This is a genomic window from Cobetia sp. PDI-12MA, from assembly GCF_059507695.1.
The window spans coordinates 1145382-1203052 of sequence record NZ_CM183351.1; the positions used below are offsets into that span (position 1 = coordinate 1145382).

The following is a 57671-nucleotide window of genomic DNA, read 5'->3' on the forward strand; positions in this document are numbered from 1 at the left end:
AAAGGCTGAACAGAGCGCCGACCAAGCGACTGACGCCGCTGCCGAGGAGATGGACCAGGCAGCTGACGAAGCGGCCGCAGAGATGGACCAGGCAGCTGATGAAGCGGCCGCAGAGATGGATGACGCTGCTGACAAGGCCGACAACATGGCTGACGACGCTGCAGAATCTGCCGATGCCATGGGCGATGAAGCTGCCGCCGAGAGCGAAAGTGCCCTTGAAGCAACCAAGAACGCTGCTTCCGAGACCTATGAGTCTGCCAAGGAAGGTGTCAACGATGCCGCTGACGCCACTGCCGATGCTGCCAAGAACGCCTATGAATCCACCAAGGAGCAGGCTGCCGAGCTGACCGACTCCGCTGAGCAGACTGGCGACAACGCTGCTGCCGAAGCGAACGAGAAGATCAACGCGGCGCAGCAGGATGCCAACGAGTCCATCGACGAAGCGCAGCAGTAATCACTGGCCAGCGCATGCTGGCGTGACGCCTGTCGCAAGCCGTGTCACTGGCTGAGTGCGATTGACATGGCCGCCGATAAAAGAACGCCGCGACCCGGGAGGGGCGCGGCGTTCTTTTATCGGTGATTCTTCGTCAAGCGCGAGTCAGGCCAAGGCATGGCCACAAAAAAGCCCGCCAGAAGGCGGGCTTTTCCATGACTGTCTTGCTGCCATCATCAGGGCGCCGGTGAGGGCGGCCTGACCAAGCTGATCGAGAAGATCAGACCGGCTTGATGTTTGCGGCCTGAAGGCCTTTCTTGCCCTGGGTGACGTCGAAGGAAACCTTCTGACCGTCTTGCAGGGACTTGAAGCCTTCTGCCTGAATTTCAGAGAAGTGCGCGAACAGGTCGTCGCCGCCGTCGTCCGGAGAAATGAAGCCGAAACCTTTGGTGTCGTTAAACCACTTGACTGTGCCAGTTGCCATGATTCTTTCCTTGCTTACGAGATGATGTTGGTGGTCTGCCCATCAGACCGGATTGCGTTGGTGCGGCTAGGGGGAATTCCACCAGAGAGACGCGTTACGTCCTGCGACGACATCCTTTCCTGCTTGACCTACGCATGCAGCCTGGGCTGCACGTGCTTGCTTCCATTCGAACAGAAAGTTGTCGTATTGGCGACTCCTTCCGGCTCAAGTAGGATGCTCACACAGAGCCAACATAGATGGAAATGCCATGAAGGTCCAGAACGTAGATTACCGCTCGGCCGATGCCGCCGAAAAATTTGTCGAATCCCTGCGTACGACGGGCTTCGGTGTCATCCGCAATCACCCGATCTCTCATGAATTGGTCGAGAAGATCTACGCCGAATGGGCCGAATTCTTCGCGAGCGCCGACAAGCTTGATTGGCGCTTCGACCCCAAGACCCAGGATGGACTCTTCCCGGTAGATGTCTCCGAGACCGCCAAGGGCCATACGGCGCGTGATCTCAAGGAGTATTACCACATCTACCCGTGGGGCAAGATTCCGGACAGCCTGCGCGAGAATGCCATGGAGTATTATCGCCAGGCCGAAGCCTTCGCGGCAGAGCTTCTGAGCTGGGTAGAGGTCCATTCACCTGCTGAAGTGGCTGAGCTCTACCGTGAACCGCTCTCCAACATGATCAAGGACAGCGGTCAGACACTGCTGCGTGTGCTTCACTACCCGCCGATGACCGGCAGTGAAGAGCCGGGCGCCGTCCGTGCCGCGGCACATGAAGACATCAACCTGCTGACCGTGCTGCCGGCGGCCAACGAGCCGGGCCTGCAGGTAATGGACGTCAATGGCGAGTGGATGGACGTGCCCTGTGATCCGGGTCAGCTGGTCATCAATGTCGGCGACATGCTCCAGGAGGCTAGCGGCGGCTACTTCCCGTCGACCACGCACCGCGTGATCAACCCGACCGGCGAGGGCTCCAGCCAGTCACGTCTGTCACTGCCGCTGTTCCTGCATCCGCGTCCCGAAGTGGTACTGTCTGACAAGCACACGGCGGACTCCTACCTCAAGGAACGTCTGCGCGAGCTGGGCGTCATCTAGCGCTGTCTGCGCTCCCGGTGCTGCTGGATAGACAACAGTTGTTCCGACGCCATCCGTGCCAGTGCGCGGATGGCGTCGTCGTTTCCGGGCGTGGCCTCTGGTGGCAGAAGGCTTGATTCATCGACGTCAAGACCGCATTGACTGTATTCGCAATCATGATCTGCCGCATCGCGGCTAAGGCTTACCTGATGACCACATCGCCTGTTGTACAGGACACGCATTCCAAGACCATGGGCTATCTGCTGTGGATCTTCGGTTTCCTCGGCGCGCACCGCTTCTACTATGGCAAGCCGGTCACCGGCACCATCTGGCTGTTCACCTTCGGTTTGCTGGGCATCGGCTGGTTGATCGACCTGTTCCTGATCCCGGCGATGGACCGCGAGGCGGACTTCCGTTTTCGCGAAGGCTCGATCAATTACTCGCTGAGCTGGATTCTGCTCACCTTCCTGGGCGTGTTCGGCATCCATCGCATGTACATGGGCAAATGGCTGACCGGCTTGCTCTACCTGTGCACCGGCGGGCTGTTCTTCATTGGGGTGCTGTATGACTTCTGGACACTCAACGAACAGATATCGCTGCGCCATGCCGAGCAGAAGCCAGCCACCCAGCGCTAGAAATCACGCCTGCGTTGCATCCAGTGGGACGGAAGTGACGTAGCAGGAAAGGCAGTGTCGAGTTTCCGCATGTTCTAATGTGTCGGGGCTCGGATGTTTCCATCAACATGACGACAAGGAAGTGAACATGATCTGGTTGAAAGCCTTCATCGCCGCCTTTCTGGCGACCCTGATCTTCCATCAGGGCCTCTTCGGTCTCTTCTATCTGGCCGATATTCTGCCCAAGGCGCCCTATAACATGACGCCTTCCGGGCCGCTGGGCGTCCCGTCAGTGCTCTCGCTGGCCTTCTGGGGCGGGCTGTGGGGGCTGCCGCTATGGGCACTGGTGCGCCGCAGGACGGGCGTCAGCCATTGGCTGATCAGCCTCATCTTCGGTGCAGTCGGTCCGACGGCCGTGGCCATGCTGGTCGTCTTTCCCCTCAAGGGAATTGAGGTCGCGCCGCTGATGGTTGTCGGTGGTCTGATTCTGAATGGCGCCTGGGGCGTCGGCACCAGCCTGTTGATGCGTGTCCTGGGCGCGCGACCGAGTCCTGCGACCTCGGCGACGGCATGATGGCATCGATTCCATGGACCATGGTGGCGCTCGCCTGGGCTGCCGGGTTGTGCATGCCGCTGGGTGGCGTGATCGCCCAGCTGGAGCGCAGTCACGAGAGTCACGTCAAGCGCAGCTGGCTGGCGGGGATCACCGCGCTCGGTGGCGGCATTCTGTTGGCCGCCGTGTCGCTGGTGCTGGTACCGCATGCCATGCAGGCGCTGTCCATCGCGACGCTATTGGGGCTTTTCCTGCTGGGCGCGCTGATCTTCATGCAACTGGACCGCTGGCTGGCACGCGGGGGCGGCGCCAAGGGCCAGTTGCTGGCGATGCTGATGGACTTCATCCCCGAGGCGATCGCGCTGGGCGCATTGGCCTCTGCCTCTCCCGCCGCGGCGATGTTGCTGGCACTGTTCATCGCGGTCCAGAACCTGCCGGAAGGCTTCAATGCCTATCGTGAGCTGGAAGGGGCCGGGCTGACGGCGCGTCAGGGGCTTGGGGCCTTCGTGCTGCTGTCACTGCTGGGCCCGCTGGCGGCATTGGCCGGCCATCTGTGGCTTGCGGATGCGCCGGGCGTGCTGGGCGGACTGATGGCTTTCGCCGCCGGCGGCATTCTCTACCTAGTCTTCCAGGATATTGCGCCCCAGTCGCGGGTGGCGCATCACTGGTCGCCGCCATTGGGCGCCTCGCTGGGGTTCATGATCGGCATGCTGGGCGATCGCCTGGTCGGCTGACGATTCACTGTGGCGGGGCGGCACCAGCTGACTCGCCACGGCTCGAGACTTTCACACCCTCCGTCATCTTCCCGATAGGGAGCTCGCATGAGCAAGCACGCCAATGAAGGCAACCTCACGGGGTTGCTGGAAGAGCTGGACCGCGAGATCGAAGGGGATATCTCGCTGGGCGACATTCTGGAGCATTTCAACTCCCGGGGTTTCGGCCCCTTGCTGGTATTGCCTGCCTTGCTGGTACTGCTGCCGACCGGGGCGATCCCCGGCGTGCCGACGACCTGCGCGCTGTTCATCGTGCTGATCGCGGGTCAACTGTTGCTGGGGCGCAAGATGCCGTGGTTGCCACGTCGGCTGGCGCGCTTCAGTTTCGAGCATCGACGCCTGACCCATGGCGTCGAGCGGGCAAGGCCCTGGACGCGACGCCTCGATCGTCTGCTCAAGCCACGCCTGAGCTTCATGACGCGCGGCGTTGCCTATCGCGGTATCGCGATGCTGACCATCCTGCTGGCCACGGCCATGGTGCCGCTGGAGCTGGTGCCCTTCGCCGCGGCCTTGCCGGCGGCAGCCTTGCTGCTGCTGGGGCTGGGGCTCATCGGGGAAGATGGCCTGGTCATCCTGCTGGCCTTGCTGGTGCTACTGCTGGATATCGCCACGGGGTTCTGGTTGGTTGGTTGAAGGCTGCGTTGGTCGCTCAACAGCGACGCAGCGTATTTTAGGAGTCCAGGCTCGTATCCTTGATGACGCGAGATGGCTTCTGCATGCCATCAGCTGCGGGCTCATGAGAGCGCCTGCGCCGTTGTGTCGCAACGCCGTAAGACAAAAGACTGAAGTGCACCACTCAGAGGCAAACCGGGCTGTCATCTTGGTGTGGATGGCTTTGCAGGCTGGCCGTGCTCGCCTAGACTGGTCGCCTGTTCAGTGCCATGGGGGCACGAATTCGGCTACTGAAGCGGGTCTGTCGCAAGGACGTTCGTCATGTTTGATTTCATCCAGTTCGATGCTGCCTTCTGGTCCTTCGTGGTGGCCATCACCTTGCTGACGGTCACGCCCGGGGTCGACACCCTGCTGGTGATTCGCAATACCTCGCGCGGCGGCCTGCGTGACGGCGTGCTCACCAGTCTCGCGATCTGTGCCGGTCTTTTCGTGCACGCGCTGGTGTCGTCGGCGGGCATCTCGCTGATCCTGTTGCAGTCGGCATGGGCGTTCTCGGCCCTGAAGCTGATCGGAGCGGGCTATCTGATCTGGTTGGGCATCAAGAGTCTCAAGAGTGCGCGGCGCGCACGCGGGCTGAATGTCGACGTCACGGTGACACGTCAGCAGGTATCGTGCTGGCAGCCGTTGCGAGAGGGCTTCCTGTCCAATGTGCTCAACCCCAAGACGGTGGTGTTCTACATGGCCTTTCTGCCGCAGTTCATCGCGCCGACCGACCCGGCCGTGCTCAAGTCATTGTGGCTGGCGGGTGTCCACTTCGTGATCGCCAACCTCTGGCAGATCAGCGTGGCGCTGATGGTCGGCGGTGCAGGGCGCTGGCTGGCAAGGCCGCGAGTCGCCTGCTGGATGGAGGGCATCACCGGATCCGTCATGGTGCTGCTGGGGGCGCGGCTGGCGCTAGGTCGCTAGGGATGAGCGGCCACTCCCGACATTGCAACGGAGCGCATGGGATGACGGTTCGTATCCTTGATGACACATGGACCCTGTGACATTGACGCTGGCGGCCTTTCTCAAGGTCGTCACGCACCTTGAGGCTCGGGATGTCAGTGATGTCTACGATTCCCGCGTACAGCAGGTACGGGTGCTTTACTACGGCTACACCATCGACTTCCGCCACCAGCTGTGGCGCATCGATGATGAGTCGGTCTGTGCACATCTGGAAAAGACCGGTACCGCCGTCGAGCAGCGCGAGTGCTCGCGCATGGCAAGCCGACTGTTCGTCGAGACCTGCCATGCCTTGCAGCGTCGGGGACGAGCGGCGCATATCGACACCCGCACCATGTATTGCAAGGCCGCAGCGACCTTCAAGCCCCGGCGCGACCCCTATGCGGGCATGACACCGGCAGAGCGCAAGGCGCGCAAGGCGCTCGAAGCGGCGCATCGAGAAGCCGAGCAGGCCTGCAACCGTTACGTGCTGGATGCCCTGTCCTCGAATTCACTGGAGATTTTGCGTCTGCGGCAACGCTACTGTGACAAGAGCAATCGATTGGCAGCACGGCTCGAACGACAATGATGCCCGGGCCGGTGCTGACGCCTGCCCGAGCCAACGACAGCAGCGGTAAAGTGCTGCATTCATGACATGAAGACCGGCCCATCAAGGCTGGCATTGGCAGGGAACGCAATCGGATGAGTCTTTCATATACCTTTCGTCGCCGTCTGGGCGGGTTGAGTGCCGTGGTGCTGGTGGTCGCCGGGATAGCGGCCTGGCTGTTCGCCGTCGATGAGGGGCGCTGGGTCGGCCGCGTGACCACGCGTCCCGAAACGCTGAATCTCGAGTCGGTGGAGCAGGGCAATCTGCCGGTCAATCAGTTCGTCTCGCTGCGCAATCACTGGGCAGTCTATCGCGAGCATACCGAGACCTTTCGCCTCGATGCCGATGCAGACGGGGGGCGCCGGATCGAGACGCTTTACTATCCCGTCATCTCTGACACGAATCCCTATCTGCTGGAGCTGGCCGGTCTGTCACGCGCCTTCGGGGGCATTGATGGCATTCCCTCGGAAGAGTGGCCGCGCATCGAGCGCATGGGCGTGCTGGTGCGAACCGACTCCGTGCAGAGCCTGGAAAACGTGCCGCCGCTGATCGAATTCCCCGATGGCCTGTTCGGCACCGTCTTGCATGCCGAGACGGACCTGCCGGGCGATGAGCGCTCACTGCTGGCCGAGCGCTGGCCTGACATCGATCTGTCGCGTGTGATCATCATCAATGCAGGCCACCGCCCCGGCAATGCCTGGGCGATGATCGTCTATGGCGTGCTGGGTACGCTCTGCTGGGCCCTGGCGGTCTGGCTGATGGTGCGATTGATGCGTACACCGCGCGTCACGCGCTCCCAGCCTCTGGCCCATTCCGCTCGAGCGGCATCGGAGCCGGTGGTGTCACAGGCAAGCCCGAGTAGCGAGGCAGAGGGCGAAGAGGGGGGGCAGCACCATGTCGGGGCCCGCTCCCATGCGACATCTCAGGCCTATGCGGAATCTCAGTCCCATGACGACGCATCACGGCCTCGGGGCGCCGCCGGCAAGCGTCAGGGCTGGCGTGGCAAGGGCAAGGGAAGCGATGAAGGGCGCCCCCTGAGCTATGCCGAGGCCTTGGGTCGTTACACCCCTCAGCAGAAGCCGCCGTTCGGCAATGGTGTGGCTACCTCGCGACCGGGAGAAGCCAAGGGCGAGAGCCAGTCCGGACCTTCGTCTGCCATTCGTCCAGGTCGCGATGACTGACTGAAGGAATGGCTGGATGGCGTGATGAGTTCTGACGCCACAAGTCCTGATGTCATGAGTCCTGATGCCATGAATATGAAAAACGCCAGCCCCATGGGGCTGGCGTTTTCGTTGCGGGATGCTGCGGTTCGGCTCAGCGGCGATCCACCAGGGCGGTGGTGTAACGCTGGCTGACTTCGCGGTCGCTGACCACCTTGACGCCCTCGCTGGTGCCCTTGGCCAGGCTTTCGAAGATTACGCGGTAGGCCAGCACGGCCTTGACGTATTCGCGGGTCTCCTTGAAGGGGATACGCTCGACGAAGCGGTCGTATTCCCCCGGGGTGTCGGCGAGCCAACGATCGACGCGTCCCGGCCCGGCGTTGTAGGCCGCGGCGGCGGCCAGGCGGTTGCCGGAGTAGCGGTCCAGCATCTCGCGGATGTAGGTGCTGCCAAGGCGGATATTGGTGACCGGGTCCCCCAGCGCCGCGTTGCTGGGCGTGGGCAGTCCCAAGCCGCGACTGACCTGAGCGGCGGTGCCCGGCATCAGCTGCATCAGGCCACGTGCCCCCACCGGCGAGGTGGCGGTGGGGTTGAAGGCGCTCTCGCGACGCGCGAGTGCCATCAGCATCCACGGGTCGACGCCGGCATCGGCACCGAAGCGCTGGAAGTCCTGCTGCCAGGCCGGGGGGAAGCGCCAGGAAAGGCCATCCCACAGCTGGCCACGGATGGTGGCGAAGACGGTCAGGTCATACCACTGCTGCTGGAGCGCGTAGGCTGCAAGACGGCGAGCCCCGGCGTCATCCGCCTGGGTGACGGCATTGAACCACTCGGAGCGAGCCAGACCGATCTCGTCGATGTTCATCAGTGCTCTGACGCGCTTGACGGCCGGCGTCTCGGCGACCTCGGCCAGCTCCGCGTCGGAGAAGTCCTGATCATCACGATTGAGCGAGTAGGCCTGGCCGATACGGTCGGCGGCCAGGAAGCCGTAGAAGTTGCGCTCGGTCGCGGCGCGCGCCCAGGCGGCACGTGCTTCCTGCGGGCGACCCAGACTGTCATCGGCACGCCCCAGCCAATACTGGTAGCGGGCTTCATTGCGGAAGCGGTCCGGCATCTTCAGCACCCATTCACGCACCTGCGGCCAGTCGCCAGCACGCACCGCGTTGCGCATGCGCAGATCGAACAGCTCCTCGTCATCAAGGATGGTCAGGCGCTGATCGACCCAGCCGCGGTTGTTGGGGATGTCGCGCACCAGTGAATACCAGGCCAGGTCGCGCTCGACCGTGTGGCGCTGCTCATCACTCATCGGCATGTGCGGATTCACCTTGCGCCAGGCTTCCAGTGCGGCCTCGGTGTCGGCACGCACGAAACCATGCATGGCGGCGACGCTCAAGGCGGCGAAGGCATGACCGCCGTGGCCGAGATTGGTCGGCAGGCGCGTGATGGCGGCAAAGTTGCCCTCAAGCTGCTCGCGTGCCGCGATGGCCCGCTGCCAGTTGCTGGGCAGCTGGCGCTCGAGGTAGCTGACCATGCCACCCTGACCGGCAGCCCAGGCGAGCATGGCGCGCTCCCAGATGGCTTGATCGTCGATCACGCCACGCTCGCGCAACGCCGAGAACAGCGGGTCACAGGCCGAGTCCTGTGAGCCGGGCACATGCCAGAGCTTGAGGCCGCCTTGCGATGCGCTCGCGACATCATTGCTCAGCTGCGCCGTGTAGTAATAGCACTGGCGCTGCGCACCTGCGGGGACACCGTCGCTGACTTCCAGCAGGGCATCATGACGGCCGGTACGCCCGTAGGCGGAGATCGCCTGGCCCCGCATCCACTCGGCCAACGGCGAGTCCGCATGACGCTCGATGAAGGACAGCACTTCCGCGGCGGTGGCGTACGGCAGGCGGGCCTTGAGCTGGTGATACTCGATGTAGCCCTCCAGCACGTGGCCATTGACGGCGACCTGCTGAATCTCGTCAAAACGCTTGGCGCGTGCATCATCGAAGGCGGCGCGGAAGCTCTGGTCACTGGGGGTGGCGGCCTGCAGGGGCAGGCTCAGTCCCAACAGCAGGCCTAGGCCGGTGAGGTGCCGCAGCGCCGCGAAGCGACGGCTGCCACGGGGTCGAAGAATTTGCTTGCCTGGTGTCACCTGGGACTCCTGCGACTGTCGGTAAAGGGGCGTGGACTGGCTGCGACCTTGTGGTGGCGGTTCAGTGCCCCGATGTTGAACAAGTGCCCCGATATTGGCTATCAGGGGTTGCCGATTCAGTAACGATAGTGGCTATCGTGGCAGTGGTCGGCGCTGAATAACAGCACCATCTGATACTGTTGGTGAATTATCCGAGAGTGACATCGCGGATGTGCTGCCGCGAAGATGGCAAGCTCAGTGAACGAAATTTGTGCTACCCGTGAGGAGTCCACTATGGGCAAGGCATTATGGTTGACGCGATTGTTTGGCCGCCGTCATGTGCTGGGCAAGGCAGGCGCCGCCTTGCGCACCATGGGGCCCTTGCTGCGCGACGTGGTGAGCGGACGTTATCGCCCGGTGCCGTGGAAGGCGCTGGGGTTGGCGGCCGGCGCCTTCATCTATCTGGTCTCGCCGCTGGATCTGATCCCGGATCTGCTGGTGGGGCTGGGGCTTCTCGATGATCTGGTGATCGTGACCTGGTTGCTCGGCAAGCTTGATGATGCGCTGGTCGACTATCGCCTGTGGCGTGGCGAGATTCCCGAACCTGATCCCTCCGATCCGCCGGCTCCCTGAAGGCGTCCAGCGTGGAAACGCCATTCATCTGCCAGCCTGGATATAGGTACTGGCCATTGGCCGCATGGCAGGGACGCGGCGACCCTGCCATGCTCGTGACACGCTAACAAACACCAGTTTGAATGGTGTGCCGTCAGTGTCGGGTCTGCCGTTCATTACAGGGCGGTGCGCAGTTTTATCCCAGGTGGTGCGTCGTTTTATCAAGGTAAGGCGCGCCGCTGTGGCGAAGCCCTGAACAACGCCTTTCAAGGAAACTCTGCATGCTGATCTATGCCTGTCTGCTGTTTGCGGCACTGATGCTGGTGCTGACCAAGATGCCGGTCGCCTGGGCACAACAGCGAACCGGTCGCTATGACAACCATGACCCGCGTACACAGCAGCGTGAGCTGACCGGCTTCGGGGCCCGGGCGCTCGCCGCACACCAGAACACCATCGAAGCCTTTCCGCTGTTTGCCGCCGGAGTGCTGGTCAGCGTGATCACCGCGCCGGGCGCGCCCATCGCGACCACGCTGGCGGTGGTCTTCGTGCTGGTGCGTCTGGGCTATTGGGGCTGCTATCTGGCCAATATCGCCTTGCTGCGATCACTGCTGTGGGGCGTCGGCTATCTGGTCTCCCTCACGTTGATGGCGATGCCGCTGTGGATGTGATGCATGCAGTGCCGCAGAGCCTGCTGGGGCTGGCCGTCAATCCCGCTGACGTGCCGGCTGCGGGTGGCGTGTTGGATGACGCCAGCTGGGCGCGGGCGCTGACCGGTTTCTTGAGTTTCATTCCGCACACGGCGCGCTTGAATGTCAGGGTCGAGGAGGTCGCCGCGCCGGCCATCCGCATGCAGCTGCCGTGGCAGCCGGCCTTGATCGGCGATCCGCATCGCAGGCTGGTGCATGGCGGTGTGCTGACCATGTTCGCCGATACGCTGTGTGGCAGCGCCGTGCTCACGGGATTGTCGGCACCGGAAGTCTGCCCGACGCTGGATCTGCGCCTCGATCACTACCGACCCGGCGTCGAGGGTCTGGCATTGGTCGGCGAGGCGCGCGTGCTGCGGGTCACGGAATCGATGGTGTTTACCGAGGCGCAGATCTGGCAGCAGCCGGGCAAGATCCTGTGTCGCGCGATCGGCAACTTCGTCAGGCTCGGCGAGCGCAATACGCCCAGCGGCTTTGCCGAGGCGCTGCTGGCGGCGGCCAACGCTCAAGCCCCCGCGAACCCCTCCATGCACGAGTCGGGACCGCACGGGCAGCCATCACAGGCTGCACAGCCAGCAGGCGAGAGGGCGGAGCCGCAGGCTCCGCGCGATACCCGGGACCCGCGCGGCCTGCTCAGTGCGCGGCGTTTCGTCGAAGGACAGCGCACTCACGCCGATCTGGCGGCGCTGCTGGCGAGTCTGCCCTACGCGCAGGCGATCGGGCTTGGCTTGTGTGCCATTGACGGGCAGCAGGCGGGCGCGGCCAGTGATGTCGAGCTGCATCCCGAGCAGGCGTTGAGCTATTCCATGGCGGCGATGCCCGACAATGTCGGCAACCCGATGCTGCCGGCGGTGCATGGCGGCGTGCTGGCCGCGGCGATGGAAACCGCCGCCACGCTTGAGGTGCTCAGGCGGCATGGGCGCGGCGGGCGTGAAGCGCGCCTGCCCAAGTTGATCGATTTCTCCATCGATTATCTGGCCACGGCGCGCGGTGATCAGGTGACGCGCATCGACTGTGAAGTGATGCGTGAAGGTCGGCGCATGACCAATGTGCGCGTCAGCGCCTGGCAGAAATCCCGCAAGCAACCGGTCGCCAGCGCGCGCATGCACTTCGTGCTGGAGTCAATCGCCTCCCCATGATGGACAGGCGATATCTGCTCTGCAGACGTCACACCTGAGAGCGCCTTCCTGAATGCCAGCGCTTCGTTGGCTCCCTCCGTTGGCTCCTTTCATTGCTACCCAGGGGGCCGCTTGGGTGTTTCTGTGGCACATGCTTGGCGCGTATGGCGCAATCATCTGTCGCTAGTGCCTTGAAATCCCTCACCCTTGCCCCATATCTGATCCACGAGTGCTTCCTTCGATCTGCCGCCCAAGAAAGGCAGGCGTCGGCGAGCCGGTTCCATTGTTGCGGGGGCGCTCTGGCCACCGCGAATCTTCTTTTCAGGCATCCACGACATAGAGGTCCTTTTCGATGACGACCGCCACTCACACCGAAACGCATGGCTTCCAGACAGAAGTGAAGCAGCTGCTTCACCTCATGATCCACTCGCTGTATTCCAACCGCGAGATCTTCCTGCGCGAGCTGGTCTCCAACGCGGCGGATGCCTGCGACAAGCTGCGCTACCAGGCGCTGGACAACGACGCCCTCTACGGCAACGACAGCGAACTGCGCATCGAGATCGAGCACGATGCCGAGGCGAAGACCATCACCCTGCGTGACAACGGCATCGGCATGAGCCGTGACGATGTGGTCGCCAACCTGGGTACCATCGCACGCTCCGGTACCGCCGAGTTCATGAAGAACCTGTCGGGTGACCAGCAGAAGGATTCGCGTCTGATCGGTCAGTTCGGGGTCGGCTTCTACTCCGGCTTCATCGTCGCCGACGAGATCACCGTGCGCACCCGTCGCGCCGACCTGGACGCTGATCAGGGCGTCGAGTGGAAGTCCCGTGGCGAGGGCGAGTTCAGCGTCGCCGACATCGAGCGTGCCGAGCGCGGTACCGAGATCGTGCTGCACCTCAAGGAAGATGCCGTCGAGTTCGCCGACGATTATCGCCTGCGCAACCTGGTCACCAAGTACTCCGACCACATCGAACTGCCGGTGCGCATGAAGCGCGTCGAAAAGGACGAGGAAGGCAACGAGCAGGTCCACTGGGAAACCGCCAACTCCGCCACTGCGCTGTGGGTGCGCTCCAAGTCCGAGGTCAGTGACGAGGAGTACAAGAACTTCTACAAGCACGTCTCGCATGACTTCTCAGACCCGCTCAGCTGGAGTCACAACAAGGTCGAGGGCAAGCTCGAGTACACCAGCCTGCTGTTCGTGCCGGGCCGTGCGCCGTACGATCTCTACCAGCGTGATGCCGCGCGTGGCCTGAAGCTCTACGTGCAGCGCGTCTTCATCATGGACGACGCCGAGCAGTTCCTGCCGCTGTACCTGCGCTTCATCAAGGGTGTGCTGGACACCAACGACCTGTCGCTGAACGTCTCGCGTGAACTGCTGCAGCAGGACCCGCAGGTCGACAAGCTCAAGTCCGCGCTGACCAAGCGTGGCCTGGACATGCTCAAGAAGCTGGCCAAGGACCCCGAGCAGTACCAGACCTTCTGGAATCAGTTCGGCTCCGTGCTCAAGGAAGGCCCGGCGGAAGACTTCGCCAACCGCGAGAAGATCGCCGAGCTGCTGCGCTTCTCCACTACCGAGACCGATAGCGCGACCCAGGACCAGTCACTGGCCCAGTACGTCGAGCGCATGAAGGAAGGCCAGAGCAAGATCTACTACCTGGTCGCCGACAGCTTCAATGCCGCCAAGTCCAGCCCGCACCTCGAGATCTTCCGCAAGAAGGGCATCGAAGTCCTGCTGCTGACCGACCGCATCGATGAGTGGCTGATGAGCCACCTCACCGAATTCGATGGCAAGTCCTTCGCGGATGTCGCCAAGGGCGATCTCGATCTTGGCGATGTCGAGAACGAAGAAGAGAAGAAGGCCCAGGAAGAGACTGCCAAGGCCAAGGAAGATCTGGTCAAGCGCGTCAAGGAAGCGCTGGCCGAGAACGTTCAGGAAGTGCGCATCACGCACCGCCTGACCGATTCCCCGGCCTGCGTGGTGCTGCCGGAGCACGAGATGGGCTACCAGATGCGCAAGATGATGGAAGCCGCTGGTCAGCCGCTGCCAGAAGTGAAGCCGATTCTCGAGCTGAACCCGGAGCACGCCCTGGTCACGCGTCTGGAAGGCGGTGAAGGCGATTACTTCACGGACCTGGCGCACGTGCTGCTCGATCAGGCCATCATCGCCGAAGGCGGTGCGCTGGAAGATCCGGCCGCTTACGTGCGCCGCCTGAACAGCATGCTCAGCGCCTGAGACGGCGGAACGATCGAGTCACTGGCTTGATCAGGCATGTCCGCAACGACGCCCTCGCAGCCTATGCTGCGGGGGCGTTTTGCGTTGGGTGTGTCGTCAGCGATAGCGTCCAGTGCGAGGTGCAAGGTGTGCAGGTCAGGAAGGCGGCAAGGCAGGAAGGGAGGAAGGGGAAAGGAAAAAGGGGAGGAAGCGCAGGGAGCTCAGAGAGCGCGCCGCGTCAGTAGCGCGAAAAGGCGGGCACCGTCTGGCGGTCTGTCGGTGACAGACGACAGGGCTTGCCGTGTCTTTCCTCGCTTGGCCGACCGCGCCATCTTCTCGCCCACGCGTTTTTAGGGTTTCATGCAGCCTCATGAGATACGCTGATGGTATCTCGCGTCTTGCTACTGCATCCCTCTTGATGAGCGCAGCACATGACTTACCTACCTTTCTCTGCGGATTGGCTGACGGGCGGAGTGCGTGGCCAGCCACGCCTGGCTGCGTGGGCGTGGGCCTGGCCGCGGTGTTCGTGGTGCCTGAGGCCTGTTCGTCCGGGCTCTGTCCATCCGGGCTCTGTCCATCCGAGCTCTGTTCGTCTGGTCAGCGCCGCCTTGCTGCTGGTGATGGGGCTGGGTTCGATGGCGCAGGCGGCGCGGCTGGATGATGAGCTGCTGGCCCGCGACAAGACCCATCAGATGCCGGACCTGCGACCCTATCCCGCGGGCAACCAGCGCAAGGTCGCATTCTTCGAGCTGATGATTCCGCTGGTGGTGGCCGAGAACCAGCGCATCACCGAGCAGCGCGACTGGTTGCTGGCGATGCGCAAGCGCGCCGGTGACGGAGGGCGTGACTACAGCGAGCGTGAGCAGGAGCGCCTCAACGGGTTATGTGATGAGGCCAATCTGCCCTGTGATGTCACGCGCGAGGACATCGGCGTCAGCTGGACGCGCCTGCTGCTGCGTATCGACACCCTGCCGCTGGATATGGTGCTGGTGCAGGCCATCGAGGAGTCGGGCTGGGGGACGTCGGGCCATGCCCGTGAGGCCAACAACCTGTTCGGCATGCGCTGCTTCTCGCGCGGCTGCGGTATCGGGCCGCCGGGACGTGAATATCGGCGTTTCGAGAGCCTGGAGGCCGGTATCGCCGCCTATTTCGACAACCTCAACTCCCAGCGTAGCTATGCCGAGCTGCGTGAGTTGCGCGGGCGTCTGCGCAACGCGGGCCAGCCGGTGCGTGCCGAAGACCTCATCCCCACGCTGAGTACCTACTCGACGCGGGGCAGCGCCTACTTCACCACGCTCCATGATCTGTTGCGCTGGAATCGTGGCCTGATACGTACCGTGCGTGAGCGCCTCGCGGCCAATGGCGCCCTGTCCTAGTCATGATCGCGCAGCGAAGGTCTTGCCCCCCGCGCTGCCACAGGGGATCATGCCGCCATGCATCTGAGCAATGATCAACGGCGAATTCTCGCCCATCCCTTTCCCTCGCGCCTGCGCGATCGCACACCGGCCAACAGCGCCGAGCACAGCGATTGCGTGGTGGTGCGTGCCTGCGCCGGCAGCGGCAAGACCGTACTGATGGTCGAGCTGGCGCGTACCTACGCCGACGAGACCCTCATCTATACCTCGCTCAACCCGGCGGTGGCGGGGCGGACTGCCAGTCAGCTGCCTGCCAATGTCCAGTCGCTGTCGCTGCATCAGCTGGCGCGCCAGGCCTTGATGGAGGAGTACGGCGACAAGCTCAAGCGGCAGCCCGACATCACACGTCGTCTGGCGCCGCAGAGTCTCAGCTGGCTGGGCAGTCTTTCCAGCCAGTCGCGCAGCCTGATCGCCCAGGGCCTCAACACCTTCTTTGCCGAAAGCGATGCGGTGCCGATGCCTGAGCACCTGCCCGAAGGCGTGGCACAACGGTTGAGCGCCAATGAACTGCGCCAGCTGGTCGAGAGCATGCGGCTGGTATGGGAGTGCCTGCTGGACCCCGCCGATCATCAGCAGAGCCTGTCGTTCAATGCCTTGCTCAAGCTGTGGTCACAGCATGGCCAGTCGCTGGAGGCCGACCTGGTGATGCTGGATGAGGCGCAGGACGCCACGCCAGCGCTGTTGGCCATGCTGCGTCGCCAGCGCTGTGACCTGCTGCTGATCGGCGACCCGCATCAGAGCCTGTCGCGCCAGGTGGAAGGCATGAGTTCGCTGGATTCGCCGCTGCTGGCCGATGCCACCGTCTACTCGCTACCCGGCGCCTGGCGCTTCGGGCCGGCATTGGCGGCGCTGGGCACGCGGTTGGCGGCCTGTTCACCCACCGCGCGTGAACAGGCCATGAGCGGCCTCGGTCCGGCGACCCGTCTGGCGCTGCCCGCAGTGCGTGAGGCATTGCTGCACTCCGGCAAGCGCCACGCGGTGATCAGTGCCGGCCCGGTGGCGGCGTTGGGGGAGGCGCTGGCACTGCACCAGCGCGGCATCGCGGTGGCCTGGCTGGATGGCATCGAAGGCTATCCTCTGGCGGGGCTGCTGGATCACTGGCGACTCTGGCGCGCACATCAGCTGGCCGAGCAGGGCGACAGGGCCAGTCAGCGTGAGTGCTGGCGACTGCTGCCCCCCTCCCTGACGCGGCTCGGTCAGACTCCGGCGCAGGTACTGGGGGCTCTGGCGCGTCTCGATGATCATCAGGCGCGCAGTCTGCATGAGTTGGCCTCCTGGTATGCCCAGGCGCCACTCGACCAATGGATCGGGGAGTTGCGCAAGCACGATGGCGACCTGCAGGCCGCCATCGTCAGTGCTCACGCGCGGGGACAGTCGGTCGAGCTGCCCACGGTCATGCTGGGGACGGTGTTCCGCGCCAAGGGTCTCGAATTTGATTGCGTGGTGCTGGCCGATGATCTGGCATTGCCAAGCGAGCGCCAGCAATTGCCCAATCAGGTGCTGGTCACCAATCTCAGCTACACCGCCGCCACGCGGGCACGCCAGCTGCTGGTACTCAATGAGCGCCTGAGCCACTGGTGGCAGGCTCAGGATGAGAGTGAGCGCTTCCCTCTGCTCGAGGCACTGCCACAGGCCTGGCTGAGCGAGTCCACGCATGGCGTGCATGCACCCCACCCGTGGTGGGGCAAGGCACGTCTGTCGGAGTTGGCGCTGACACCGCGCAAGCGACTGCTGCTGCGCCGCCATGAGACATCGCTTGAGAGCACGTCTGCCGCAGTGTCGCCCTCGGCTGGCACGCGCGATCAGGCGCAAGCCTCGGTCGACTCTGCCAGCCATGATCAGCACCTGGGCCATGATCAGCACCTGGGCCATGCCCGGGGCTCCGACGATGCCCTGCAGGCGCTCAAGCGTCAGGCACGCACCGATACGACGGCGCGCAAGCTGTATGAAATGGCCAGCAAGCTGCCGCCCGGGCGACCCTCCGGCGGTCTGCGCAGCCTGTTGACCCCGAGTGATGCCGCCGCGTCCACTTCTTCCCCCAGCGAGTCGCCGACCCCCGGCGGCCCGACGGAGCCTCTTGATGAGTGAGTTTGCCCCTACGTCCGCCGCGCACATGCACGACCTGGCGGCGCTGCGCTTCAACAACCGTTATGCCCGCCTGCCTGAGCACTTCTTCACGCGTGTCACGCCAGAGCCGCGACAAGGCACGCGCCTTGCCGATGTGAGTCCTGACTGCGCCCGTCTGCTGGGGCTGGAGGCGCCCTTGACCTCCGACGCCTCCAACGAGGAGGCGCTCGAGCAGCTGCGACTCTTGATGGCCGGTGAGCAGTTGTTGCCGGGCATGGACGCATTGGCCCAGAAATACACTGGCCATCAGTTCGGTCACTACAATCCGCAGCTCGGCGACGGGCGAGGCATTCTGCTCGGCGAACTTGAGGCTGATTACGGCAAGACCTTCGATCTGCATCTCAAGGGCGCCGGTCGTACGCCTTACTCGCGCTTCGGTGATGGTCAGGCGGTGGTGCGCTCCAGCGTGCGCGAGTACCTGGCCAGCGAGTACATGGCGGCGCTGGGCATTCCTACCAGCCGCGCGCTGGCGCTGGCGGTGAATGGCGAGCGGGTCCAGCGCGAGACCGTCGAGCCCGGCGCTACCGTGTTGCGCGTCTGCGAGAGCCACCTGCGCTTCGGGCATTTCGAGTGGCTGGCCCACTCCGGCCGGCATGAAGACCTCAAGACGCTGATCGATCACGCCCTGCGGGAGCACTTCCCCGAGAGCCTGCCCGAGATGCCGGATGAGGCTTCCGACATGGGCGAGATCGGGCGCGAGCCGCTGGATGAAGCGACACGTATCGCCGCCGCGCTGGCCATGTTCGAGATAGTGATCACTCGCACCGCAAAACTGATCGCGGCCTGGCAGGCCTACGGCTTCGTGCATGCGGTAATGAACACCGACAACATGTCGCTGCTGGGGCTGACCTTCGATTACGGGCCCTACGCCTTCCTCGATGGCTATGAAGAGAATCTGGTGCCGAATCATACCGATCAGGCCGGGCGCTATGGTTTCGCCCAGCAGCCGGGCATCGGGCTATGGAATCTGGAGCGTCTGGGGATCGCGCTGTCGCCGCTGATCGATGTCGAAGCGCTCTCCGCTGCGCTGGGCGCCTATGAGGGCGAGTTGCAGCGTGAATATGCCCGCCTGATGCGCGCGCGTCTCGGGTTGCCGGATGCTCGCGATGAGGACATGACGCTGGTGCAGCAGTGGCGAGAGCTGCTGGCGGCCGGTAAGGTCGACCACACCCATGCCTACCGTCTGCTCAGTCATTGGGATGTCACGCAGCCCGTGCCGGAAACGCTGGTCGTGCGCCTGGCCGGCGAGCGTGGGCCGCATGGCAATTCGGCCCAGGCGCGCGATGAAGCCTCGGCGTGGCTCGAACGCTATCAGGCGCGCGTCATGGTCATTGGGCTCTCTGCCGAGAATGAGCGCCAGCGTCGTCTGGCCATGCTCGGCTGCAATCCGCTCTATGTGCCGCGCACGCATCTGCTGCTGGAGGTGATCGCACGGGTCGAGCAGGGTGATGACGCTACGCTAAAGGCCTTGCGTCAGCGTCTGACGGCACCCTTCTTCCGCCCCGAGGAGGGTAGTCTGGAGGCGGCGCAGGAGCTGGGGCAGGCGCAGGGCGTCGATGCCGAACTCGTCGATGACTGGACACGGCCACCGGCGGCAAATGCAGCGCCGATCTGCATGAGTTGCTCTTCCTGAGCGGATCTCCTGAAGGGGGCCTGAACTGCATCGCTGACAGCGCAAGCCGCGGCCGAGCATCCGCTTGGTGCAATGCAGGAAACACGCGCTGACACTCAAGTCATCGTCACGAAAATGGGATGCTGCTGCGGCGGTATCCCATTTTTCATGGCAGCCGCTGTCGCAGCCATAAGCTCGAGATTATGCGATGCATAACACAAAGCTGAGCTATTCTTGGTGAGGTGCCTTTTGTAAACTCATTGCAAATCAGTCACTTGGTAGTGCCGCAAGGCGCCTGTCAGCATAAGGTGGCTGTTATGGCTGTCATAACGATAGCTTTATGCTTGATTTTATTGCTTTTTTTGCACTGCAGCGCTTGACCCTGATGCACCGACAAGAAAAGACTGATGCTGGACACTCATCGTGTCGCGGGTGATGTCAGGCCTTCTGGCCATGCGTGAGTCACGGCTTGCGGTTCAGGCAAGTCTCACCTGTGACAGGCAATAACGTCGCTGAAAGCGCCTCCGGCAGGCAGGATGGCGCGAATCAGCGCTCAACAGGAACGACGCCATGAACCTTTCAAGGCTGGCAGCCTCAGGCATGAACACGGACGTGAAACGAGGTGCGCGATGCTGAATATTCTAGTCGTGCGCGAGATGCGTGCACCGGACCTGGTGACACCCGACGAGGGCGTGAGCAGCACACTGGCGCGCGGGGAGTGCCGCGTCGCGCTGGACCCGGTGACGGCCGGCAAGCTCGCGCGTCACCTGGACAGCAGCGTCAGTGACACCAGTGACGCCATCGTGCACGTGGAGAGCGGTGCCGGACGTCATGCACACTTCGACGATGCGGCCTACACCGCCCAGGCCGGGGTGGCGGTCGTTGCCGAGGCCGATATCGCGGCGGCGCGTGCCGCGGCGGATCTCGTGCTGTGCGTGCGCACGCCCAGCGAGTCACAGATCAGCGAGTTCCGTGAGGGTGCGGTGGTGGTGGCATTGATGACGCCGTACCAGAATCCGCAGCTGATCAGCAAGCTTGCCAGTCAGGGACTGACCAGCCTGTGCATGGAATTCGTGCCGCGTATCTCGCGGGCCCAGAGCATGGACGCCCTGTCCTCGCAGGCGGGTGTCGCGGGCTATCACGCCGCGCTGCTGGCGGCCAACGAGTCCTCGGTGTTCTTCCCGATGCTCACGACTGCTGCCGGTACCGTGCGTCCGGCGCGTGTCGTGGTGGTCGGTGCCGGCGTCGCGGGTCTGCAGGCCATCGCGACTGCCAAGCGTCTCGGCGCCCAGGTGTGGGCCTATGACATTCGCGCTGCCGCGCGTGAGCAGGTCGAATCGCTGGGCGCCAAGATGATCGATACCGGCGTCGATGCCTCCGGCGAGGGCGGCTACGCCCGCGAGCTGACCGATGACGAGCGCGCCCAGCAGGCCGATGCGCTGGCACGTCACATGGGCGATGCGCATGTGGTGATCTCCACCGCCGCGATTCCTGGGCGTCCGTCGCCGCGCATCATCAGCCGCGAGATGGTCGAGGGCATGAAGCCCGGCGCCGTGCTGGTCGATCTCGCCGCCGAAGGCGGTGGCAACTGTGAACTGACCGAGCCAGGCAAGCGTGTCGAGCACGCCGGCGTCACGATACTCGGCCCGCTGGACATGGCCTCGAGCCTGGCGGTCAATGCCAGCGAGATGTACGCCAAGAACCTCTTCAACCTGCTGACCCCCTTCATGAAGGACGGCGAACTGACGCTGGACTTCGAAGATGCGGTGCTCGGCCCGATGCGTCTGACCGATGGCGGCCGCATCACCCACGATGACGTACGCGCTCGCGCGGAGGACGCCGCATGATCGAAGGACTTTCTGCCGTATACATCCTGATGCTGGCGGCCTTCGTCGGCTACGAGGTCATCTCGCGTGTGCCGGTGATTCTGCACACGCCCCTGATGTCCGGTTCCAACTTCATCCACGGCATCGTGCTGGTCGGGGCGATGATCGCCCTCGGTCAGGCCGAGACCGGCATGCAGCAGTTCATCGGCTTCATCGCCGTGCTGCTGGGCGCCGGCAACGCGGTCGGCGGTTATGTGGTCACCGAGCGCATGCTGGAAATGTTCAAGACCAGTGATCGCAGCAAGGGCACAGACGCTGCCAATGGCATCAACGACAAGGAGGCTCGCTGATGAACTGGCTGGTCGAAACAGGGTATTTCGCGGCGGCGGTGGTCTTCATCCTCGGTCTCAAGCGCATGTCACATCCTTCCACGGCACGCAGCGGCATCCATTGGGCCGGTATCGCGATGGTCGTGGCAACGTTGCTCACCTTCCTGCATCCGCAGATTGATGGTCGTTATGGTCTGATGCTGCTGGCCATCGTCATCGGTGGCGGTATCGCCTGGTACTCCGGCAACAAGGTCGAGATGACCGACATGCCGCAGATGATCGCCATCTACAACGGCATGGGTGGCGGTGCGGCAGCGGCGATCGCTGCGGTCGAGCTGATGCGCATGAGCGACAACCCGGCATTGATCGAGCAGCACGGCTCGCTGGCGCTGTGGCTGGGCGTGCTCGGGGCGATGATCGGTGCGGTGGCCTTCTCCGGTTCCATCGTGGCCTGGGCCAAGCTGGATGGGCGCCTCAAGAAGGCGTTCAACTTCCCGAGTCAGCAGCTGATCAACATGATCGTGCTGGGTCTGACGGTCTATCTGGGCGTCGTGATCGCGGCGGTGGAACCGTCCGGCTCGCTGGTGCTTGTGTTCTTCGTGCTTGCGTTGCTGTTCGGCGCGATGCTGGCACTGCCCATCGGTGGCGCCGACATGCCGGTGATCATCTCGCTGTTCAATGCGCTGACCGGCCTTGCGGTGGCAATGGAAGGCTTCGTGCTCGGCAATGCCGCGATGATCATCGCCGGTACTGTCGTCGGGGCGGCCGGTACGCTGCTGACCCAGCTGATGGCCAAGGCCATGAATCGTCCGCTCCGCAACGTGCTGTTCAAGCAGTTCGGCGGCGCCTCCGGTGTCGAGCAGGGCGAGATCGAGGGCAGCATGAAGGCCTCCGATCCGATGGACGCCGCCGTGCAGCTGGCCTTCGCCGAGCGCGTCATCATCGTGCCGGGCTACGGCATGGCGGTGGCACAGGCGCAGCACAAGGTCTGGGAGATGGTCGAGCTGCTGGGTGAGCGTGGCGTCGAAGTGCGCTTCGCGATCCACCCGGTCGCCGGTCGCATGCCGGGCCACATGAATGTGCTGCTGGCGGAAGCCGGCGTGCCCTACGACATGATTGCGGACCTGGACGAGATCAACAACGACTTCGAGACCACCGACGTCACGCTGGTCATCGGCGCCAATGACGTGGTCAATCCGGTCGCCAAGAACGACGCCTCAAGCCCGCTGTACGGCATGCCGATCCTCAACGCCGATCAGTCACGCAACGTGCTGGTGATCAAGCGCGGTCAGGGTTCCGGCTTCTCCGGTGTCGAGAATCACCTCTTCTATCTTGACCACACGCGCATGGTGTATGGCGATGGTCAGAAGGTGGTCGGCGACATGATCACGGCCCTCAAGACGCTGTGATCTGATGCCTCGGCGTGATGGGGCAAGTCTGCCGCCATCCCGCCAGCGCTGAACAGACCGGCAATTTCTGCGCCTCAGGGGGCAGGGATTGTCGGTTTTTTGTATGTATCGAGAGTTCATGCATAACGATCGTTCATGCAAGTCGATGGTGCATGCCAGTCGATTGCTTGCGAGGCGCGCTTGGCAGGTACGCCACTCAGGTGTGTCACCCAGGCGCAGCCCCCTACGTTGGCCACGAAGCCTGCGCAGACATCTCTTGTTCAGTATTCTCTGACAAACTATGAGTACAATGCCTGCCATTCACTGAGCACATCGTCATCCAAGGAGTCTGCATGTCTGCCACTACCCCTTCACCTCGTCGGGCCATTCGTGATCGCGAGGTAAGCGAAACGACCCCTCAGGCGGTGGGACTCAATGTCTGCGTGCTGGGTGGCGGCAGCTTCGGGACCGCGATCGCCTCGATTGCCGCCGACAATGGTGCCAGCGTCACCCAGTGGATGCGTGATGCCAGCCAGGCCGAGGAAGTCAACACCCGGCACCGCAACTCTGGCTATCTGCCGGGCTTCGAGATCAATGCCTCGGTGCGTGCCACCACCGACATGGCCGATGCGCTGGCTGAGGCCGAACTGGTGTGCGTGGCGATTCCTTCCAAGGCCTTCCGCACGGTGGTCCGCCAGGCGCGCGCCCACCTGCGTGAAGGGCAGATACTGGTGGCCACCACCAAGGGCATCGAGAGCGAAGGCTTCACCCTGATGAGTGAGGTGCTGGAGCAGGAAACCGGCTTCACGCACATCGGCGTGCTGTCTGGCCCCAATCTGGCGGCCGAGATCGCCCAGCGGCAGCTGACAGCCACGGTGATCGCCTCCGACGACGCCTACACCCGCGCTCGCGTGCAGACGGCCTTCGGCTGCGACTATTTCCGTGTCTACGCCAGCAATGACCGCTACGGCGTCGAGCTGGGCGGGGCGCTGAAGAACATCTACGCCATCGCGGCCGGCATGGCCGCGGCCCTTGGCATGGGCGAGAACACCCGTGCCATGCTGATGACCCGCGCGCTGGCCGAGATGAGCCGCTTCGCCGTGGCCAAGGGCGCCAATCCGATGACCTTCCTAGGCCTTGCCGGCGTAGGTGATCTGATCGTGACCTGCTCCTCGCCGTTGTCGCGCAACTATCGGGTCGGCTACGCACTGGGGGAAGGGCGAACCCTCGACCAGGCGGTCGAGGTGTTGGGCCAGGTCGCCGAGGGTGTCAACACCGTGCGATTGGTACAGGATGAATCCGAGCGACTGGGCATCTACATGCCGCTGGTCAGTGGCATGGCCAAGGTGCTGTTCGAGAATGTCGACCCGCATCACATGGCCCGCGCGCTGATGGGCGGTGAGCAATCCAGCGATGTGGAATTCGTGCTGTCGCGTGAGTCGGTGCAGCAGGCGCGGCAGTTGGAACCCGACGGCTCCTGAGGACTCATAGCAGGTAGCGGTGATGGAGTGTGTTTCGCCATCCCCTTGTCTGACTCGTGCAACGCTCCGGTTGGCGAGTCCCTGGTCATCGGCCGCAGCGACAGAGCGAGTGATTTGGCGCTTGCGCTGCGGCAGTCATCTTTTCAGGAGAATGTCATGAGTGTACTGATCATGCGTCACGGTGAGGCCCAGGCCGGCACGCCGGACCCCAGCCGCGAATTGAGCGAATATGGTCGCGAAGAGGCGCGCCGCATCGGGTGCTGGTTGGCCCATCAACTGCCTGCCGAGCGTCGTGCGCGCCTGACGCTGGTCGTCAGTCCGTTCACCCGCGCCCAGCAGACCGCTCAGGAGATCTCCTCGGCGCTGGAGCTGAGTGGAGAGCAGCAGACCACGCTCGAGATCATCACCCCGGACGACCCGCTGACGCCGGTGCTCGACTGGCTTCAGACCCATGTGCCGCCCACTTCTGAAGGGCGCGAGCCGCGCGACTGGCTGATCATCAGCCACAATCCGCTGGTCTCGAATCTGGCCAGCGCCCTGGTCGATGGCCCCGGCAGCACCCAGCTGGCCTTTGCCACCGCAAGCCTCGCCTGGCTGGACGCCGATGTCTGGGCCGCCGGTCTGGCGGATCTGCACCAGTTCGTGAGCCCGGCGGAACTGGCGTAAGTCACGCGCGGCTGTCATGAACCAAAACCATTGAGCCGCAACCATTGAGCCAAAGCGAAACGCCCCCGCCAGTCTGCACTGGCGGGGGCGTTTCGCTTTGGCATGCAACCAGACTGCTGCCTGATCAGAGTGCTGCTGCTAGACCAGACCGCTCAGCTTGAGCACGAAGATGCCTGCCGTGATGGTGATGCCCGCCATCAGGGTGCTGATGGCAATGATGTTGGCGGCCAGGCGGTCATTGCCGCCCATCGCCCGCACCATCACGAAGCTTGCCGCCGCCGTCGGTGAGGCGAAGAACAGGAACAGCACCCCGAGTTCGGTACCGCGGAAGCCCAGCAGCACCGCGACGGTGATCGCCAGCAGCGGCACGCTGATCATCTTCATCAGGCTGGCACTCAGCGCCAGCTTGCGGCCTTCACGCAGCGAGCGCATCGACAGGGTGCCGCCGATGCAGATCAATGCCAGCGGCAGCGTCATGCGCGCGAAGTAGTCGCCGGAGGTCTCCAGCCACTCGGGCAGCTGCCAGCTGAATGCCGCGAAGGGCAGGGCGGCCAGCACGCCGAGAATCAACGGGTTGGTGATGATGCCACGCGCGATGCCGCTCCAGCTGGTGCGGCCATCGCCGAGATAGCTCGACAGCACCACCACCGACAGCATGTTGTAGGACAGGATGACGACGCCCATCAGGATGCCGCCCATCGAGAGGCCGAGATCGCCATAGAGATTGGCGGCCAGTGCCAGCCCGACGATGGCGCAGTTGCCGCGAAACGAGCCCTGTACCACCTCGCCGCGTTCCTTTCTCGGTACGCGCAGGATCGCCCAGCCCCACAGCAGCAGGAAGGTGCCCAGTGTCGCCAGCGCGAAGTAGGTCAGCATGCCCGGGCGCAGGGCGTGATCCAGGTCCGCGCGCACGATGGAGAGGAAGACCAGCGCCGGCATGGTGCCCTTGAATACCAGCGATGAGGCGGTGCCGATGAAGGTGTCATCGATCCAGCCGAGGCGTTTGAGGCCCAGGCCCAGAAATACCATCGCGAAGACCGGAACGGTGACGTTCAGGGTCGCGACGAACAGCGCCAGCATGTCGTTCATGAAGTAGTCTCGCTCATTTCAGCCCTTGTCCTGTGAGTGTTGCGGTCTGTCTGGTGAGGCTTTTGGTCAGCGCCTGGCGAGCGTCGCGCGATCGCCCATCGTGAACTGTCGTGTCAGCCCGTTGCGAGCTGTCGTATCAGCCCCGTCGTGAACTGCCGCGGCGGCCTGGCTCAGGCTAGCCAGAAGCCCGTGATCAAGGCCGCTGCCAGCAAGGCCCAGAACAGCCCGTTGCGCAGGCGGGTATCGCGGCGCGGCCTGGAAGACGGCGAGGAAGTAGCGGACTGCTTGTCATGCTTGGGCATCGAGGGGTCCTGTCCAGCAAGGTGAAATGTTGGCTCAGCGAGTGAAGGCTCTGGCAGCCACACGGCCGGCCAGCAAGACCTTCTGCCAACAGCGCGTGACTGTCATCCGTCCAGCATATCAGGCTTTCCTTAGACTTAGGGATAGTCGTGCAGCTCTGGTGACAGCACCAATGTCAGGTTCTGTTGACCGCATGCCGCCAACCAGGGGGGGGATGGTGGTCGAGAAGACCGGCGCCGCGATAGGCCTTGAGGGCCGGCAAAGGGTGGAATAGCCGCCATAACCGCGCGAGTGGCGACTGTGCGTGTCCTCCTGCTTGGCGAGCGCTGGCTGTCCGCTTACCCTGTGCGCTGCATTGTCATCTGTCACGGTTATCTGCCGGTGCCACGGTCATCTTCCGGCCTCATGATCACCTGCCGGAACCATCAGTCCCGGCTACGCATTGCCCCTATCAAGAAAAGTACAAGGAGCGGGTATCTTGCAGGACCCATACACGACCTCTGCGTCATCCTCTGCCGCGACTCGCTCTGCGGCAGCTCGATCTGCGGCAACCCCCGAGCGCGCGTCTGACGATCCGTCCGCTTCCCCGGCGTTGTTGGTCAGTCGCGGGCTCGGGCGTCAATTCGGTCAGCAACAGGCCGTCACCGGGCTGACCTTCACGGCCTCGCGTGGTGAGGTCATCGGTCTGCTGGGGCCCAATGGCGCCGGCAAGACCACCAGCCTGCGCATGCTGGCGGGCACGCTCGCCGCCACCCAGGGCCAGCTGGAGCTGGAAGGCGAATCCTTCGATGGTCGCGCCAGTCAGCGCCAGCTCAACCGCCTCAAGCGTCGCATCGGCTATCTGCCGGAGGGCGCACCCCTGTGGCCGCAGCTGACGGTGCGCGAGAGTCTCGAGTGCGTGGCGGGTCTGCATGGGTTGTCGCGCAAGGTACGCAATGATCGCCTTTCGGCATTGATGGATCGCCTGGATATCACGCCTTTCGCCAATCAATTGTGCGCCGTGTTATCCAAAGGCTATCGGCGTCGCGTGGCGCTGGCGATGGCGTTGACCCATGATCCGGACATTCTGCTGCTCGATGAGCCCACCGATGGGCTGGACCCGCTGCAGAAGGACAGCGTGCGCGCCTTCATTCGTGAGCTGGGTCGCGAGCGTCTGATCATCGTCTCCACCCACCTGCTGGAGGAAGTGCCTCGCATCTGTGATCGCGTGCTGGTCATGGCCAATGGTCAGCTGGGCTTCGATGACACGCCGGAGGCGCTGGCCGCGACCTCCGTCAGCGAAGGCATCCTGGGGGGCAGTCGTTCGCGCTACGGCGCGGGGTATGGCGCGAGCTCCAGTCTGCCTGTATGGCGAGTGACGTTGAGTCGGGCCTTGAGCGAGCGCGAACTGGCCAGTGTCTCGCGTCTGCCGGGCGTGGCGGCCATCACGCCCGTCAAGCCCGGCGATGCCATGGCGCGTGACAAGTCGCCGCTGGTGATCTCGACCGGTGCCGTGCTGCGCCTGGCCGGGCGTCTCCATCAGGACCCGCGCTCCGCGCTGGCACGCTGGTGCAGCTATATGGAAATCCGCCTCGATGAATGTGTCCATGAACGGGGCGATATCGAGGTCGCGTTCCGCCAGCTGGTGACGCGCATGGCGGAGCAGCCCTCGCCGCTGCCGATGCGCAGGCAGGCACCGCGCGCAGATCAGGAGGTGTCGTCATGAGGGCCGTTCTCGCGCTGGTCCGCCGTGACCTGCATCAGGCACTGACACAGGGCGCCAGCTGGTCGCTGCTGGTGGTGATGGCGGTGCTGGCGCCGCTGGGGGCCTTCGAGGTGGGCGATCTGCTGGCACGTGATCGCGCCGATCTTGGCTCGCTTTGGCAGGTGTTGCCCTGGCTGCTGGTGCTGTGGACGCCACTGCTGGCCCTGCGTGGCTGGCCGGAAGAGCGCGCCAACGGCCTGCTCGAATGGCTGTCCGGCCTCGGGCTGGGGTCGTGGCGGCTGGCCAGCGCACGCCTGATCAGTGCCAGCGTGCTGGGATGGCTGGGGCTTGCGATGACGGCGCCGCTGGTGGTGTTGGTCCATTGGCTCGGCACGCCGGATCTCGGCCTGATGCTCAGCGGCTATCTGGGCATGGCGCTGCTGGTGATGGCGCTGGCCAGTCTCGGTCAGGCGCTGGCGGTGCGCGCGCCTTCTGCGCTGTCGGCGTGGCTCGGGGCGCTGGTGCTGGGCCTGGCGCTGATGCTGCCGGGCACACCCGCGGTGACGAGCCAGCTGGCTCAGCATCTGGCACCGCACTGGGTGCAGTTGCTCGATCTGATCAGCTTGCCGGCGCATCTGACGCCTTTCAGTGAAGGCCGGCCGACCTGGCTCGATGCCAGCTACTTCCTGCTGCTGACCCTGGCCGGGCTGGTGCTGCAGGCGCGCGGCCTCAGTCAGGAACGCCATGCACGCAAGCAGGCGCCACAGTGGCTGGTCACGGCGGCACTGGCGGCTGCGGTCACCGCGCTATTGCTGGCCGGCGTGCGCCTGCCGCCATTGCTGAGCGCCGACGGCCACAACCCGCTCACCCGCGCGCATGATCTGACCGCCACGCGTCAGCACAGCCTGAGCCCTGCCAGCCGCGCGGTGCTCGGTGGCCTCGAGGCACCGGTGACGCTGACCTTCGCCTACAGCGAACGTTTCGCCGCCGATCTGCCGCAGCTGCGTGAGCTGGCGACACGGATCGAGACGCGTCTGGCCGCCTTCGCGCGTGAACCGCAGATACGCCTCAAGCGTGTCGACCCTGCACCGGACAGTGCCGACTTCGCGGATCTCGAAGCGCAGGGCCTGACCGCACTGTCATTGCCGGGCGGCGAAGAGATGCTGTTCGGGCTGGTGGTGGATGGCCCCTATGCCGAACGCCGCGCCATCCCGCTGCTCAAGGCGGCGGATATCGGCGGGCTGGAGGCGCAGGTGACACGCCAGATCCAGGAAGTCTCGCGCACCGAGCCACCGCGCCTGGGTGTCGTCTCGCGTTTGCCGGTGATGGGCCAACCCAGTCTGGAGCAGGGCAGAGCGCTGGGCAGCTGGGGCCTGATGGAGCATCTCAATGCACGCCTGCGCATCGACTGGCTGTCGGCCGGTGATGATGCCGCGCGCCCGATCGCCGATCAGGATGCGTTGCTGGTGATTGCGCCGCGGCTGTTGCCGGTCAAGACGCTGGAGGCCATCACGGCCTATCTCGAGCGTGGCGGCCGGGTGTTGATGCTGGTGGACCCGCTGCCCGAAATGCTCGACCAGCCGGCGCCGGCTTCCGAGGCGCTCGAGGCCTTGCTGGCGCGCGCCGGGCTTGAATCACGCGCGGGCGAGGTGGTGGCGGATGCACAGCTGGCCTTGCCGATCGGCTTGCTGGACGGCACCCGTGCGCTGAGCCCGACACTGCTCGGGTTAAGCGCTGCGCAGCTGTCGGACGCCGCGCTCAACCTCAATGTCGAGCAATTGGTGATGTCCAGCGCGGGCTGGTTGGCGCCGCTGTCTGATGTAGCAGACGCATCATCGAAAGGCCCGGGAGCGCAGGAAGCGCCGTTGCAGTGGCTGATTCGTGCCAGTGATGAGGCGCGCCTGATTCCGGCGGCACGTGTCCACGCCAGCCGCATGGACCCGCGTCCGCTGTCGGGACTGGCAGGGGAAACGCCGCCGGCCGGTGGGCTGGCCGTGCTGGCGCAATGGCCGGCAGCGGGCGCCAAGAGTGGCCAGTTGCTGGTGGTCAGCGATGTCGATATGGCCAGTGACCGTCTGTGGCGACGCACGGCAGCGGATGGCAGCGAGCAGGCCCTCAATGCCAATGCGCGCTGGCTGGAAAATGCCGTGGATCTGCTGGCAGGCAGCCCCGAGCTGGTCGCCCTGCGTGCGCGTGCCCATCAGGTGCGCGAGCTGACGCGCCTGCATCAACTGGCCGATCGTCAGGCCGCCGAGGAGACCCGGCTGCGCAATGACTGGCAGACGCGTCTGAGTGCGCTCGGCGCGACGCCGGTATCTGGCAAGGCCGAAGCCGCGCAGCAAAGCGACGCCCTGGCGGCGATGCAGAATGACTTCGAGGACGCGTTGTCACGTCAGCAGCGTGAGGCGAATGCCGAGCGTGATGCCCTGCGCCGCGAGCTGCGCCTGTGGACGCTGCTGGCCTTGCCGGTGGCGTTGAGCCTGCTCGGCGAGCTGATCTGCTGGCGCCGCTATCGCGCCAGCCGTCGCGCGGGCTATCAGTCGACAGGGCGTCTGTCGGGCCACGGGCAACCCAGCGGGAAGCGCAGCGCAGAACGAAATGAACAGCGCAATGCACAGCGCAATGGACAGCACAGCGCCCGCTTTGCGAGTGACGCCGTCACAAACGTGCCGACAGGCTCTAGCAAGTCAGCCGCAGGCAAGGCAGCTTCAGGCAAGGCAGCTTCAGGCAAGGCGACGCCGAGCGATACTACCCAGTCGGGAGGTGATTGATGGGGCGCTTCAATCGGGCGGGATGGGCACTGACGGCGTTGGTCTCCGTGGCCGCGGTGACGGCGCTCACCGCAGGGCCGTCACTGCTGGAATCGCTGCGCTCAGGCGTCGCCACGGGCGGAGCAGCCCCTGCCCAGTGGCAACGTGATGCGCTGCTGAGCGAGTCGCTGACGACAGTCGCCGCGGGCCAGTCAGGCGTCTTGCAGCCCTTGCCGCTGCTGGCGCAGGTGGCCGCCTCGGCGCAGCGTATCGGCATTCGGCGTGGCACAGATGCCAGCCAGGACTGGTTGAGCCTGGCGCGTGGGCCCGCAGGCGACTGGCAGATCACCTCATTGGCTGGCTGGCCTGCCCGCCAGAGCAAGGTGGAGGCGCTGGTGAGTCAGCTGGGCGAAGCACAACTGCGCACGCGCAAGCCGGCCACGGACAAGGCACTTGAAGCGCTGGGCTTCAGCGCGCAGTTGCCGCTGCTGAGCGTGAAGGGCAACGGCGCTCAGGTGAGTCTGCAACTGGGCGCCAGACCTGCGGCGGCAACGCAGGTGAACAGCGCGGGCAGTGCTGAGTTGGCGGGGCGCTACGTGCGATGGGTGCCATCGCCCTCGGACGCGAAAGTCAAAGGCTCCCCCACCATGAATGGGGCGGATGGCGCGCCGGTCTGGGAGTTGACGCGCGATATCGGGTTGCCGGATTGGCGCGGCGGCATGGCGCCCAGTGAGGTGCTGGATGTCACCGAGCTGCGCAGTGACGCCGCGGTGTACAAACCGCTGAGTCGCCTGGATATCTCGCTGGCGGCGTCTACGCTTTCGTCTTCTGTCCGAGGCGCGTCAACACGGCAAGCGCCGCTGGTGCGAGGCCTGGCACCTGACAGCGACGCTGCCCATGAGATTCTCGCTGCGCTGTCGCCACTGACGCAGAATGACCTGCGCCCCCGCGCCTCCACGCCTGAAAGCGGCGCAGCCCAGGCAGACGGCTGGCAGCCCGCCGTGACGCTGACCCTCAACTGGTCGCGCCCCTCGCTCTATTACCGTCAGCATGAGCAGCTCAGTGATCGCACCCAGCTGGTGCTGGCCATCGCGGCCGGCAGCAAGCCCTGGGCGCGACTGACGCTCTCCGGCAAGGGGTGGCCACCTGAACTGGTCGCGCGCTTGAATGCCGTCGAGATACAGGTCAATGGCGCGCTGCGTGATCATCTGCTGGCACTGGGCGCGAGGGCGTTGCAAGACGAACCCATTGAGCTCACGGCTGTCGCGATTCAGGCGGCACTGGCGGTCAGTCGTGCCTTGGCGCTGCCTGAGGCGGAAGCCGCTGAGCCGAGCACGGAAACCGTCGGTGCGCTGGTGTCGGCAGCCATGGAGGAGGAGTGAGGTGCTCCATGGGCCAAAGGGAGGAGTAGCGCCCATGGGGCGGGGCTGGCATGCTGTTGACTATATTTAAACAACCGTTTGTCTGGGCGCGTCAGGGACGGCGGCCCGTGGTAAGGAGACCTTGCGATGAATGCCACCTCACGGCAACCCCGGCCCGGGCAGCACTTGTCCGAACGTGCCTTGTCCGAACCTTCCATGTGCGAAAAGACCTTGTCCGAACAGGACGGCACTGACCCGGCCAGCTTGAATGCGGACACCGAGCGTCCGGTACTGGCCTTCGCGCATGCCAATGGCTTTACCGGTGCCTGCTACAAGAGCCTGCTGGCGCCGCTGGCCGAGCACTTCAATCTGCTGCCGGTGGACCGACTGGCGCACGACCCTGCCTACCCGGTCGGCAACAATCTGATCTCGCTGCGTGATGAGTGGCTGGCGTGTCTGGATGCCGCGCTGGGGCCGTTGCCCGCGGCGGGCGGCACCGGGCGCAAGGTGATCGGGGTCGGCCATTCGCTGGGAGGCATCGTCAATTACATGGCGGCGCTCAAGCAGCCGGAGCGCTTCCACTGCCTCGTGCTGCTCGATCCGCCGTTGATGCTGGGCCGCGATGCGCTGGGCATGAAGGTCGCCAAACGCTTCGGCTTCATTGATCGTGTCACGCCGGCGGGCCGTACCCGTGGGCGTTGCGCACGCTGGGATTCCCGTCAGGCCATGCAGGATTACCTGCGCCGTCGCTCGCTGTTCGCCAACTTCACGCCAGAGGCGCTGGACGACTACATCGACAACGCCACCCATCGTCACGCGGATGGCAGCCTGTCGTTGAGCTTCGATACCCGTCATGAGGTCGAGATCTTCCGTCACCTCAGCGATCACCTGTCAGGCTCACCGGCGAAACTGGCGGTGCCGGTCAGGATTCTGGCCGGCGCCCAGTCTGATCTGCTCACGCCGGCGCGTCAGGCACGCCTGCGCCGCGCCGGGCTGACGGTGGAGCATGTCCGGGGAGGACATATGTATCCCTTTGAACACCCACAAGAGACGCGCGCCGCGCTGCTGGCGGCCATCGCGGACCTCGCGCCGCCGAATATACTTCCGCCAGGTCTGCTGGCCGAGAGGCAATCATGAGCATTGATCACACCGTTCGGGACATCGCTGCAGCTCCCCTGAGCGCCAACGTTACGTTGCGTGAGCGTCGCTTCCCACGTCGTACGGGCGGAGAGCTGGCGGCCCTGGAGTGGGCGCCTGCCGAGCACGCCGAGCAGGCACCGACGTGGCTGGCGCTGCATGGCTGGCTCGACAATGCCGCCAGCTTCAGCCGCCTGGCGCCGTTGTTGTGTGAGCGGCTCGGCATTCGTCTCATCGCCATCGACATGGTCGGTCACGGGCGCTCGAGTCCGCTGGGCGAGCACGGTGATTATGCGGTGTGGGATTACTGCCACGATGTGATCGAGGCGCTGGAAGGCCTGTATGACGAGGGGCTGCCGCGTGCGCCGGTCACGGTGATGGCGCACTCGCTGGGGGCAGCGGTGTCGGGGCAGGTGGCTGCGGCGCTGCCGGAATATATCGCGCGCCTGGTGCTGATCGATGGCATCGGCGCACTTGCCACGCCAGCCTCGGAGGTGGTCGACCAGCTGCGCCGCGGATTGCTGGCACGCCATGCGCAGCCGGCCAGACGCGCCGCTACGCGACGTGCCCATTATCGTCATGTCGAGGACGCCGTGGCGGCGCGGGTTGCGGGAGGTGTCACGCCCATTGATGCCGATACGGCGCGGCCGATCGTCGAGCGCAATCTCGAGGTGCTGGAAGACGGTGGCCTGCGACTGAGAAGTGACCGTCGCTTGCTGCGGCCTTCATTGATGCGCTACACCCCGGAGCAGGTGCTGGCGTTATTGGCGGCGTTGACCCAGCCGGTACTGCTGATCGAGGGCGAGCGGGGTATTCTGACCATAAGGCACGAAGCACAGCAGGCGCGTGATGCCGTGAAGCGGCTGGAACGTCGCGTCTTGCCGGGTGGCCACCACCTGCATCTGGAGCCACCGCATGTGGCGGCGGTCGCCGATGCCATCGTCGAGTGGGTCAGCTCGCAATGAGTGATGCACCCTGTGCCGTATCCGTTCATCTATCATCATCTGCAGCGGGAGACATGCCATGGCCAAGCGCAAGACCATCGCCCTGGCACTGGGGAGTGGCGGGGCTCGAGGCTATGCCCATATCGGCGTCATCGAGGAAGTGCTGGCGCGCGGTTACGACATCCGCGCCATTTCGGGCTGCTCGATGGGCGCACTGGTCGGGGGCATCCATGCCGCCGGCAAGCTGGATGCCTATCGTGACTGGGTCTGTGAGCTGGATTATTTCGACGTGCTGCGGCTGGTGGATGTCACCTGGAGCCCGATGGGCGCCATCCGCGCGCGCCGCATCATGGAAGAGCTGGAAGCCCTGATCGGTGATACGCGTATCGAGGATCTGCCGATTCCGGTCACCACCGTCGCCACCGACCTGATCGCCCAGAAGGAGGTCTGGTTCCAGAGCGGCAATCTGCTCGAGGCGATCCGGGCCTCCATCGCGGTGCCCGGGGTGATCACGCCGGTGCAACGCGACCGCAAGGTGCTGGTGGATGGCGGCCTGATGAATCCCTTGCCGATCACGCCGCTGGTCGCCGCCCACGTTGACCTGGTGCTGGCGGTCAATGCTACGGCGCATTCGCCGCGTAACCAGACGTTGGAACAGATGCTGCCACCGGCCGATGCCGCCGAGGAAGAGGCGCGCGAAGCTGCCCTGGAAGCGCGCGGCGGTGGTTTCAGCGACTGGCTGCGGGGAGTGCGTCGCGGTGCCGAGCGCATCTTCTCTGCCGAGAAGGAGCAGGCGCTGGAGGACCAGCAAGGCATGGCGTTTGCCAGTCCGGTCGGCGGTGTCCCGCTGCCACCGGGCGATGCCTCGCGCTTGAAGTTCGAGGCACTCAAGAGCAGCGATGCCGAGCCAGTGCCGGGCACGGAAGCGTTGGCAGAGCCGCAGGCAGAGGCTGGTGCCGTGACCCAAGGCAAGCAGTCGTCGCCTGCGAACGACGTCGAGCCTGAACGGGTCGATGAAAACGCGCCGGAGCTTGCCTGGGGCAAGCTGGACATGATGATGCGCTCCTTCGATATCACCCAGGCGACGCTGGCCAAGTACAAGATCGCCGGCTATCCGCCGGATATCCTGGTCGAGATTCCCAAGACGGTATGTGGCGCCTATGAATTCCACCGCGCCGCGGGCCTGATCAAGCTGGGGCGGCACCTGGCCGCCGAAGCGCTGGATCGCTACGAGAAGGGCAGCGATGGCTAGCCTTTTTTGAGTTGTCCTTTGACGAAAAGCCCCCGCCAATCGGCGGGGGCTTTTCGTTGCAGTGCTCTTCGTTGCAGTGCTCTTCAACACGACGCTCTTCAATACAGCGCTCTTCGTTGCAGTGCGTGTGACGGAGCCTGAGCGAAATGTCGTCTCAGCCGTTGATCCACTTGTCGAAGATGGCGGCCTGCTCACCGGTACCCTGCATCTGGGTCAGCCACTGATCGACGTAGGCCTTCCAGATGTTGTCACCCAGCGGCAGCAGATAGCCCTTCTGGGAGAAGGTGAACGGCGAGTCCGGGTGCACGCTGCACAGCTCCGGATGACGGCTGGCCTGCAGCTGCGTCTCGATGGCGTCGGTGACCATCACATCGGCACGGTCTTCGATGATGTTGTTGAAGATGGTGCGGTTGTCGTCGTGCGCGACGCGAGTGGCATCGCTCAGGAATTCATTGGCGAAGCGCTCGTTGGTGCCGCCCGGGTTGACGGTGATGCGCACGCTGGGCTGATTGATCTGCGCGACGGTCTGGTACTTGTCGACATCCTCGCAGCGCACGATGGGCGTCTTGCCACCGGTCTGGTAAGGCTGGCTGAAGTAGGCCTGCGCCTGACGGTCCAGCTTGACCGAGATACCGGACATGGCGATGTCGCACTTGCCGGAGGTGAAGTCTTCCATCAGCGTCGGCCAGCTGGTCGGCACGGTCTGTACCGTGGCGCCCAGGCTCCTGGCCAGTGAGGCGGCCATGTCGATGTCGATGCCTTCGAAGTCGCCATTGTCTTCACGGTGGCTGAAGGGCGCGTAGTCACCGGTGGTGCAGACTTTCAGCACCTGGTCTTGTTGCACGCGCGAAAGCGTACTGTCGGACAGTGCATCGCTGGCGGCGGCCGGCATGGCGAAGGCCAGTGACAGACCGGCGGCGGTCGCGCCGCCGAGAATGACAGCGGAAAGAGCGCGGCGTGAAGAGAGGCGAGTTGGCTGTTCAGCGTTGGGTGTCATCAGGGTGTTCCCTTGTCGTTATGGCGGCAGGCTCGGCATGAGCCCTGCCTCTGCTGCTCAAGTGCTCGGCTATTCAAGCACTCCGTTATTCAAGTACTCGGCTATTCAGATGCTCACTATTCAAGTGCTCGGCTATTGTCAGGTGCTCTGATCATCAAGTTCTCGGCGGTGTGGCGAGCGCGGGATTCGCTCAGTCGAGCAGCGGGTCACGGCCCTTGCTGCGCAGCAGGACATAGACTGCGCCGCTGCCGCCATCCAGCTCCAGTGACGAGGTGAAGGCCAGCACGTCAGGCCATTGGCGCAGCCAGGCATTGACGTGGCTCTTGATGATGGGGTGATCGGCCATGCCGGTCCATGCCTTGCCATGCACCACCAGCACGCAGCGTGAGCGACGGGCAATGGCATCGTCGATGAAGGACTCAAGCTCGATGCGAGCCTGCTCCAGCGTATAGCCGTGCAGGTCGAGACCCGCTTCCCAGGCGATCTCGCCGCGCTTGAGACGCTGACGCTGGCGGTAGGGGAGATCGGGCACCGCGAAGTCGAGCAGCTGGCTGGGCGTGACCGGCTCGACCTGGCCATCGGTGGTGCGCGATGGCGTGCCGAGCGAGTCGGTCGAGGCTTCACTGGCGGCCGCGCGGCGCGCCGCCAGACGCGCCTGCTCTTCCTTGTCGACGGGCTTGCGACCGGGATCGGCGCGGTTGGTGGTGATCTTGCGTACGCCGGCCTGCTTGAGGGCGGCACGGAAGGCGTTGAAGTCGTCGCCGGTATCCGAGCTGTCGTCGTGGTTGGGTGGCATGGCCGGGCTCCGCGGGCAATAAAATGGCAAGTCGCGCAGTATAGCGCGGCTGTTGTCGCTGTCGAAGACACGCGATTGTCACTGTCGAAGACAAACGGTTGTCGCTTGCGAAGACAAAAGCGGCAGGCACACCAGCAAGGCATGCCAAGGGTCGCCGCCACGCCTCGTGAACGCTACAATGCCTGCGCGAGACGCCCCGCTTCCTCACGACTGGTGGCGCTCGTTGTCCATCTGTCCGCTTACAGGAATCATCGTGTCCACATCTTCCGCGTCCGACCTGCGCCATCCTTCCAGCCTCAGTGAGCCGGACTCCCGTCTCGTCGAGGAGCTGGTGACCCTGCGCGACCTGATCCGCTGGGCGACCAGCGAGTTCCACGCGCATCGCCTGCACTTCGCCCATGGCACTGACTCTGCCTGGGACGAAGCGGTGGCGCTGGTGCTGGGTGCGCTGCATCTGCCGTGGGACACGGACCCCGCCGTGATCGACGCGCGCCTTCTGACCATGGAGCGTGCGCGCATCGTGGCATTGGTGCGTGAGCGCATCACCACTCGCAAGCCGCTGCCGTATCTGCTGGGCGAAGCCTTCTTCACCGGCGTGCCTTTCGATGTCGATGAGCGCGTGCTGATTCCGCGCTCGCCAATCGCCGAGCTGATCGAGAGCGGCTTCTCGGCCTGGTTCCCGGAACTGCCGCCGACCCGCGTGCTGGACATGTGCACCGGTTCCGGCTGCATCGGTATCGCCACCGCGCTGGTGATGCCGACCGCCGAGGTCGACCTGGTCGATATCAGCAGCGATGCGCTGGAAGTCGCGCGACGCAACATCGAACGCCACGACGTGGCAGGGCGTGTCATCGCCGTGCAGTCGGACCTGTTCGCGGGCGTGGCGGGCAAGCGCTATGACCTCATCGTCTCCAATCCGCCCTACGTGGATACCTTCGATCTTTCCAACATGCCGCAGGAATTCGGCCATGAGCCGGCGCTGGCGCTGGGCGCCGGGGATGATGGCCTGGATATCGTGCGCCGTATCCTGCGCGAGGCGCGTGACTACCTGACCGACGACGGCGTCTTGATCGTCGAGGTCGGCAACTCCGAGCGTCACCTGATGGAAGCCTTCCCGGAAGTGCCTTTCATGTGGCTGGAGTTCGAGCGCGGCGGCAATGGCGTCTTCGCCATCGATGCCCAGACGCTGGAAGTCTGCGCGCCTGAATTCGCTTGAGCTGGCGGGCGCCTGTTACGGCGGGATTCGCCTGAGCTGGCAAGATTCGACAGAAGCACGGGCGCAGGCCGCCAGGCTCTGCAACGCTTACGACAACTATTATCAGAACGCCGTCGGCCATGACCGGCGGCATCGCCTGAGGACCCCCTGAATGTCCGGAAATACCTTCGGCAAGCTGTTCACCGTCACCACCTTCGGCGAAAGCCATGGCCCGGCACTGGGCGCCATCATCGATGGTTGCCCGCCGGGTATCGAGATCAGCGAAGCGGATCTGCAGATCGATCTGGACCGCCGCCGTCCCGGCACTTCGCGCCACACTACCCAGCGTCGCGAGCCGGACCAGGTGCGCATTCTTTCGGGCGTGTTCGAGGGCCGCACCACCGGCACGGCCATCGGTCTGATGATCGAGAACACCGATCAGCGTTCCAAGGACTACGGCAAGATCAAGGACCAGTTCCGCCCGGCTCACGCCGACTACACCTACCACCACAAGTATGGTGAGCGTGACTACCGTGGCGGCGGCCGCAGTTCGGCCCGCGAGACCGCGATGCGCGTCGCCGCCGGGGCCATCGCCAAGAAGTATCTGGCGGGCCTGGGCGTGCAGGTGCGTGGCTACCTGTCCCAGCTCGGCCCCATCGAGCTTGAGGTCAAGGACTGGTCGCTGGTCGACACCAACCCGTTCTTCTGTGGCGATGCCGAACGCCTCGAGGAGCTGGAGCAGTACATGGATGCCCTGCGCAAGGAAGGCGATTCCGTGGGCGCCAAGGTCACCGTCGAGGCGACTGGCGTGCCGGTCGGCCTGGGCGAGCCGATCTTCGATCGCATCGATGCCGAACTCGCGCATGGCCTGATGAGCATCAATGCCGTCAAGGGCGTCGAGATCGGTGACGGTTTTGCCGTGGTCAGCCAGAAGGGCACCGAGCACCGTGACGAGATGACGCCGGAAGGCTTCCTCTCCAATCATGCCGGCGGCATTCTGGGCGGCATCACCAGCGGCCAGACCATTCGTGCCAGCATCGCACTCAAGCCGACCTCCAGCCTGCGGCTGCCGGGCCGCAGCATCGACGTCAACGGCGAGGCGGTCGAGGTGATCACCACCGGCCGTCATGATCCGTGTGTCGGCATTCGTGCCACACCGATCGCCGAGGCGATGGTCGCTCTGACGCTGATGGATCACCTGCTGCGCCATCGTGGTCAGAACGCTGACGTCAAGGTCGATACGCCGGTGCTGCGCGAGGTGTAAGCCGCATGCGGCGCGGCTGAACTTTTGACGCTGCCAAGCCGCTGAATTTGTAAAAAGACACGCCCCAGCCGTGGAGTGATGCCCAGCATCCTTCGTGGCTGGGGCGTCTTGCGTTGTGGGCTGGCTTGCACAAAGTAAATAAGAAAAGGCGTAAGTAGCGGGCTGCCCCGTGTCATTCTCGCTGCTAGACTCGAATGGCATGCATGCCAGCAGACTCGCGCACCACGCCGTGTGCGGGCAGACAACACAAGGAATCTGCCATGAAGATCAATGTCGAATTCGACCTCACGCCGCAGGAATTTCGCCAGGCGATGGGCCTGCCGGACGTGGAAGCCTTCCAACAGGAATTGATGGAGCGCTTTCGTCGCCAGATGGAGGCGGGTGTTGAAGGCTATGACCCCATGAGTCTGCTCAAGCCGCTGACGGCGCCGGGCGCGGGCACGCCGTTTGCCAAGTTCATGCCGCCGGGCATGGCCGAGGGGATGATGGGTGGCGCGTCTGGCGCTGGCAATGCCGGACAGGGCGCAGCGGGCGGCATGTCCGGCGACATGGGCGAGAGCATGGCCCAGGGCATGGCCGCCTTCAATCAGTATCAGAAGATGATGCTGGATACCCTGCAGCAGTTCGGTCAGGGAGGTGCGGAAGGCAAGGAGTCTGACAAGACGGAGTCTGCCGCGCGCAGGAGTTCAGGGCGCAGTAGTGATCACGGCGCGGATCAGAAGGCAGAGCAGAGCGCCAACCGGGCGGAGGATGCGAAACCGGCCAGTGCGCGCTCACGCGCCAAGCGCAGTTGACGTCTGGCAGGCGCGAAGAACGCGCTTGGCTGACAGGGGAGTGGGTCAAGCACGGCCAATCTCATGACAGAGAATGTCGTTTGACAGTTTTCTGTCATGGGATTGCAACCACCTGAGGAGCAGACTAGGCTTTGTGCAGTGCAGCATATCGCTGTGCTCCACAGGTGGCGCAGAGACTTCTGCGCGCTGTCCCGGTACGGAATCCATGGGAGGAACCGTCATGCAGCAGGATCAGATGTTCAACGCCTTTGCCGAGCAAGCCCGCAGCTTCTACCAGCCGATGCGCAAGCTCAACACTCTGATGCTCGACCATATGGGCAAGATTGCCGATTATCAGATGGACGCTGCCAAGCGCTATACCGAGACTGGTCTCGAGCGTGCGCGTGCTGCCACTGAAATCAAGGGTATGGAAGAGTTCAGCGAGTTCAGCAACCGCCAGCTGGAAGTAGCGACCGAGCTGTCTCAGCAGATGATGGATGATTCCCTGAAGCTGGCCGAGATGGGCAACGAAATGCGCGCCCAGCTCGAACAGGCCTACTCTGACGCTGGCAAGGAAGCCACCGACAAGGCGTCCGCTGCCACAGAGAAAGCCGCTTCAGCAGCAGAGGACAAGGCATCCTCCTCTGCCAGCAACAAGCCGGCTACCGCGACAAGCCGCGCCAAGAGCTAAGGTATACCTCGAAAAGGCTGGCGCTTGCGCCAGCCTTTTTTTTGCCGTTTTCAGGCATTGCCCCTGCCGTGCTGGAAGGCGCATGCTGGAGATGAGTACGCTGGCGCACAGTCTGTTTTGCTCTCGTATTTGCCGCGCGCGAATCCGATGGAAAGCAGACCTGCAGGTGGCAGGCCATCGTAGCTGACAGGGCATTACCGCTGACAGCACACTGCGCTTGCCTTGGCATGCTCACCTGCAGCGCCCTGAAATCAGTCATGAACGGAACTGAAAACAGCCGTGAGCGAGCTTGAATACAGCCGTGAGCGGGCTTGAAAACTGCCGTGAAACGGTCTTCAAAACAGTCTGGAAAGCAGTGTCCGTCGCCAGTGAAGGCGCCCGTCCCACGAGGGATGGCATGGCACTGCTCAGTGGTCAGGAAGGATTCGATTCGATGAAATCGTGCCGCCGACGACGTTCGGCAGCCAAGCTTCGATAGCCAATGACGTGATGGTCAATGACAAGGAGGAAGGGCGATATGGACTCAGCCCAGCAGCAGGCGTTCTCGCAGACATTCTCTCAGGCCTTTGCCAATCTGTTCCCCGACGGTGCTGAAGGCACGGAGTGGGCCAGCGTGATGCAGCAGGCCAGTGCCCAGTATCAAGCCTTGATGAGTGACATGCTGGAGCGCCTATGGCCCAGCGCTGCCGCTTCCACCATCTATGACGAGATGGGTCGATGCTTCCAGGCAGGGGCCGAGGCCCTGGCACGCGACCCGCAGCTGTTGATGTCGACCCAGACGCGCCTCTTCCAGGACCAGATGGCCCTGTTGCAGAGCACGTTGCGCGAGCTGAATGGCGAGAGCGTCGAGCCGGTGATCACGCCTGCGCGCTCTGATCGCCGCTTCCGCGATGAGGCCTGGCAGAGCGAGCCCTATTACCACTTCCTCGTGCAGCAATACCTGCTGTTCTCGCGCGCCGTGGACGACATGCTGGCCGGCATTCAAGGCCTGCCGGAGAGCCAGAAGCGCAATCTCGAGTTCTACGCGCGCCAGTACGTCAGCGCCTTCTCGCCCTCCAACTTCGCGTCCACCAACCCGGAAGTGCAGCGCGTGACCCGCGAGACCGGCGGACAGAACCTGCTCGACGGTCTGAAGCGACTGCGTGATGACCTGGCCAATTCCGCCGAAGGCATCAATGTCGCGATGACCGACACCGAAGCCTTCCGTCTCGGCGATAACATCGCTGTCACGCCGGGTGACGTGGTCTTCGAGAACGAGCTGATCCAGCTGATCCAGTATCGTCCGGCCACCGAGAAGGCCTTCAGCACGCCGTTGCTGGTCGTGCCGCCGTGGATCAACAAGTACTACATTCTCGATCTGCGTCAGGACAATTCGATGATGCGCTGGCTGGTGGAGCAGGGCCACACCGTGTTCCTGATCTCCTGGCGCAACCCGGGGCCCGAGCAGAGTGATCTCACCTGGGCCGATTACATGCAGATGGGGCCGCTGGCCGCGATGGATGCCATCGAGCAGGCTACCGGCGAGAAGCAGGTCAACATCCTGTCCTACTGCATCGGCGGCACGCTGACGGCCAGCACCATGGCCTATCTGGCGGCCGAGAAGCAGTCCGACCGTGTGCGCTCGGTCAGCTACATGGCGACGTTGCAGGACTTCTCCGATCCCGGTGAGATCGGTGTCTTCCTCAACGAGCCGGTGCTGCAGGGGCTCGAGAAGCAGATGGCGCAGGACGGCTACCTGGATGGCCGCGTGATGGCGTTCTCCTTCAATCTGCTGCGCGAGAATGACCTGTTCTGGTCGTTCTACGTCTCCAACTATCTCAAGGGCGAGGCGCCGACCGCGTTCGACCTGCTGTACTGGAACACCGACGGCACCAACCTGCCGGCCGGGACCCATGCCTGGTATCTGCGTCACATGTATCTGGAAAACCGCCTGGTACAGCCCGGCGGCATCGAGCTGGACGGCGTGCCGATCGATCTCTCGCAGATCGAGACACCGAGTTACTGGGTCTCCGCGCGCGAAGACCACATCGCCAAGTGGCAGACCACTTACAACGGCACCCAGCTGCCCAAGGCCTCCATCAAGCGCTTCGTGCTCGGTGGCTCCGGTCATATCGCGGGCATCGTCAATCCGCCGCACAAGAACAAGTACGGCTACGCCACCAATGACAGCCTGCCGGCAACACCGGATGAGTGGCTCGCAGGTACCGAGCTGCACGAAGGCTCCTGGTGGAATGACTGGCAGGCGTGGATGACCGGCAATGGCTTCGTGGAGCCGGAACCGGAAGTCGCTGCACGCACGCCGGGTGAGGGCAAGCTCGACGTGATCGAAGCGGCGCCGGGGCGTTATGCGCGCCAGACCATTCCCGAAGTGCTGGGGCAGAGCGTGCCGGAAGAGATCACCAGCGTGGCGGATGCGCAGCTCAAGGCCGTGCGTGATGTCCAGCAGACGGTCGAGAAGAGCGTGAATGAAGCGCTCAAGCAGGTGACGCTGCCGCTGGAAGAAGCCATGACCGCGATGACTGAAGCCGTCACCGGCAAGGCCGCCAATGATGCCAGCAGTGCCTCTGCTGCCAAGTCGTCTACCGCCAAGCCTGTCGCTTCCAAGGCCGCATCAGCGTCCACTGACTCAGCAGCACCGGCAAGCAAGCGCGCTGCTCCCAAAGGCACAGCCTCCAGGAGCACTGCTGCCAAGAGCACGGCTGCCAGCAGCGCCGGTAGCTCAGCGACCAGGACCAACACGGCCAGAAAGACTTCCACGCCGCGCAAGACGGCTGCCAACAAGACGACCACAGCCACCAAGTCAACGGCGGCCAAGACGACTGCAAGCAAGACGACGGCGAGCACGTCAGCCTCTGACAGCAAGCCGCCTGAATCCGGCACCTCGAACAGCAGCACTTCTTCCGCGGCCTCCGGCTCCAGCGCCACGAAGCCAGCGACGACGCGCAAGAGCACTGCGAGCAAGACGACTGGCACCAGCAAGAGCACTGCGGCCAGCAAGCCAGCCTCCAGTTCGACAGGTCGCACGGGCACTGGAAGCACTGCCAAGACTGCTGGGTCTACCGCCAAGAGTGACACTGGCAGCACGGGCGCAGATGCCAAGAGTGTTACCAGCAGCCAAGCGCCCAAGCCGCGCCGTGGCCGTCCCTCCAATGCCAGCAAGGCCGCCGCCGCCCAGGCAGCGGAAGAGGCGAAGAAGGACGATGCGAAGCCTGCGGCCAGCAAGACGGAGGGTTCGTCAGGCAAAGCCAAGGATAGCGACAAGAGTTGATCCGCGGCGCCACAAGCGGTAAGTCAGAACGCACAACGCCAGCCCTCCGGGGCTGGCGTTGTGCGTTCTGGCGGTATTTCCAGGCGGGGCTTTCGAGCGCGCTAGAGGCTTCTCGATGCCGCGTCCCTTGCGCCTTCCAGCAGTTCGATCATCGCGCTGGCGGCGTTCGAGAGTGTGCGGTTGTTGTGATAGAGGTAGCCGAGCTGGCGTTCGATGGGGCGGTGGTCGATGGGCAGGATCTCGATCTCGTCATCGATCATGCTTTCTGGCAGTACGCTCCAGCCCAGGCCGATGGCGACCATCATCTTGAGGGTTTCGAGGTAGTTGGTGGACATCGAGACTTCCACCGAGAGGCCGTCACGCGCGAAGGTGTCGATGACGATGCCGCGCGTGAAGGTCAGGTGGCCCGGCAGCACGGCGTCGTGCTGTGATAGGGCGGCCAGCGGCAACGCTTTATGGCCGGCCAGCGGGTGGTCCCGTCCGCACACGAAGCGCATTTCATCCAGCCACACCGGCACCACCGTCAGATTGGGGTCGCGATGCGGTGCCAGGGTGACGACGGCCAGTTCCAGCTCCCCATCCAGTACGCCCTGATAGGCCTGTTCCGAATCCAGAAACCGCATGTCCATGCGCACCTCGGGGTGGGCCATGGTGAAGGCCTTGAGCAGTGGCGGCAGCCGGTGCAGGCCCACATGGTGGCTGGTCGCCATCGTCAGGCTGCCTTTTACCTCGCCGGACAGATTGCGCAGCGCACGCCGGGTGTCATCGTGCATCACCAGGATGGCGCGGGCGCGGGGCAGCAGGATATTGCCGGCCTCCGTCAGCGAGACACGCCGTCCGATGCGATCGAACAGCCGTGCGCCATGCAGTTGCTCCAGCTGGGCAATGCGCTTGGAAACGGCCGGCTGGGTGAGGTGCAACTGCTCGGCGGCCAGCGAGAAGGAGGTGGTTTCGGCGACGGCGACGAAGGCCTGCAGAGAGGGTGTGTCCATGTGGGCCAGCTATCCTGTGATGACGGCGTTCAGAGAGGCATTCAGAGGCGCATCAAGCGGGGCGGTCTATGCCGTCCCAGGCGGATGAATTCCTGATCAAGACCTGATGAGTAATGTTATTCCTTTTGGGAATCCAAAGCATGAAAAACATGAATTGCTTTTATTCATGGTCGCCGAGTACTCTTGATGGCACAGGACGCGGCGGCGATGCTGGAGCCTGCAAGCAAGTGGTCACTATCCACGGGCTCGCACGACCGCCCCGCCATCAACACTGGACGACACACCCTCATCAAGGGGCCGTTACGAGCCCCGAGGCAGCAAGCGCGCTCTTACCGTAAGGCGCCACGAGGAGACACGACATGGCTAGCCAGACCCTTTATGACAAGTTGTGGGATCAGCACCTGGTCAAGCAACGCGAAGACGGTACTGCACTCATCTACATCGACCGTCACCTGCTGCACGAAGTCACGTCGCCGCAGGCATTCGAAGGGCTGCGTCTGGCCGGCCGCAAGCCGTGGCGTCTGGATGCCAACCTGGCAACGCCGGATCATAACGTGCCGACGTCTCTCAAGGAGCGTGCTGCCGGTATCTCGGGCATCGAGGACGAGACTTCACGCATTCAGGTGCAGACCCTCGACGACAACTGCAACAGCTTCAACATCGAGCAGTTCACCATCAATGATGCGCGCCAGGGCATCGTGCATGTGGTCGGGCCGGAGCAGGGCGCGACCCTGCCGGGCATGACCGTGGTATGTGGCGATTCCCACACCGCGACCCACGGTGCCTTCGCGGCATTGGCTCACGGGATCGGCACCTCCGAGGTCGAGCACGTGCTCGCCACCCAGTGCCTGATCCAGCGCAAGATGAAGAACATGCTGGTGCGCGTCGATGGGCGTCTCGGCACTGGCGTCACCGCCAAGGATGTCGTGCTCGCCATCATCGGCGAGATCGGCACCGCCGGCGGTACCGGCTACGCCATCGAATTCGGCGGCTCTGCCATCCAGGACATCTCCATGGAAGGCCGCATGACCATCTGCAACATGGCCATCGAAGCCGGTGCGCGGGTCGGTCTGGTCGGTGTCGATGACATCACCATCGATTACCTGCGCGATCGTCCCTATGCGCCGAACGCCCAGCAGTGGGAAGCGGCCGTCGCCGACTGGCGCAATCTGGTCTCCGATGCGGACGCCGAATTCGACAAGGTCGTGGTGCTCAAGGCCGAGGACATCGCGCCGCAGGTCACCTGGGGCACCAGCCCGGAGCAGGTCACCAGCGTCAATGGCGTAGTGCCGGACCCGGCTGCCGCCAGCGATGACACCGAAGCGCGTGGCATCACGCGTGCGCTCGAGTACATGGGCCTCAGCGCTCAGCAGAAGATAACCGATATCAAGCTGGACCGCGTGTTCATCGGTTCCTGCACCAACTCACGCATCGAGGACTTGCGTGAAGCGGCGCGCGTGGCCGAAGGCCGCACGGTCGCCAAGAGCCTCAAGCAGGCGATGGTCGTGCCGGGCTCTGGCCTGGTGAAGGCGCAGGCGGAAGCCGAAGGACTGCACGAGATCTTCCTCGCCGCGGGCTTTGAATGGCGCGAGCCGGGCTGCTCCATGTGTCTGGCGATGAACGCCGACAAGCTGGGCAGTGGCGAGCATTGCGCGTCCACCTCCAACCGCAACTTCGAAGGCCGTCAGGGCTTCGGTGGGCGTACGCACCTCGTCAGCCCGGCCATGGCCGCCGCTGCCGCGATTGCGGGTCACTTCGTTGATGTTCGTGACTTTGCCCCCATCCCTACCAACAACACTCAAGTCGCCTGAGGAGGCCCGACATGGAAAAGTTCATTCGCCAGCAGGGCCTCGTGGCACCGCTTGATCGCGCCAACGTCGATACTGATCTGATCATCCCGAAGCAGTTTCTGAAGTCAATCAAGCGTACCGGCTTCGGGCCGAACCTCTTCGATGAGCTGCGCTATCTCGATGAGGGCTATATCGGTCAGGACATCAGCAAGCGTCCGCTGAACCCGGACTTCGTGCTCAACCAGCCGCGTTACGCGGGTGCCAGCGTATTGCTGGCGCGTCGCAACTTCGGTTGCGGCTCCTCGCGTGAACACGCGCCTTGGGCACTGACCGACTTCGGCTTCCGCGTCGTCATCGCGCCGAGCTTCGCCGATATCTTCTACAACAACTCGTTCAAGAACGGTCTGTTGTTGATCACCCTCGACGAGGACACGGTGGACCGTCTGTTCAAGGAAGCCGAGGCGTTGGAAGGGTATCGTCTGGATATCGACCTCGAGGCGCAGGCGGTCATCACGCCGTCCGGTGAGTCGATTCCCTTCGAGGTCGACAGCTTCCGCAAGCATTGCCTGATGGAAGGCCTGGACGATATCGGTCTGACCCTCAAGGACCAAGACGCCATCGACAGCTTCGAGAAGTGCCACCGCACCGAGCGCCCGTGGCTGTTCCGCGATGGCAAGACGGCCTGATCTGGCCAGCCGCGCGCCAATCAGCGCCTGAAATCGCAACATATTCGTCATGGCTCGCCGTCCAGAATGGCGGCGAGCCCAGTCTCAGCACCGACGGTGAACCGTCGGTCTCGCCGGAAGACTTCCGGCCCAAGGAGAGTTCCAGATGAGCCGCAATATCCTGATTCTGCCCGGTGATGGCATTGGCCCGGAAATCACTGCTGAAGCCGTGAAGATCCTTGAAGCCGCCCGCAGCGAAGGTCTGGACATCACGCTGAGCGAAGGCAAGGTCGGTGGTGCAGGGTATGACGCGGCCGGTCACCCGCTGCCGGCGGAAACGCTGGAGGCGGCCAAGGCAGCGGACGCCATCCTGCTCGGTGCAGTCGGCGGCCCGCAGTGGGACAAGCTCGAGGACATCTCGCTGCGTCCGGAACGCGGCCTGCTGGGGCTGCGCAAGGAGCTCGAGCTGTTCGCCAATCTGCGTCCGGCGATTCTCTACCCGCAGCTGGCCGAGGCCTCCAGCCTCAAGCCGGAAGTGGTGTCCGGGCTGGACATCATGATCGTGCGTGAACTGACCGGCGGCATCTACTTCGGTCAGCCGCGTGGCATCGAGACGCGTGATGGCCAGCAGGTCGGCTACAACACCTACGTCTACTCCGAGTCCGAGATCGAGCGCATCGGTCGCACTGCCTTCGAGATGGCGCAGAAGCGCAACAAGAAGCTGTGCAGCGTCGACAAGGCCAACGTGTTGGAAGTCACCATGCTGTGGCGTGACGTGATGGAGCGCATCTCCGCCGACTACCCGGATGTCGAGCTGTCGCACATGTACGTCGACAACGCCGCCATGCAGCTGGTGCGTGCCCCCAAGCAGTTCGACGTGGTGGTCACCGGCAACATGTTCGGCGATATCCTGTCGGATGAAGCCGCGATGTTGACCGGCTCCATCGGCATGCTGCCGTCCGCCTCGCTGAATGCGGGTGGTCAGGGCATGTACGAACCATGCCACGGCAGCGCGCCGGACATTGCGGGCCAGGGCATCGCCAACCCGCTGGCGACCATCCTGTCGGTGGCCATGATGCTGCGCTACTCGCTCAATGAATCCGCCTGGGCCGAGCGCATCGAGAAGGCGGTCGGCGTGGTGCTGGATGAAGGGCTGCGCACTGCCGATATCGCCTACGCCGGGACCCGCAAGGTCTCCACCTCCGTGATGGGCGATGCCGTGCTGGCTGCCTTCAAGGCCCAGGCGTGAGGCAATACCCGCGCGAACGCCGCAAGCCAGCGGCGTTCGCGCGATGATCATGGGGGAGCTCGGCGTGCGTCGCCGGGTTCTCATGTCAGGACCTGCGGCTGGAGCGTTGGGCAAGGCTCGCCTCGTGTGAGTTGCCTGTGCTCGCTGCGGGTCATTCCTGTGTCGGGAGCGGTGGTGTCTTCCCTGCTTCCGGCCGTGCATGAACAAGGAGAACAAGCATGTTGAAAGTCGGATTTGTCGGTTGGCGTGGCATGGTCGGTTCCGTGCTGATGCAGCGCATGCGTGATGACAACGATTTCGCCGGTATCGAGCCGGTATTCTTCTCCACCTCCCAGGTCGGTCAGGCCGGTCCTGATGTGGGCACGCCGGTGCCGGCGCTCAAGGATGCCAATGACATCAATGAGCTGAAGTCACTGGATGTCATCGTCACCTGTCAGGGCGGCGACTACACCAAGCAGGTGTTCGGCCCGTTGCGCGAAGCCGGCTGGAAGGGCGACTGGATCGATGCAGCCTCCACCCTGCGCATGGACAAGGACGCCGTGCTGGTGCTGGACCCGGTCAACCGTCACGTGATCGATGAGAAGATCGGCGCCGGTGCCAACACCTTTGTCGGCGGCAACTGCACTGTCAGCCTGATGCTGATGGGTCTGGGCGGCCTGTTCGAGGCTGGCATGGTCGAGTGGATGACTTCCATGAGCTACCAGGCGGCGTCCGGCAGCGGTGCGCGCCACATGCGTGAACTGCTGACCCAGATGGGCCAGCTCAATGGCAGTGTGGCCTCCGAGCTTGCGGACCCGGCCAGCGCCATCCTCGATATCGACCGCAAGGTGACCGCCACCATGCGCGGCGATGACTTCGCGACCCAGCAGTTCGGTGCGCCGCTGGCCGGCTCGCTGCTGCCGTGGATCGATTCCGCGATGGAATCCGGTCAGACCCGCGAGGAGTGGAAGGCCGGTGTCGAGGCCAACAAGATTCTCGACAGCCAGGGCAACCCGATCATGATCGATGGTCTGTGCGTGCGTATCGGTGCGATGCGTTCCCACTCTCAGGCCTTCACCGTCAAGCTCAAGCAGGACGTACCGCTGGATGAGATCGAAGACCGCCTGGCCAAGCACAACGACTGGGTCAAGGTCGTCGCCAACACCAAGGAAGACAGCCTCAAGCACCTGACACCGGCCGCTGCCACCGGCACCCTGACCGTGCCGGTCGGCCGTCTGCGCAAGCTGGCGATGGGTGGCGAATACCTGTCCGCCTTCAGTGTTGGTGACCAGCTGTTGTGGGGGGCCGCAGAGCCGCTCAAGCGCATGCTGACTATCCTGCGTGAACATCGCGCGGCCTGATCGCACTGCGTAGCGGCATGTCGTCGGGTTCATTGTGAGCCTGAACTGAAAACGCCCTCGGCTCTCTGGAGTCGAGGGCGTTTCGCTTTTGCACGTCGCGTCGTGGATGGTCGGTGATTTCAGGTGAGAGATAGGTCACTGATGTCACGGCGAGTACCAGATTGAAGTGGACCCCAGAATTCGGACCAGGCGCTAAGCTCTGATCATACCGACCAGGAGAGCTTGATCATGAGCAGGAAACGTCGACAGTACAGCAGTGAGTTCAAAGCCAAGGTAGCCCTTACTGCCCTCAAGGGGGAACAGACCACGTCAGAGATCGCAGCCCGCTTCGAGATCCACCCAACCATGGTGAGTCAGTGGAAGCGCGACCTGCTGGACAACGCCACCGGCGTCTTCGAGGGCAAAAGTTCCAGTAAAACCGCCCAGAAGACCCAGGAGGAGATCGATACGCTCTATCGCGAGATCGGCAAGCTGACGGTGGAACGGGATTTTTTGTCACGCAGGCTCGATCGTTGAGTCGGGCCCAGCGCCTGACAATGGTCGAGCCGCAAGCGCCCGGCATCAGCCTCCGACGTCAATGCCAGCTACTCGGTATCAGTCGCTCCTCGATGTACTATCAGCGCAAGGCGCTACGGGCCTATGATCTGGAGTTAATGCGTCTGATCGACGCGGAACATCTGCGCACACCGGTCTATGGCTCACGAAGGATGTCAGCCTATCTCAATCGCTTGGGCCACGCAGTGAGCCGCAAGCGCGTCCAGCGATTGATGCGCGGGATGGGACTACAGGCTATTTATCCGAAGCCATGCACTAGCCGGCCAGGTACAGGACATCGGATCTATCCTTACTTGCTGCGGGGGCGAGTCATCGACCGCCCCAATCAGGTATGGGCGACCGATATCACCTATATTCCTTTGGCGCGCGGGTTCATGTACCTGGTGGCCATCATGGACTGGCACAGCCGTCGCGTGTTGGCCTGGCGGGTCTCCAACACCCTGGATACGGACTTCTGTATCGATGCTTTGGAGGAAGCCTTGGCGTGTTATGGAAAGCCCGAGATATTCAATACAGATCAAGGCTGTCAGTTCACCAGCCAGTCGTTCACCGAAGTGCTGGAAGCCCATGATGTCCGGATCAGCATGGACGGCAAGGGATGCTATCAGGACAACATATTCGTGGAACGACTCTGGCGCAGTGTGAAGTATGAGTGCGTTTATCTGAAGGCTTTCGAGAGCGGCGCCCACTTGCGAGGGGATCTGAAGCGTTACTTCGCTTGGTACAACACAGAGCGGCCCCACCAAGGGCTAGACGATGCTACACCTGATGAAGTGTACTTCTCTCAACCACTGATCCAGGCGGCCTGACGCCGATGATGACCTGATCCGAGCTTAGACGACCCGTCAGGTGGTCCAAAGGATGGGGTCCACTTCAGATATCTCAGTCCTTGCTGCGCATTTTTTGCGATTTTGGCTGGCGCTTTTGATGCATGATGGCAGGGAGGTGTTTTTTACGGGTATCGTAATGGGGAATATCGTCGAGCTGGTCACTCGCGATATGACGCCTCTGCGGCCTTTATCGATCGTGGGCCGACACTCTATCGTTGAAACTTTTTCCACTTTGCCAATGGCTTCCCGCACTCTTGGGACGGACTCTCTGGTATCTTGTGTAAGTATACGTAACATAATGCGCAGGCCGGGCGATGATTCGGCCGCATACGAAGGGACACTCAATGGGACGCAAGCTTCCTCTCGCACTGGCGGTGTCGTTCGCCGTCTACAGTGCTCAGGCCTTGGCAGTCGGCATGGAATCGCCGCGGTTGCGCTCGAATCTGAATCAGCCACTGGACGCGCGCATCGGCCTCACGGATACCTCGGGCCTCGATGCCAGCCTCATCAAGGCCGGCGTTGCCGATTCTGCCGCCTTTACGCGAGCGGGCGTCGATCGCAGCTATGTCAGTGATGACATCAAGGTTGCCGTCAAGCAGCAGGGCGGGCGCTACTACCTTCAGCTGTCTACCAATGGCGCGGTACGTGAACCCTATGTGGACCTGCTGCTGGATGTCGAATGGCCCAATGGCAAGCTTCAGCGTCAGGTGACTCTTTTGTTCGATCCGGCGGGCTATTCGAGTCAGCCGTCATTGGTGACACCTGCCGGCGCGCGTTCTCGCCCGCTGGCCACCGATGATTCCTCGCCGACACGTTCCGTGGTGTTCCGCGACAATGCCCAGCCCAGCCAGGCCTCCTCGCGCAGTGCGTCATCCAGCACACCGCCGTCCAGCATCAAGGTGCGCAACGGTGACTCGCTGTGGACGATCGCGCGTCGCGTGCGTCCGGATGCCAGTGTCAGCATCCGTCAGGCCATGCTGGCGATTCAGGAAGCCAATCCCGCGGCCTTCCCGGGCGGCAACATCAACAAGCTGCGCGCGGGTGTCGTCCTTCAGGTGCCTGATCGAAGCACCATGTTGGGGCGCTCGCGTACCGAGGCCGACAGGGAAGTGCGTCAGCAGTATCAGCAGTGGGTCGCGGGCGCGCAGGGCAAGACCGTGCCGGCTCCGGCCAGCAAGAAAACTGCTGCGGCCAGCACATCGAACGAACCCTCCGCCAGTGCTGCACCTGCGGCCACGGCTGCACCGAGCGGGCCTGCCAGCGCGGGTGCCGATGGCAAGCCGCGTCTGACGCTGCTGGATGAAGACGGCAGCAAGCCCAAGGCGGCAGCAGCCAGTGGTCAGATCTCAGCGGGTAGCCAACAGGCGATCGATGAACTGTCCGATCGCCTCGAGTCGCTGGAAGATCAGCTGCTGACCAATCAGCAGCGCCTCGATCAGCTGGAGCAGGAGCGTGATGATCTGCGCAGCGAAGTGGCCTCGCTGCGCAACGAAGTCGGCGAGCTGCGAGCGTCGCTGGCAGAACGTACCGAGCAGCTCGAGACGGCCAAGGTGCTGCTCGCCAAACAGAATCGTCTGCTCGTCAACAGCGGTATCTCGCCGTTGGCCTTGCCGGAAAGCCTGATCGCCGCCGGGGTGGACCTCGGTCAGCCACGCGACGGCGAGGGCAATCTGGTGTTGCCCAAGCAGCCGTGGCCTCAGGCGACCTGGCAGTGGGTGCAGGATAACCTGGCCATCGTCGGCGGGGCGGCAGGGGCATTGCTGCTGCTGTTGCTGTTGTTGCTGCGCCGCCGCTCCGGTTCCGGGGGCGACGAGAACATGAGCTTTGCCGATGCGGTCCGCGGCAATGAAGAGCCCGACCAGGACAAGCCACGCGTCTTTTCGGATACCTTTGCGGCCTCGACTGCCGCTGCTGCCGCGGGTCACAAGTCATCCGCGTCTGAAGATGCCAATGTGGCGGTGCGCCGGGGTTCCGGTAGCCTCGAGCCGCTCTCCCAGCCGGAAGCGGCTGCGATCAGCGAGGCGGACATCTTCATCGCCTACGGCCGCTTCGATCAGGCACAAGCCCTGCTGGAAGCCGGTCTGGTGGAGGATCCCGCACGCCAGGACCTGCGCCTCAAGCTGATGGGAGTCCATGGCGAGCTTGGCAATGCCGAGGCCCTGCATCATGAAGGGGAGCAGGTGCTGGCGGCCGGTAATGAGGAAGAACGCTTCGAGGCCCAGGCGCTGCTGGATCGCTACAGTGTCTCAAGCAGTGCGCTGCGTGCTGTCGCAGGCGGCGGCGCGAGTCAGGTGGGGCGCAAGGTCTCCTATCTGTCAGGAGTGGCAAGCCAGCAGGCGGCGGCACCTCGCACGCCGCTTGAAAGTCGCGACAAGACCGATGATGCGGCTCACGGCATGGCAGATGTATCCGCCACGGGCTCTGACGCCTCCCTTGACGACCCGGAAGATTCCGTGGGGCTGTCTGACAGCGAACAGCATGCCGGTGACGGCGTGAGCGAACCACTGGACGAGCGTGCTCCCGACCAGGGCGTCGCCTTCGAGCCGGGCCTCAAGGGCGAGGACCTCGAGAAGGCGCCCGTGCGTGAGAGTCACTTCAACAGCGACAACGTGATCGATTACCAGGCGCCGGAATTGACGCTGGGGGATGCAGGTCAGGCTGATGGCGAGAAGGGCACTGATACCGCGGCATCCAAGGCGGCGGACAGTGCGCTCAAGGGCGAGTCCGTCGAGTTCACCTCACTGCGTGAAGAGCTGGATGACAACGCTGCGATCGAGAGCAATGCAGCAAGCCAGAAGCCGCATGGGGCGTCCAGCAAGTCGTCAGCTGCAGTTGATGGCATGGATGAGTTGCCGTCACTGGATAGCATGACGCTGGAAGAGGTGGAGGTGCCGCGGCGTGATATCTCGGAATTCGAGGTCGAGGAAGTGGCGTTCGTGTCTGGGGATCAGGATAATGCCTATCCCTCTGTCGAGTCGGCAGGGTTTGGGGCTGGCGCCCAGGATACCAAGGCATTCCAACAGCTCGAGGAAGCCCGTCAGTTGTTGGTGGATGGCGATGATGATCAGGCGGCTGCGCTGCTTGAGCCGCTCGCTACCGCCAGTGATGACATGGTCCGTGAAGAGGCGCTGGCGTTGATGGAGCGCTTTGGTCTGACCTGATGCCCTTTTTTACACCGTTGGATGATAACGAGAAACGCCCGGGGCGCATTGCTCTGGGCGTTGAATATGATGGCACCCGCTATTGTGGCTGGCAGCGTCTGAGCCACGCCCCTTCCGTGCAGGAAGCGCTCGAGAAGGCCTTGTCCAAGGTCGCCTCCACGCCGATTACCGTGCATTGCAGTGGCCGCACCGATTCCGGTGTGCATGCCGTGCGTCAGGTCGTGCATTTCGATACTCCCGTGGGTCGCAGCCGCAAGGCCTGGCGCATGGGCGGTAACGTCAACCTTCCCCCCGATATCGGGATTCATTGGGCCGTGCCGGTGCCCGATGATTTCCATGCGCGTTTCAGCGCCATCGCCCGTCGCTATCGCTACATGATCATCAATCAGCCGTTTCGGCCGGTGATGGAGCGCAACAATGTCACCTGGTGTCGCGAGCCGCTCAATGTCGCCGACATGCAGGCCGCGGCGGCGCATCTGGTGGGCGAGCTGGATTTCTCGGCGTTCCGCGCCGCAGGCTGTCAGTCGCGTTCGCCGCGCCGCCACGTGCACTTCATTGAAGTCAGTCGTCATGGCCATATCGTCATGATCGATATCCAGGCCAATGCCTTCCTGCATCACATGGTGCGCAATATCGCGGGCACCTTGATGGCCATCGGGCGTGGCGAGAAGCCTGTCGAGTGGATCGTCGAGCTGATGCGTGGGGGAGATCGCACGCGTTCGAGCGCGACGGCAGCAGCGACAGGGCTTCACTTCGTCGATGTCATCTATCCGCCGCGCTATGCGCTGCCCAAGGAACCCCTGGGGCCTGGTCTGGTCGCACATCTTGGCGAGTGGACGGGCGAGCGCCCGTTGCCGGACTGCCCGATGGTGCGCTCACGCATGGCGCGTGCCGAGGCCGAGGGGGCCGAAGAGGCGCGCGCGGCAGGCAAGCTTAGTGAGCAGGAGGCCATCCGGCTGGGCAACGTGGCCCGTGAAGCCGAGCGCCTCAGCCGCGAGCATGAGCAAGCGATTCCTGCGGCAGGCGGCCCTGCGGCAGGTGCCGAGAATGACACGCTGACTACTGACCCCCAGAATGAATCCTCACGTTGAACGGAGCGATCCCATGACCGAGATGAGCGCTCGAGAGAGCCAGCGTACCCGGATCAAGATCTGTGGCTTGACGCGTGAGCAGGATATCCATGACGCCGTGGCGGCAGGTGCCGATGCGCTGGGCTTCGTACTGTGGCCGGGCAGCAAGCGTGCGGTTGATGTGGTGCGGTTGGCCGAGCTTGCCGCGTGCGTGCCGGCCTTCGTGACGCGGGTCGGCCTGTTCGTGGATGCCAACGCCGAAGAGATTGCCGCAGCGGCGCCACATCTCGATCTGCTCCAGTTGCATGGCAATGAGACGCCGGAGCAGTGCCGAGCGGCAGGGCGGCCCTATATCAAGGCGTTGCGCATGCGTGACGGGCTCGATCTCGCCGCGGAGGCGGCGCGCTACCATGACGCGCGTGGCTTGCTGCTGGATGCCTATCGTCCCGGCGTGCCCGGTGGCACCGGCGAGACCTTTGACTGGTCGCGCATCCCGGCCGATCTGCCGCTGCCGGTCATCCTGGCCGGTGGTCTCGAGTCAGGCAATGTCGCCGCAGCGGTGGCGCAGGTCGCCCCTTACGCGGTCGATGTCTCCGGCGGTGTGGAAGCCGCGCCCGGCGAGAAGAGTGCCGAGCTCATGCAGGCATTCTGTCAGGCAGTCCGCCATCAGTGCTGATTTGCCGGCAAGCGTTGCGACCCTTGCATTGCTTTCGTCCCGGGCGGCGAGGGCCGCAACGCTCAATTGGCATCTCGCACTACCCGCAAGGGGGGCGAAGCCGCTACAATGACCCCCAGAATTCGGAAAAGTGGCCGTACGACCAATGGGTTGCACGGTCTTTTCCATTGGCACTGCCCTGTGATGGTAGCTGCCTGCCATATTGCCGGGGCGTGAACGCTCTGGAATATGTGCCAACTCGCATGGCCGCCGACAGTCGTCGAGCGGTGCCCAGAACAGCAGCAAAACGGAAGCCTCCCCACCATGAGCTGGCTTGACAAGATTGTGCCGTCAATGAGCCGTATCCAACGCAAGGATCGGCGTACCTCCATTCCTGACGGCCTGTGGCGTAAATGCCCCAAGTGCGAAGCAGTCCTGTACCTTCCGGAGCTGACCAAGCACGACAACGTCTGCCCGAAGTGTGACCATCACCTGCGTCTCACTGCGCGTGCACGTCTGTCCTGGTTCCTCGACAGTGAAGGCCGCGAGGAAATCGCGGCGGATCTCGAGCCGGTCGATCGCCTCAAGTTCCGCGACTCCAAGAAGTACAAGGATCGCCTGAGCGCTGCCCAGAAGCAGACCTCAGAGAAGGATGCGCTGGTCGCCATGCGCGGTGCTCTCTCCGGTCAGCCGGTCGTGGCCGTGGCCTTCGAGTTCAGCTTCATGGGCGGCTCCATGGGCGCCATCGTCGGTGAGAAGTTCGTGCGTGCAGCAGAACTTGCGCTGGCCGAGAACATCCCGCTGGTCTGCTTCGCCGCCTCCGGTGGTGCTCGCATGCAGGAAGCCTTGTTCTCCCTGATGCAGATGGCCAAGACCTCCGCGGCGCTCGAAAAACTCAAGCAGGCTGGCGTGCCGTACATCAGTGTGCTGACTGACCCGGTCTTCGGTGGCGTCTCCGCGTCGCTGGCGAT

Annotated in this window: 47 protein-coding genes and 1 pseudogene (2 of these 48 cut by a window edge); 41 read left to right on the forward strand and 7 right to left on the reverse strand. The window is 63.8% G+C overall.

Annotation, left to right across the window (positions count from 1 at the left end; translation table 11 throughout):
* Positions 1-454, forward strand: the 3' portion of a protein-coding gene (locus AC5WNI_RS04920; protein ID WP_175088138.1) for a hypothetical protein. 128 nt of this gene lie to the left of the window's left edge; only the last 454 of its 582 coding nucleotides appear in the window; the start codon falls outside the window, past its left edge; its stop codon occupies positions 452-454.
* A 259-nt stretch (positions 455-713) separates the two neighbouring features.
* Here AC5WNI_RS04920 and AC5WNI_RS04925 read toward each other — a convergent pair whose 3' ends face one another.
* Complete coding sequence (locus tag AC5WNI_RS04925; RefSeq protein ID WP_043335501.1) at positions 714-917, reverse strand: cold-shock protein; 204 nt, start codon at positions 915-917, stop codon at positions 714-716.
* 247 nt (positions 918-1164) lie between these two features.
* Between AC5WNI_RS04925 and AC5WNI_RS04930 the strand changes: the two genes are divergently transcribed.
* The 8 genes from AC5WNI_RS04930 to AC5WNI_RS04965 all read left to right on the forward strand — a co-directional run bounded on the left by AC5WNI_RS04930 (position 1165) and on the right by AC5WNI_RS04965 (position 7304).
* On the forward strand, positions 1165-2004 hold the full coding sequence (locus AC5WNI_RS04930; RefSeq protein ID WP_175088137.1) for an isopenicillin N synthase family dioxygenase: 840 nt from the start codon (positions 1165-1167) through the stop codon (positions 2002-2004).
* Between the two features lie 188 nt (positions 2005-2192).
* Positions 2193-2618 carry an NINE protein gene (locus AC5WNI_RS04935; protein WP_175088136.1) on the forward strand — a complete coding sequence of 142 codons (426 nt, stop codon included), beginning with the start codon at positions 2193-2195 and terminating at the stop codon, positions 2616-2618.
* 127 nt (positions 2619-2745) lie between these two features.
* Positions 2746-3171, forward strand: a complete 426-nt coding sequence (locus tag AC5WNI_RS04940) for a hypothetical protein (protein ID WP_175088135.1) — start codon at positions 2746-2748, stop codon at positions 3169-3171.
* Entirely contained in the window at positions 3168-3884 is a 717-nt protein-coding gene (locus AC5WNI_RS04945) for a ZIP family metal transporter (RefSeq protein ID WP_175088134.1), read from the forward strand. Before AC5WNI_RS04940 ends, AC5WNI_RS04945 begins: the two co-directional genes overlap by 4 nt.
* An 87-nt stretch (positions 3885-3971) precedes the next feature.
* The gene (locus AC5WNI_RS04950) at positions 3972-4556 is read left to right on the forward strand and encodes an exopolysaccharide biosynthesis protein (protein WP_175088133.1); all 585 of its coding nucleotides are present in this window, start codon (positions 3972-3974) and stop codon (positions 4554-4556) included.
* A 300-nt stretch (positions 4557-4856) separates the two neighbouring features.
* The gene (locus AC5WNI_RS04955) at positions 4857-5501 is read left to right on the forward strand and encodes a LysE family translocator (protein WP_175088132.1); all 645 of its coding nucleotides are present in this window, start codon (positions 4857-4859) and stop codon (positions 5499-5501) included.
* A 67-nt stretch (positions 5502-5568) separates the two neighbouring features.
* Entirely contained in the window at positions 5569-6105 is a 537-nt protein-coding gene (locus AC5WNI_RS04960; protein ID WP_175088131.1) for a hypothetical protein, read from the forward strand.
* A 113-nt stretch (positions 6106-6218) separates the two neighbouring features.
* Positions 6219-7304 carry a hypothetical protein gene (locus AC5WNI_RS04965; RefSeq protein WP_175088130.1) on the forward strand — a complete coding sequence of 362 codons (1086 nt, stop codon included), beginning with the start codon at positions 6219-6221 and terminating at the stop codon, positions 7302-7304.
* 133 nt (positions 7305-7437) lie between these two features.
* On the opposite strand, the gene AC5WNI_RS04970 is transcribed toward AC5WNI_RS04965, so the two are convergent.
* Entirely contained in the window at positions 7438-9420 is a 1983-nt protein-coding gene (locus tag AC5WNI_RS04970) for a transglycosylase SLT domain-containing protein (protein ID WP_282627812.1), read from the reverse strand.
* A 273-nt stretch (positions 9421-9693) separates the two neighbouring features.
* Between AC5WNI_RS04970 and AC5WNI_RS04975 the strand changes: the two genes are divergently transcribed.
* The 12 genes from AC5WNI_RS04975 (at position 9694) to sixA (ending at position 24892) form a co-directional block, all read left to right on the forward strand.
* A complete protein-coding gene (locus AC5WNI_RS04975; RefSeq protein WP_175088129.1) occupies positions 9694-10032 on the forward strand; it encodes a YkvA family protein in 339 nt (112 codons plus the stop codon).
* Between the two features lie 260 nt (positions 10033-10292).
* Positions 10293-10679: an MAPEG family protein gene (locus AC5WNI_RS04980; protein ID WP_175088128.1), complete on the forward strand. Its 387-nt coding sequence runs from the start codon at positions 10293-10295 to the stop codon at positions 10677-10679.
* Positions 10679-11854, forward strand: coding sequence for a PaaI family thioesterase (locus AC5WNI_RS04985; RefSeq protein ID WP_254626957.1), 1176 nt, complete (start codon positions 10679-10681; stop codon positions 11852-11854). Before AC5WNI_RS04980 ends, AC5WNI_RS04985 begins: the two co-directional genes overlap by 1 nt.
* 331 nt (positions 11855-12185) lie before the next feature.
* Positions 12186-14069, forward strand: a complete 1884-nt coding sequence (gene htpG, locus AC5WNI_RS04990; protein ID WP_175088127.1) for a molecular chaperone HtpG — start codon at positions 12186-12188, stop codon at positions 14067-14069.
* Positions 14070-14479: 410 nt separating this feature from the next.
* A complete protein-coding gene (locus tag AC5WNI_RS04995) occupies positions 14480-15424 on the forward strand; it encodes a glucosaminidase domain-containing protein (protein ID WP_175088126.1) in 945 nt (314 codons plus the stop codon).
* A gap of 57 nt (positions 15425-15481) precedes the next feature.
* Positions 15482-17551, forward strand: a complete 2070-nt coding sequence (locus AC5WNI_RS05000; protein ID WP_175088125.1) for an ATP-dependent helicase — start codon at positions 15482-15484, stop codon at positions 17549-17551.
* Between the two features lie 25 nt (positions 17552-17576).
* On the forward strand, positions 17577-19223 hold the full coding sequence (locus AC5WNI_RS05005; protein WP_495928861.1) for a protein adenylyltransferase SelO: 1647 nt from the start codon (positions 17577-17579) through the stop codon (positions 19221-19223).
* A 608-nt stretch (positions 19224-19831) separates the two neighbouring features.
* Positions 19832-21049, forward strand: a complete 1218-nt coding sequence (locus AC5WNI_RS05010; RefSeq protein ID WP_217485766.1) for an NAD(P) transhydrogenase subunit alpha — start codon at positions 19832-19834, stop codon at positions 21047-21049.
* Complete coding sequence (locus AC5WNI_RS05015; protein ID WP_043335532.1) at positions 21046-21378, forward strand: NAD(P) transhydrogenase subunit alpha part 2; 333 nt, start codon at positions 21046-21048, stop codon at positions 21376-21378. Before AC5WNI_RS05010 ends, AC5WNI_RS05015 begins: the two co-directional genes overlap by 4 nt.
* Complete coding sequence (locus AC5WNI_RS05020) at positions 21378-22766, forward strand: NAD(P)(+) transhydrogenase (Re/Si-specific) subunit beta (RefSeq protein ID WP_175088123.1); 1389 nt, start codon at positions 21378-21380, stop codon at positions 22764-22766. The genes AC5WNI_RS05015 and AC5WNI_RS05020 overlap by 1 nt, the downstream gene beginning before the upstream one ends.
* Before the next feature lie 332 nt (positions 22767-23098).
* Entirely contained in the window at positions 23099-24226 is a 1128-nt protein-coding gene (locus tag AC5WNI_RS05025; protein ID WP_084589572.1) for an NAD(P)H-dependent glycerol-3-phosphate dehydrogenase, read from the forward strand.
* Between the two features lie 156 nt (positions 24227-24382).
* Entirely contained in the window at positions 24383-24892 is a 510-nt protein-coding gene (sixA, locus tag AC5WNI_RS05030; protein WP_175088122.1) for a phosphohistidine phosphatase SixA, read from the forward strand.
* 138 nt (positions 24893-25030) lie between these two features.
* Here the strand turns inward: sixA and AC5WNI_RS05035 are convergent, their stop codons facing one another.
* Both AC5WNI_RS05035 and AC5WNI_RS05040 read right to left on the reverse strand, forming a co-directional pair.
* A complete protein-coding gene (locus AC5WNI_RS05035; protein WP_175088121.1) occupies positions 25031-25981 on the reverse strand; it encodes an AEC family transporter in 951 nt (316 codons plus the stop codon).
* Between the two features lie 170 nt (positions 25982-26151).
* Entirely contained in the window at positions 26152-26283 is a 132-nt protein-coding gene (locus tag AC5WNI_RS05040; protein WP_263643036.1) for a hypothetical protein, read from the reverse strand.
* A 476-nt stretch (positions 26284-26759) separates the two neighbouring features.
* Here AC5WNI_RS05040 and AC5WNI_RS05045 point away from each other — a divergent pair, with 476 nt between their 5' ends.
* The 6 genes from AC5WNI_RS05045 to AC5WNI_RS05070 all read left to right on the forward strand — a co-directional run bounded on the left by AC5WNI_RS05045 (position 26760) and on the right by AC5WNI_RS05070 (position 35409).
* A complete protein-coding gene (locus AC5WNI_RS05045) occupies positions 26760-27986 on the forward strand; it encodes an ABC transporter ATP-binding protein (RefSeq protein ID WP_368448495.1) in 1227 nt (408 codons plus the stop codon).
* Positions 27983-30736: a GldG family protein gene (locus tag AC5WNI_RS05050; protein ID WP_175088119.1), complete on the forward strand. Its 2754-nt coding sequence runs from the start codon at positions 27983-27985 to the stop codon at positions 30734-30736. The genes AC5WNI_RS05045 and AC5WNI_RS05050 overlap by 4 nt, the downstream gene beginning before the upstream one ends.
* Positions 30736-32097: a DUF4340 domain-containing protein gene (locus tag AC5WNI_RS05055; RefSeq protein WP_368448498.1), complete on the forward strand. Its 1362-nt coding sequence runs from the start codon at positions 30736-30738 to the stop codon at positions 32095-32097. Before AC5WNI_RS05050 ends, AC5WNI_RS05055 begins: the two co-directional genes overlap by 1 nt.
* Before the next feature lie 180 nt (positions 32098-32277).
* Positions 32278-33213: an alpha/beta fold hydrolase gene (locus AC5WNI_RS05060; RefSeq protein WP_368462524.1), complete on the forward strand. Its 936-nt coding sequence runs from the start codon at positions 32278-32280 to the stop codon at positions 33211-33213.
* Positions 33210-34178: an alpha/beta fold hydrolase gene (locus AC5WNI_RS05065; protein ID WP_175088116.1), complete on the forward strand. Its 969-nt coding sequence runs from the start codon at positions 33210-33212 to the stop codon at positions 34176-34178. Before AC5WNI_RS05060 ends, AC5WNI_RS05065 begins: the two co-directional genes overlap by 4 nt.
* 58 nt (positions 34179-34236) lie before the next feature.
* Positions 34237-35409 (forward strand): patatin-like phospholipase family protein, encoded by a 1173-nt coding sequence (locus AC5WNI_RS05070; RefSeq protein WP_175088115.1) that lies wholly within the window; start codon positions 34237-34239, stop codon positions 35407-35409.
* A gap of 154 nt (positions 35410-35563) precedes the next feature.
* On the opposite strand, the gene AC5WNI_RS05075 is transcribed toward AC5WNI_RS05070, so the two are convergent.
* Together AC5WNI_RS05075 and AC5WNI_RS05080 are read right to left on the reverse strand one after the other, a co-directional pair.
* On the reverse strand, positions 35564-36406 hold the full coding sequence (locus tag AC5WNI_RS05075; RefSeq protein WP_175088114.1) for a transporter substrate-binding domain-containing protein: 843 nt from the start codon (positions 36404-36406) through the stop codon (positions 35564-35566).
* Between the two features lie 190 nt (positions 36407-36596).
* On the reverse strand, positions 36597-37202 hold the full coding sequence (locus AC5WNI_RS05080; protein ID WP_175088113.1) for a Smr/MutS family protein: 606 nt from the start codon (positions 37200-37202) through the stop codon (positions 36597-36599).
* A 253-nt stretch (positions 37203-37455) separates the two neighbouring features.
* On the opposite strand from AC5WNI_RS05080, the gene prmB reads away from it, so the two are divergent.
* From prmB to phaC, 5 genes and pseudogenes are all read left to right on the forward strand, one after another.
* On the forward strand, positions 37456-38418 hold the full coding sequence (prmB, locus tag AC5WNI_RS05085) for a 50S ribosomal protein L3 N(5)-glutamine methyltransferase (protein WP_107335261.1): 963 nt from the start codon (positions 37456-37458) through the stop codon (positions 38416-38418).
* A 151-nt stretch (positions 38419-38569) separates the two neighbouring features.
* Complete coding sequence (aroC, locus tag AC5WNI_RS05090; RefSeq protein ID WP_175088111.1) at positions 38570-39661, forward strand: chorismate synthase; 1092 nt, start codon at positions 38570-38572, stop codon at positions 39659-39661.
* 260 nt (positions 39662-39921) lie between these two features.
* Positions 39922-40455: a hypothetical protein gene (locus tag AC5WNI_RS05095; protein WP_175088079.1), complete on the forward strand. Its 534-nt coding sequence runs from the start codon at positions 39922-39924 to the stop codon at positions 40453-40455.
* Between the two features lie 220 nt (positions 40456-40675).
* Positions 40676-41125, forward strand: coding sequence for a phasin family protein (locus AC5WNI_RS05100; protein WP_175088110.1), 450 nt, complete (start codon positions 40676-40678; stop codon positions 41123-41125).
* A 616-nt stretch (positions 41126-41741) separates the two neighbouring features.
* Positions 41742-43505, forward strand: a pseudogene (gene phaC, locus AC5WNI_RS05105) (class I poly(R)-hydroxyalkanoic acid synthase); the annotation flags it as partial.
* A 989-nt stretch (positions 43506-44494) separates the two neighbouring features.
* On the opposite strand, the gene AC5WNI_RS05110 reads toward phaC, so the two are convergent.
* Positions 44495-45385 (reverse strand): LysR family transcriptional regulator, encoded by an 891-nt coding sequence (locus AC5WNI_RS05110; protein ID WP_175088108.1) that lies wholly within the window; start codon positions 45383-45385, stop codon positions 44495-44497.
* Positions 45386-45744: 359 nt separating this feature from the next.
* Here AC5WNI_RS05110 and leuC point away from each other — a divergent pair, with 359 nt between their 5' ends.
* From leuC to accD, 9 genes are all read left to right on the forward strand, one after another.
* Positions 45745-47196: a 3-isopropylmalate dehydratase large subunit gene (gene leuC / locus AC5WNI_RS05115; protein WP_175088107.1), complete on the forward strand. Its 1452-nt coding sequence runs from the start codon at positions 45745-45747 to the stop codon at positions 47194-47196.
* Between the two features lie 11 nt (positions 47197-47207).
* Positions 47208-47861: a 3-isopropylmalate dehydratase small subunit gene (gene leuD, locus AC5WNI_RS05120; RefSeq protein ID WP_175088106.1), complete on the forward strand. Its 654-nt coding sequence runs from the start codon at positions 47208-47210 to the stop codon at positions 47859-47861.
* A 145-nt stretch (positions 47862-48006) separates the two neighbouring features.
* Positions 48007-49089: a 3-isopropylmalate dehydrogenase gene (leuB, locus tag AC5WNI_RS05125; RefSeq protein WP_175088105.1), complete on the forward strand. Its 1083-nt coding sequence runs from the start codon at positions 48007-48009 to the stop codon at positions 49087-49089.
* A 218-nt stretch (positions 49090-49307) separates the two neighbouring features.
* Entirely contained in the window at positions 49308-50429 is a 1122-nt protein-coding gene (gene asd / locus AC5WNI_RS05130; RefSeq protein ID WP_175088104.1) for an aspartate-semialdehyde dehydrogenase, read from the forward strand.
* Positions 50430-50657: 228 nt separating this feature from the next.
* Positions 50658-51793 (forward strand): IS3 family transposase gene (locus tag AC5WNI_RS05135; protein WP_156941212.1). Its coding sequence is split into 2 segments (ribosomal slippage): positions 50658-50931 and positions 50931-51793, totalling 1137 coding nucleotides; the frame shifts between segments, so codons are not numbered across the junction.
* A gap of 365 nt (positions 51794-52158) precedes the next feature.
* The gene (locus AC5WNI_RS05140; protein ID WP_175088103.1) at positions 52159-54975 is read left to right on the forward strand and encodes a type IV pilus assembly protein FimV; all 2817 of its coding nucleotides are present in this window, start codon (positions 52159-52161) and stop codon (positions 54973-54975) included.
* Positions 54975-56066 (forward strand): tRNA pseudouridine(38-40) synthase TruA, encoded by a 1092-nt coding sequence (gene truA, locus AC5WNI_RS05145; RefSeq protein WP_175088102.1) that lies wholly within the window; start codon positions 54975-54977, stop codon positions 56064-56066. Before AC5WNI_RS05140 ends, truA begins: the two co-directional genes overlap by 1 nt.
* 22 nt (positions 56067-56088) lie before the next feature.
* Positions 56089-56721 (forward strand): phosphoribosylanthranilate isomerase, encoded by a 633-nt coding sequence (locus AC5WNI_RS05150; protein ID WP_175088367.1) that lies wholly within the window; start codon positions 56089-56091, stop codon positions 56719-56721.
* Between the two features lie 303 nt (positions 56722-57024).
* A protein-coding gene (gene accD / locus AC5WNI_RS05155; RefSeq protein WP_175088101.1) for an acetyl-CoA carboxylase, carboxyltransferase subunit beta crosses the window boundary here: on the forward strand, positions 57025-57671 show its 5' portion. The gene runs 373 nt beyond the window's last position; the window shows 647 of its 1020 coding nt (coding positions 1-647); it begins with the start codon at positions 57025-57027; the stop codon falls past the right edge of the window.

Coding starts and splice junctions, on each gene's coding strand:
- AC5WNI_RS05070 (WP_175088115.1), top strand. CDS start 34,237: ATGGCCAAGCGCAAGACCATCGCCCTGGCACTGGGGAGTGGCGGGGCT.
- AC5WNI_RS05000 (WP_175088125.1), top strand. CDS start 15,482: ATGCATCTGAGCAATGATCAACGGCGAATTCTCGCCCATCCCTTTCCC.
- asd (WP_175088104.1), top strand. CDS start 49,308: ATGTTGAAAGTCGGATTTGTCGGTTGGCGTGGCATGGTCGGTTCCGTG.
- AC5WNI_RS05035 (WP_175088121.1), bottom strand. CDS start 25,981: ATGAACGACATGCTGGCGCTGTTCGTCGCGACCCTGAACGTCACCGTT.
- htpG (WP_175088127.1), top strand. CDS start 12,186: ATGACGACCGCCACTCACACCGAAACGCATGGCTTCCAGACAGAAGTG.
- AC5WNI_RS04960 (WP_175088131.1), top strand. CDS start 5,569: ATGGACCCTGTGACATTGACGCTGGCGGCCTTTCTCAAGGTCGTCACG.
- AC5WNI_RS04955 (WP_175088132.1), top strand. CDS start 4,857: ATGTTTGATTTCATCCAGTTCGATGCTGCCTTCTGGTCCTTCGTGGTG.
- leuB (WP_175088105.1), top strand. CDS start 48,007: ATGAGCCGCAATATCCTGATTCTGCCCGGTGATGGCATTGGCCCGGAA.
- AC5WNI_RS04950 (WP_175088133.1), top strand. CDS start 3,972: ATGAGCAAGCACGCCAATGAAGGCAACCTCACGGGGTTGCTGGAAGAG.
- AC5WNI_RS05095 (WP_175088079.1), top strand. CDS start 39,922: ATGAAGATCAATGTCGAATTCGACCTCACGCCGCAGGAATTTCGCCAG.
- leuC (WP_175088107.1), top strand. CDS start 45,745: ATGGCTAGCCAGACCCTTTATGACAAGTTGTGGGATCAGCACCTGGTC.
- AC5WNI_RS05150 (WP_175088367.1), top strand. CDS start 56,089: ATGAGCGCTCGAGAGAGCCAGCGTACCCGGATCAAGATCTGTGGCTTG.
- AC5WNI_RS04965 (WP_175088130.1), top strand. CDS start 6,219: ATGAGTCTTTCATATACCTTTCGTCGCCGTCTGGGCGGGTTGAGTGCC.
- AC5WNI_RS05080 (WP_175088113.1), bottom strand. CDS start 37,202: ATGCCACCCAACCACGACGACAGCTCGGATACCGGCGACGACTTCAAC.
- AC5WNI_RS04980 (WP_175088128.1), top strand. CDS start 10,293: ATGCTGATCTATGCCTGTCTGCTGTTTGCGGCACTGATGCTGGTGCTG.
- AC5WNI_RS05040 (WP_263643036.1), bottom strand. CDS start 26,283: ATGCCCAAGCATGACAAGCAGTCCGCTACTTCCTCGCCGTCTTCCAGG.
- AC5WNI_RS05055 (WP_368448498.1), top strand. CDS start 30,736: ATGGGGCGCTTCAATCGGGCGGGATGGGCACTGACGGCGTTGGTCTCC.
- sixA (WP_175088122.1), top strand. CDS start 24,383: ATGAGTGTACTGATCATGCGTCACGGTGAGGCCCAGGCCGGCACGCCG.
- AC5WNI_RS04995 (WP_175088126.1), top strand. CDS start 14,480: ATGACTTACCTACCTTTCTCTGCGGATTGGCTGACGGGCGGAGTGCGT.
- AC5WNI_RS05065 (WP_175088116.1), top strand. CDS start 33,210: ATGAGCATTGATCACACCGTTCGGGACATCGCTGCAGCTCCCCTGAGC.
- AC5WNI_RS04925 (WP_043335501.1), bottom strand. CDS start 917: ATGGCAACTGGCACAGTCAAGTGGTTTAACGACACCAAAGGTTTCGGC.
- AC5WNI_RS05050 (WP_175088119.1), top strand. CDS start 27,983: ATGAGGGCCGTTCTCGCGCTGGTCCGCCGTGACCTGCATCAGGCACTG.
- AC5WNI_RS04940 (WP_175088135.1), top strand. CDS start 2,746: ATGATCTGGTTGAAAGCCTTCATCGCCGCCTTTCTGGCGACCCTGATC.
- AC5WNI_RS05010 (WP_217485766.1), top strand. CDS start 19,832: ATGCTGAATATTCTAGTCGTGCGCGAGATGCGTGCACCGGACCTGGTG.
- AC5WNI_RS05075 (WP_175088114.1), bottom strand. CDS start 36,406: ATGACACCCAACGCTGAACAGCCAACTCGCCTCTCTTCACGCCGCGCT.
- AC5WNI_RS05015 (WP_043335532.1), top strand. CDS start 21,046: ATGATCGAAGGACTTTCTGCCGTATACATCCTGATGCTGGCGGCCTTC.
- AC5WNI_RS04975 (WP_175088129.1), top strand. CDS start 9,694: ATGGGCAAGGCATTATGGTTGACGCGATTGTTTGGCCGCCGTCATGTG.
- AC5WNI_RS04935 (WP_175088136.1), top strand. CDS start 2,193: ATGACCACATCGCCTGTTGTACAGGACACGCATTCCAAGACCATGGGC.
- AC5WNI_RS04985 (WP_254626957.1), top strand. CDS start 10,679: ATGCATGCAGTGCCGCAGAGCCTGCTGGGGCTGGCCGTCAATCCCGCT.
- AC5WNI_RS04945 (WP_175088134.1), top strand. CDS start 3,168: ATGATGGCATCGATTCCATGGACCATGGTGGCGCTCGCCTGGGCTGCC.
- AC5WNI_RS05020 (WP_175088123.1), top strand. CDS start 21,378: ATGAACTGGCTGGTCGAAACAGGGTATTTCGCGGCGGCGGTGGTCTTC.
- aroC (WP_175088111.1), top strand. CDS start 38,570: ATGTCCGGAAATACCTTCGGCAAGCTGTTCACCGTCACCACCTTCGGC.
- leuD (WP_175088106.1), top strand. CDS start 47,208: ATGGAAAAGTTCATTCGCCAGCAGGGCCTCGTGGCACCGCTTGATCGC.
- AC5WNI_RS05110 (WP_175088108.1), bottom strand. CDS start 45,385: ATGGACACACCCTCTCTGCAGGCCTTCGTCGCCGTCGCCGAAACCACC.
- truA (WP_175088102.1), top strand. CDS start 54,975: ATGCCCTTTTTTACACCGTTGGATGATAACGAGAAACGCCCGGGGCGC.
- AC5WNI_RS05025 (WP_084589572.1), top strand. CDS start 23,099: ATGTCTGCCACTACCCCTTCACCTCGTCGGGCCATTCGTGATCGCGAG.
- AC5WNI_RS04930 (WP_175088137.1), top strand. CDS start 1,165: ATGAAGGTCCAGAACGTAGATTACCGCTCGGCCGATGCCGCCGAAAAA.
- AC5WNI_RS05005 (WP_495928861.1), top strand. CDS start 17,577: ATGCACGACCTGGCGGCGCTGCGCTTCAACAACCGTTATGCCCGCCTG.
- AC5WNI_RS05140 (WP_175088103.1), top strand. CDS start 52,159: ATGGGACGCAAGCTTCCTCTCGCACTGGCGGTGTCGTTCGCCGTCTAC.
- AC5WNI_RS05100 (WP_175088110.1), top strand. CDS start 40,676: ATGCAGCAGGATCAGATGTTCAACGCCTTTGCCGAGCAAGCCCGCAGC.